This is a genomic window from Bacillus sp. FSL R9-9492, from assembly GCF_038007365.1.
Lineage (GTDB): Bacteria > Bacillota > Bacilli > Bacillales > Bacillaceae_G > Bacillus_A > Bacillus_A mycoides.
The window spans coordinates 32,501-80,000 of record NZ_JBBOXC010000001.1 but is presented as its reverse complement, the minus strand read 5'-3'; the positions used below and the strand labels follow the sequence as shown (position 1 = coordinate 80,000).

Annotated in this window: 49 protein-coding genes, 2 tRNA genes and 2 rRNA genes (2 of these 53 cut by a window edge); 1 reads left to right on the top strand and 52 read right to left on the bottom strand. The window is 36.6% G+C overall.

Translation table 11 applies throughout. The annotated features are described in order from the left end of the window. The 41 genes from dusB to metG form a co-directional block, all read right to left on the bottom strand. Positions 1–860, bottom strand: the 5' portion of a protein-coding gene (dusB, locus tag MKY70_RS00425; RefSeq protein ID WP_341022569.1) for a tRNA dihydrouridine synthase DusB. Its footprint begins 139 nt before the window's first position; the window shows 860 of its 999 coding nt (coding positions 1–860); its start codon is at positions 858–860; the stop codon falls past the left edge of the window. A gap of 23 nt (positions 861–883) precedes the next feature. Then, positions 884–1,087 carry a helix-turn-helix domain-containing protein gene (locus MKY70_RS00420; protein ID WP_002009706.1) on the bottom strand — a complete coding sequence of 68 codons (204 nt, stop codon included), beginning with the start codon at positions 1,085–1,087 and terminating at the stop codon, positions 884–886. After that, complete coding sequence (gene folK, locus MKY70_RS00415) at positions 1,039–1,554, bottom strand: 2-amino-4-hydroxy-6-hydroxymethyldihydropteridine diphosphokinase (protein ID WP_002144510.1); 516 nt, start codon at positions 1,552–1,554, stop codon at positions 1,039–1,041. Before folK ends, MKY70_RS00420 begins: the two co-directional genes overlap by 49 nt. Next, positions 1,551–1,913, bottom strand: coding sequence for a dihydroneopterin aldolase (gene folB, locus MKY70_RS00410; protein ID WP_002113276.1), 363 nt, complete (start codon positions 1,911–1,913; stop codon positions 1,551–1,553). The genes folK and folB overlap by 4 nt, the downstream gene beginning before the upstream one ends. Beyond that, a complete protein-coding gene (gene folP / locus MKY70_RS00405) occupies positions 1,914–2,774 on the bottom strand; it encodes a dihydropteroate synthase (RefSeq protein WP_088030737.1) in 861 nt (286 codons plus the stop codon). It lies immediately after the preceding gene. Then, entirely contained in the window at positions 2,749–3,621 is an 873-nt protein-coding gene (gene pabC / locus MKY70_RS00400; protein WP_088030738.1) for an aminodeoxychorismate lyase, read from the bottom strand. The genes folP and pabC overlap by 26 nt, the downstream gene beginning before the upstream one ends. Further along, positions 3,615–4,202, bottom strand: coding sequence for an aminodeoxychorismate/anthranilate synthase component II (gene pabA / locus MKY70_RS00395; RefSeq protein ID WP_002113273.1), 588 nt, complete (start codon positions 4,200–4,202; stop codon positions 3,615–3,617). Before pabA ends, pabC begins: the two co-directional genes overlap by 7 nt. A gap of 5 nt (positions 4,203–4,207) precedes the next feature. Beyond that, positions 4,208–5,605: an aminodeoxychorismate synthase, component I gene (gene pabB / locus MKY70_RS00390; protein WP_341022564.1), complete on the bottom strand. Its 1,398-nt coding sequence runs from the start codon at positions 5,603–5,605 to the stop codon at positions 4,208–4,210. Positions 5,606–5,828: 223 nt separating this feature from the next. Then, a complete protein-coding gene (gene cysK / locus MKY70_RS00385; RefSeq protein ID WP_341022561.1) occupies positions 5,829–6,752 on the bottom strand; it encodes a cysteine synthase A in 924 nt (307 codons plus the stop codon). 117 nt (positions 6,753–6,869) lie between these two features. After that, a complete protein-coding gene (gene hslO, locus MKY70_RS00380; RefSeq protein WP_341022558.1) occupies positions 6,870–7,745 on the bottom strand; it encodes a redox-regulated molecular chaperone HslO in 876 nt (291 codons plus the stop codon). Positions 7,746–7,751: 6 nt separating this feature from the next. Then, entirely contained in the window at positions 7,752–8,540 is a 789-nt protein-coding gene (locus MKY70_RS00375; RefSeq protein ID WP_088030739.1) for a type III pantothenate kinase, read from the bottom strand. A 221-nt stretch (positions 8,541–8,761) separates the two neighbouring features. Beyond that, positions 8,762–10,663, bottom strand: coding sequence for an ATP-dependent zinc metalloprotease FtsH (gene ftsH, locus MKY70_RS00370; RefSeq protein ID WP_341022552.1), 1,902 nt, complete (start codon positions 10,661–10,663; stop codon positions 8,762–8,764). 85 nt (positions 10,664–10,748) lie between these two features. Next, entirely contained in the window at positions 10,749–11,291 is a 543-nt protein-coding gene (hpt, locus tag MKY70_RS00365) for a hypoxanthine phosphoribosyltransferase (RefSeq protein ID WP_002124550.1), read from the bottom strand. Beyond that, entirely contained in the window at positions 11,288–12,718 is a 1,431-nt protein-coding gene (tilS, locus tag MKY70_RS00360) for a tRNA lysidine(34) synthetase TilS (RefSeq protein WP_002107305.1), read from the bottom strand. The genes hpt and tilS overlap by 4 nt, the downstream gene beginning before the upstream one ends. A gap of 203 nt (positions 12,719–12,921) precedes the next feature. Then, the gene (spoIIE, locus tag MKY70_RS00355; protein WP_002091571.1) at positions 12,922–15,393 is read right to left on the bottom strand and encodes a stage II sporulation protein E; all 2,472 of its coding nucleotides are present in this window, start codon (positions 15,391–15,393) and stop codon (positions 12,922–12,924) included. A gap of 261 nt (positions 15,394–15,654) precedes the next feature. Then, positions 15,655–15,726, bottom strand: a tRNA-Glu gene (locus tag MKY70_RS00350). 13 nt (positions 15,727–15,739) lie between these two features. Then, positions 15,740–15,813: transfer RNA gene (locus MKY70_RS00345), tRNA-Met, on the bottom strand. 159 nt (positions 15,814–15,972) lie between these two features. After that, positions 15,973–16,458 carry a S1 domain-containing RNA-binding protein gene (locus MKY70_RS00340; protein WP_002009683.1) on the bottom strand — a complete coding sequence of 162 codons (486 nt, stop codon included), beginning with the start codon at positions 16,456–16,458 and terminating at the stop codon, positions 15,973–15,975. Positions 16,459–16,545: 87 nt separating this feature from the next. Beyond that, positions 16,546–16,905, bottom strand: a complete 360-nt coding sequence (divIC, locus tag MKY70_RS00335; RefSeq protein WP_002091572.1) for a cell division protein DivIC — start codon at positions 16,903–16,905, stop codon at positions 16,546–16,548. Next, the gene (yabQ, locus tag MKY70_RS00330) at positions 16,902–17,555 is read right to left on the bottom strand and encodes a spore cortex biosynthesis protein YabQ (protein WP_002091573.1); all 654 of its coding nucleotides are present in this window, start codon (positions 17,553–17,555) and stop codon (positions 16,902–16,904) included. Before yabQ ends, divIC begins: the two co-directional genes overlap by 4 nt. Further along, complete coding sequence (gene yabP, locus MKY70_RS00325; RefSeq protein WP_001059101.1) at positions 17,552–17,860, bottom strand: sporulation protein YabP; 309 nt, start codon at positions 17,858–17,860, stop codon at positions 17,552–17,554. The genes yabQ and yabP overlap by 4 nt, the downstream gene beginning before the upstream one ends. Before the next feature lie 58 nt (positions 17,861–17,918). Then, positions 17,919–18,194 carry an RNA-binding S4 domain-containing protein gene (locus MKY70_RS00320; protein WP_002009677.1) on the bottom strand — a complete coding sequence of 92 codons (276 nt, stop codon included), beginning with the start codon at positions 18,192–18,194 and terminating at the stop codon, positions 17,919–17,921. Between the two features lie 14 nt (positions 18,195–18,208). Beyond that, entirely contained in the window at positions 18,209–19,669 is a 1,461-nt protein-coding gene (gene mazG, locus MKY70_RS00315) for a nucleoside triphosphate pyrophosphohydrolase (protein WP_002009675.1), read from the bottom strand. Positions 19,670–19,681: 12 nt separating this feature from the next. Next, positions 19,682–21,283, bottom strand: coding sequence for a putative polysaccharide biosynthesis protein (locus tag MKY70_RS00310; RefSeq protein WP_088030742.1), 1,602 nt, complete (start codon positions 21,281–21,283; stop codon positions 19,682–19,684). Between the two features lie 231 nt (positions 21,284–21,514). Then, the gene (gene spoVT, locus MKY70_RS00305; protein ID WP_002009670.1) at positions 21,515–22,051 is read right to left on the bottom strand and encodes a stage V sporulation protein T; all 537 of its coding nucleotides are present in this window, start codon (positions 22,049–22,051) and stop codon (positions 21,515–21,517) included. A 135-nt stretch (positions 22,052–22,186) separates the two neighbouring features. Beyond that, positions 22,187–25,717 carry a transcription-repair coupling factor gene (gene mfd / locus MKY70_RS00300; RefSeq protein WP_016102352.1) on the bottom strand — a complete coding sequence of 1,177 codons (3,531 nt, stop codon included), beginning with the start codon at positions 25,715–25,717 and terminating at the stop codon, positions 22,187–22,189. A gap of 105 nt (positions 25,718–25,822) precedes the next feature. Beyond that, positions 25,823–26,047 (bottom strand): anti-sigma-F factor Fin family protein, encoded by a 225-nt coding sequence (locus MKY70_RS00295; RefSeq protein ID WP_002091576.1) that lies wholly within the window; start codon positions 26,045–26,047, stop codon positions 25,823–25,825. Between the two features lie 70 nt (positions 26,048–26,117). Further along, positions 26,118–26,678 (bottom strand): aminoacyl-tRNA hydrolase, encoded by a 561-nt coding sequence (gene pth, locus MKY70_RS00290; protein WP_002144538.1) that lies wholly within the window; start codon positions 26,676–26,678, stop codon positions 26,118–26,120. Positions 26,679–26,750: 72 nt separating this feature from the next. Continuing rightward, entirely contained in the window at positions 26,751–27,704 is a 954-nt protein-coding gene (locus tag MKY70_RS00285; protein ID WP_002091580.1) for a ribose-phosphate diphosphokinase, read from the bottom strand. Positions 27,705–27,722: 18 nt separating this feature from the next. Continuing rightward, positions 27,723–29,102 carry a bifunctional UDP-N-acetylglucosamine diphosphorylase/glucosamine-1-phosphate N-acetyltransferase GlmU gene (glmU, locus tag MKY70_RS00280; protein ID WP_002166365.1) on the bottom strand — a complete coding sequence of 460 codons (1,380 nt, stop codon included), beginning with the start codon at positions 29,100–29,102 and terminating at the stop codon, positions 27,723–27,725. Between the two features lie 325 nt (positions 29,103–29,427). Further along, on the bottom strand, positions 29,428–29,721 hold the full coding sequence (spoVG, locus tag MKY70_RS00275; protein ID WP_000454042.1) for a septation regulator SpoVG: 294 nt from the start codon (positions 29,719–29,721) through the stop codon (positions 29,428–29,430). A gap of 152 nt (positions 29,722–29,873) precedes the next feature. Continuing rightward, positions 29,874–30,248, bottom strand: a complete 375-nt coding sequence (locus tag MKY70_RS00270) for a RidA family protein (RefSeq protein WP_000869819.1) — start codon at positions 30,246–30,248, stop codon at positions 29,874–29,876. Positions 30,249–30,371: 123 nt separating this feature from the next. Then, the gene (gene purR, locus MKY70_RS00265) at positions 30,372–31,220 is read right to left on the bottom strand and encodes a pur operon repressor (RefSeq protein WP_002091587.1); all 849 of its coding nucleotides are present in this window, start codon (positions 31,218–31,220) and stop codon (positions 30,372–30,374) included. Between the two features lie 54 nt (positions 31,221–31,274). Then, positions 31,275–32,144, bottom strand: coding sequence for a 4-(cytidine 5'-diphospho)-2-C-methyl-D-erythritol kinase (ispE, locus tag MKY70_RS00260; RefSeq protein WP_012260164.1), 870 nt, complete (start codon positions 32,142–32,144; stop codon positions 31,275–31,277). Positions 32,145–32,340: 196 nt separating this feature from the next. Then, complete coding sequence (gene sspF / locus MKY70_RS00255; RefSeq protein WP_002094215.1) at positions 32,341–32,520, bottom strand: acid-soluble spore protein SspF; 180 nt, start codon at positions 32,518–32,520, stop codon at positions 32,341–32,343. A 91-nt stretch (positions 32,521–32,611) separates the two neighbouring features. Then, on the bottom strand, positions 32,612–32,875 hold the full coding sequence (gene veg / locus MKY70_RS00250; protein WP_002009653.1) for a biofilm formation stimulator Veg: 264 nt from the start codon (positions 32,873–32,875) through the stop codon (positions 32,612–32,614). A 238-nt stretch (positions 32,876–33,113) separates the two neighbouring features. Further along, the gene (yabG, locus tag MKY70_RS00245; protein ID WP_002009651.1) at positions 33,114–33,977 is read right to left on the bottom strand and encodes a sporulation peptidase YabG; all 864 of its coding nucleotides are present in this window, start codon (positions 33,975–33,977) and stop codon (positions 33,114–33,116) included. A gap of 117 nt (positions 33,978–34,094) precedes the next feature. Continuing rightward, positions 34,095–34,973, bottom strand: coding sequence for a 16S rRNA (adenine(1518)-N(6)/adenine(1519)-N(6))-dimethyltransferase RsmA (gene rsmA / locus MKY70_RS00240; RefSeq protein ID WP_002091590.1), 879 nt, complete (start codon positions 34,971–34,973; stop codon positions 34,095–34,097). After that, a complete protein-coding gene (gene rnmV, locus MKY70_RS00235; RefSeq protein ID WP_002029323.1) occupies positions 34,970–35,527 on the bottom strand; it encodes a ribonuclease M5 in 558 nt (185 codons plus the stop codon). Before rnmV ends, rsmA begins: the two co-directional genes overlap by 4 nt. Before the next feature lie 260 nt (positions 35,528–35,787). Next, positions 35,788–36,555 carry a TatD family hydrolase gene (locus MKY70_RS00230; protein ID WP_002009645.1) on the bottom strand — a complete coding sequence of 256 codons (768 nt, stop codon included), beginning with the start codon at positions 36,553–36,555 and terminating at the stop codon, positions 35,788–35,790. 165 nt (positions 36,556–36,720) lie between these two features. Beyond that, positions 36,721–38,703 (bottom strand): methionine--tRNA ligase, encoded by a 1,983-nt coding sequence (metG, locus tag MKY70_RS00225; protein ID WP_002029324.1) that lies wholly within the window; start codon positions 38,701–38,703, stop codon positions 36,721–36,723. Between the two features lie 521 nt (positions 38,704–39,224). Here metG and MKY70_RS00220 point away from each other — a divergent pair. Beyond that, entirely contained in the window at positions 39,225–39,509 is a 285-nt protein-coding gene (locus tag MKY70_RS00220) for an AbrB/MazE/SpoVT family DNA-binding domain-containing protein (RefSeq protein WP_000843037.1), read from the top strand. A 20-nt stretch (positions 39,510–39,529) separates the two neighbouring features. On the opposite strand, the gene rsmI is transcribed toward MKY70_RS00220, so the two are convergent. From rsmI to MKY70_RS00165, 11 genes are all read right to left on the bottom strand, one after another. Beyond that, entirely contained in the window at positions 39,530–40,405 is an 876-nt protein-coding gene (gene rsmI / locus MKY70_RS00215) for a 16S rRNA (cytidine(1402)-2'-O)-methyltransferase (protein ID WP_002130208.1), read from the bottom strand. Next, the gene (locus tag MKY70_RS00210) at positions 40,374–40,664 is read right to left on the bottom strand and encodes a GIY-YIG nuclease family protein (RefSeq protein WP_002130207.1); all 291 of its coding nucleotides are present in this window, start codon (positions 40,662–40,664) and stop codon (positions 40,374–40,376) included. The genes rsmI and MKY70_RS00210 overlap by 32 nt, the downstream gene beginning before the upstream one ends. After that, the gene (locus tag MKY70_RS00205) at positions 40,651–41,391 is read right to left on the bottom strand and encodes a tRNA1(Val) (adenine(37)-N6)-methyltransferase (protein WP_002029328.1); all 741 of its coding nucleotides are present in this window, start codon (positions 41,389–41,391) and stop codon (positions 40,651–40,653) included. Before MKY70_RS00205 ends, MKY70_RS00210 begins: the two co-directional genes overlap by 14 nt. Positions 41,392–41,511: 120 nt before the next feature. Continuing rightward, complete coding sequence (gene yabA, locus MKY70_RS00200) at positions 41,512–41,862, bottom strand: DNA replication initiation control protein YabA (RefSeq protein ID WP_002009639.1); 351 nt, start codon at positions 41,860–41,862, stop codon at positions 41,512–41,514. Between the two features lie 14 nt (positions 41,863–41,876). Further along, positions 41,877–42,704 (bottom strand): PSP1 domain-containing protein, encoded by an 828-nt coding sequence (locus MKY70_RS00195; RefSeq protein ID WP_002009637.1) that lies wholly within the window; start codon positions 42,702–42,704, stop codon positions 41,877–41,879. Positions 42,705–42,709: 5 nt separating this feature from the next. Next, entirely contained in the window at positions 42,710–43,693 is a 984-nt protein-coding gene (holB, locus tag MKY70_RS00190; RefSeq protein WP_002009636.1) for a DNA polymerase III subunit delta', read from the bottom strand. A 35-nt stretch (positions 43,694–43,728) separates the two neighbouring features. Then, positions 43,729–44,355, bottom strand: coding sequence for a dTMP kinase (gene tmk / locus MKY70_RS00185; RefSeq protein ID WP_341022533.1), 627 nt, complete (start codon positions 44,353–44,355; stop codon positions 43,729–43,731). A gap of 1 nt (position 44,356) precedes the next feature. Next, positions 44,357–45,778 carry an aminotransferase class I/II-fold pyridoxal phosphate-dependent enzyme gene (locus MKY70_RS00180; protein ID WP_341022530.1) on the bottom strand — a complete coding sequence of 474 codons (1,422 nt, stop codon included), beginning with the start codon at positions 45,776–45,778 and terminating at the stop codon, positions 44,357–44,359. A gap of 79 nt (positions 45,779–45,857) precedes the next feature. Next, positions 45,858–46,037 (bottom strand): sigma factor G inhibitor Gin, encoded by a 180-nt coding sequence (locus MKY70_RS00175; protein WP_002130199.1) that lies wholly within the window; start codon positions 46,035–46,037, stop codon positions 45,858–45,860. Between the two features lie 199 nt (positions 46,038–46,236). Further along, a 5S ribosomal RNA gene (rrf, locus tag MKY70_RS00170) occupies positions 46,237–46,352 on the bottom strand. A gap of 49 nt (positions 46,353–46,401) precedes the next feature. After that, a 23S ribosomal RNA gene (locus MKY70_RS00165) occupies positions 46,402–47,500 on the bottom strand (it continues 1,823 nt past the right edge of the window).

The following is a 47,500-nucleotide window of genomic DNA, read 5'->3' as shown; positions in this document are numbered from 1 at the left end:
CAAGCTGCATGCTTTCTCATCTCTCTTACGGCAACATTTTCGTTCTTTAAATCGATAAGGCGATCTAGATGCAACATACATACATCAATTTTCTCACGCACTGTTGGTTCCGGCATTAATTCACCTGTCTCTAAATACTTTACCGTACGATAAATCATCCATGGATCCCCAAGGGCAGCACGGCCAATCATAACACCATCTACACCAATCTCATCAAGCATACGCTTTGCATCTTGTGGTGTTTCGACATCACCATTTCCGATAACTGGAATATTCACAGCTTGCTTTACTTGTTTAATAATATCCCAATCTGCTTTACCTTCATACATTTGCACTCGTGTACGCCCATGAACCGCTACCGCTTGTCCACCAGCACGCTCAACAGCTCTGGCGTTTTCTATTGCGAAAATATGATCTTCATCCCAACCAATACGCATTTTAACTGTAACTGGCTTTTCAACAGCGTCTACAACTGCCGCTACCATCTCATATATTTTATTTGGATCTAAAAGCCACTTTGCTCCCGCATCACACTTAATGATTTTCGGTACTGGGCAACCCATATTAATATCAATAATGTCTGCTGTCGTATATTTATCTACGTATTTCGCAGCATCCACAAGAGTTTCTTTCTCTCCACCAAAAATTTGTAAACTTAATGGCTTTTCTCTCTCATCGATATATAACATATCTAATGTTCTTTTGTTATTAAGTAATATTGCCTTATCACTTACCATTTCAGCACAAACTAAACCTGCACCAAATTCTTTTACTGTCAAACGGAATGCAGAGTTACACACTCCCGCCATCGGTGCTAGTACAACTGGATTTTTCATCTCAATATTTGCAATCTTTAACAACCGACTTACTCCTTCCTTTACGGTCACTTCGGCATCAATTCGTCTATTGAAACGTTTAATGTTTTAGCAACTTCTACTACAAAATCTTGGGAAGGTGATCTATTGCCCCTCTCAACTTCACCTAAAACCGATACAGATACCCCTAATTCTTTCGCAAAACCTTCTTGCGTATAGCCTTTTAGCTTTCGAAAAGCACGAATGCGTCTTCCCCATTTTTCTGCTTCCATACCGTTACTCCCTCTCGCCTTTTCATTTCTTCTACTTGTGAACGTGAAATGTTTTGTTTTATATCTTGATTAATCTCTAACAACGGAACGATAACAAAAGCTCTTTCGAACATCCGCGGATGCGGAACAATAAGATTCTCTGCTTCAATATTTTCTTGATTATATAGTAAAATGTCAAGGTCGATGGTCCTCGGACCCCATCTAATTTCCCTTTTTCTTCCTAGGTCATTCTCTACCTTTTGTGTTACTTTCAATAATTCTTGCGGTGATAAATTGGTAGAAATTTTTATAACTAAATTTAAAAAGCAATTTTGGTCAGTATAGCCTACCGGATCAGTTTCATATACAGACGAAACATCATCAACTTGGATATGCTGGTTTTTATTTAAAAACTGAATTGCTTCAGTTAAATAAATATAACGCTCCCCAATATTGGAACCTAATGCAATGTACGCTATATTATTCATGGACGTTCTCTCGTAATTTCTACCGCTACAGCACGATAATGCCCCGGTATCGGTGGATCCGGTTTAATTACCTTAATTGTACACTGCGAAATACTCTCATATTGTTTCAATATATCTGTAGCGATATTTTCAGCGATACTCTCTACAAGCTTATACGTTCTATCTTCAACAACTTTTCTACATAGTTCGAAAAGCTCCCCGTAATTGACAGAATGCTCTAAGTCGTCACTTTCTCCTGCACGTTTTAAATCCAACTCCACCGTTAAATCCACTTTAAATCTCTGACCCAATTTATTTTCTTCTGGGAATACACCATGATAACCGTAAAACTCCATATCATGGATATAAATTTTATCCAATTACTTTACCCCCTTACCAATCATCGCGTCCATCATCTTAGCCATACGCGCCATTTCTTTCACATCATGAACACGTATAAACTCACAGCCCTTTTCAATACCAAGACAAACGGTAGCGCCCGTTCCTTCAAGACGTTCCTCCACTGGTAAATCTAATACATGGCCAATAAAGGACTTTCTTGAAGTACCTAAGAGAACTGGGTATCCCAGTACATTCAACTGTTCTAAATTACGCATCGCTTCTAAATTTTGTTCAGGCGTTTTCGCAAAACCGATACCTGGATCTAAAATAATATTCTCATCTCGCACACCAGCATCTTTAGCAATTTTAATACTTTCATACAAATCAGCAATCATATCAGCCATTAAGTTGCGGTAGTTCATATTATCTCGGTTATGCATTAAGATAATGGGCACATCATAATAGGCTGCAACTTCAGCAATCTCTGGTTCCGCCTTCGCTCCCCAAATATCATTAATAATATGAGCACCAGCTTCAATCGCTCGTTTCGCAACTTCGGCTTTATACGTATCAATAGAAATAGGTAGCTTTACTTCTTTTGACACTGCCTGAATCATTGGAACAACTCGTTTTATTTCTTCTTCTACTGAAACTTTAGCGAAACCCGGGCGGGTAGATTCGCCGCCAATATCAATAATATGAGCACCTTCATTTTTCATTTCTTTCGCATGTCGCACCGCAGCATCTACTTCGTTGTAACTCCCACCATCAGAAAATGAATCTGGCGTTACATTTAAAATCCCCATAATTAATGTCTTTTCATTTAAATTCAATGTATATTCGCCGCAGCGCAAATCATAATCCCACTTCAAACTACACATCTCCTCTTCGCAATTCATTTCTGCTCCACAATTTTTCTCTCTGCACTCCATAAACATCCATAAGTCTTTTTGTAACCACTCCCACTTTACCCGGGAAATCTTTCTCCTCTATACGATAAAGGGGGACAATCTCTTGAATAGAGTTCGTTACGAACACTTCATCTGCTAAAAGCAATGCATCTTTTGTAAAGAAACCTTCCTTTACTTCTATACCTAACTCTTCAGCAGCCTTTATAATAAACGCACGAGTGATTCCGTTTAAAATCCCTGTTTCTAATGAAGGAGTATATAAAATATCTCCTTTAACAAAAAAGAGATTCGAAACAATACCCTCTGCAACATAACCTGTTTCGGTAAGAAAAATACCTTCCTTATTCACAACATTTCCAATTTCGCGTTTCCCTAAAATATTATTTAAATAATGATGGGACTTCAAGCGAAATGCACCCTCTGGTGTATTTCTCACTTGCTTTAAAATAACTCCTTCTTTTTCCACTACATTCCCTGGAGCTGCTAAAGGTTTTATAAAAACAATAACAGACGGTTCTTCATATGCTTCCGTTTGTAATCCTATTTCATCTATACCCGCCGATACATTTAAGCGTACATATGCATGCTTTAACCCATTCTTAACGAGTAGATTCTTTAAAATAAGCATCACTTCATCTTTTGTCATTGTCCATTTGATTTGCAATATATCGAGCGCATCCATTAAGCGTTCATAATGATCATCCAATAAAAAGGGATGACCATTATAAATACGAAATGTCTCAAAAACCCCAAGCCCATATAGGTAACCGTGGTCATACGGAGAAATTTTCGCTTCACTTGCTTCTACATACGCGCCATTTAAGTAAATTAACACGATGTCACACTTGGGCTATATTTGCGAATGAAATTCTGTAGCAACTCTTTCCCGTGAGAAGTCATAATAGATTCCGGATGAAATTGTACCCCTTCAATCGGCAACGTTTTATGACGAAGCGCCATAATTTCACCTTCTTCAGTCCAAGATGTTATCTCTAAACAATTCGGTAACGTCTCTTTTTTAACGATAAGAGAGTGATAACGTGTCGCGGTAAATGGATTTGGAATATCAGAAAAAATCGTCTGCCCATCATGATGCATTAAAGATGTTTTTCCATGCATCAAACGCTCTGCCCTAACAACGTCCCCTCCAAATACTTGCGCAATTGATTGATGTCCAAGACAGACCCCAAAAATCGGGAGTTTACCTGCAAAATATTTAATAACATCCATACTGATTCCTGCCTCATTAGGACTACATGGACCTGGCGAAATCATTAAAAAATCAGGTTTCATATTCTCAATATCTGAAATAGTCACTTCATCATTACGCTTAACAACAAGCTCTTGTCCAAGTTCTCCAAGAAACTGCACTAAATTAAATGTAAAAGAATCATAATTATCAATCATTAATATCATTTCTCTCACCTAACCGTTTCTTCGCTACTTTCTTTTGCACGCCATAAAGCGATTGCTTTTTTTAACGACTCTTTATATTCATTTTTTGGATTTGAATCAATTACAATACCCGCTCCAGCTTGCACATGCGCTTGCCCTTCTTTAGCAAGTAGTGTTCGGATTACAATATTCAACTCCGTATCTCCAGAATAACCGATCCAACCAATTGAACCCGTATAAATCCCTCGGCGAACAGGTTCTAATTCTTCAATAATTTCCATCGTACGTATTTTCGGGGCACCGGTAATTGTCCCACCAGGAAATACAGCCTTCACCAAATCGAAAGCATCTTTATCTGCTTCCACCTCACCACGCACATTAGAAACAATATGCATAACGTGTGAGTATTTTTCAATTACCATAAATTCATCTACTTCAACAGTGCCATATTTACAAACCCGGCCCAAGTCATTTCGTTCTAAATCCACAAGCATTACATGCTCTGCTCTTTCCTTTTCGTTTTCAATTAATTCTTTCGCTAATTCCTCATCCTCTTGCTCACTTGCTCCTCGAGAGCGCGTACCGGCAATCGGCCTTGTACTCACTTCCTGTCCTTGCTTTTTAATTAGCAATTCAGGCGAAGCACTAACAATTTGAAAATCTCCAAACTCCAAGTAACCCATATATGGAGATGGATTAATTTCACGAAGACTTGTATATATTTCTAGTGGATGTGTTTGTAATGTTCTTTCTTGTCTTGTCGACAAGTTTACTTGAAACACATCACCCGCTCCAATATATTCTTGAATACGTTCAACGGCCTTCATAAAGCCCTCTTCCGTAAAAGCGACTGCTTCATTTTTCTTTTCAGGAGATTCAAACGGTATAGTCACTTCGGGGACTTCTTTCATCCAAAGACCCTTCCATTCATTTAATCGTTCTTCTGCCTCTTCACGCTTATCTACATAATGCGTAATAATCCATAATACTCTCTCCTGTTGATCATACACAAACACGTCATCAAATAACAAAAAGAATATGTCAGGTATATTAATATCATCCTTCGCAAGAGAAGAAAGTTTTTCAATATAACGGATACAATCATAACTAAAGTATCCAATTGCCCCACCTTGAAAAGGTGGGTACTCCGGATTATAATCCGTTTTCCATTTCTCCATGTACACTTGCATTAAATCTAATGGATTCCCTCGTTCTATTGTTTCCTTACCACTTTCACTTATATGTAACGTCTCATTCTTACCCTGAATTACCGCTACTGGATCCAGCCCAACAATGTTATAACGACCACCACGTCCACTTTCTAACAAAATATGTTGCGGCTTATCCTGAGAAAGAAATTTATATTGCTTAAAGAAATCTAACTGATATGGAATAGAAAGCGCTAAAGATTTTCTTCGTTGCATATCAACACCCCGTCTTCTGTTATCCCACCCTCTTAAGCTAATCAACTCAAACTACATAAAATTATTTATATAGAGAATGATTATACTTGAGGGCTAGTGAAAATAAATTAATTATACTACTTCTTATTTTACATGAAGTTTTCTAGTCATTCACTCTTTTCCTTTTTCCAATCAAAAAAGAAAAAGCATCCTTTTTTAAGGATGCTTTTCAAATCACATTCAATTATGACTCAAATTGATAAAGTGGTGTACTTAAATAACGTTCACCGTTACTTGGGATAATAACAAGTACCTTTTTCCCTTTACCTAATTTCTTCGCAACTTCTGTCGCTGCATAAACGACTGCTCCCGAAGAGATACCAACTAAAATACCTTCTTCTCTAGCCACTCTTCTTGCATATTCGAACGCTTGCTCCGTTTTCACTTGAATAATTTCATCATATACCTCTACATCCAGTGTCTCCGGAACAAACCCCGCCCCAATTCCTTGGATCTTATGTGGTCCTGGCTTCCCACCAGATAATACTGGTGAATCCGCAGGTTCTACCGCATAAATTTTAATATCTTTATAAGCTTCTTTCAGCACTTCACCGGCACCTGTAATTGTTCCACCTGTACCAATACCTGCGATAAACGCATCTAGTTGATCCCCCATCTGTTCAACAATTTCTGGACCTGTTGTTATACGATGGATTTCTGGATTCGCTTGGTTTTGAAACTGTTGTGGTATAAAGTACCCATGTTCTCCCGCTAATTCAGTTGCCTTTCGAATTGCTCCGCCCATTCCTTCAGGTCCTGGAGTCAATACTAATTCAGCACCGTAAGCGCGTAATAAATTACGACGCTCAATACTCATTGTTTCTGGCATTACTAAAATTGCCTTATATCCTTTAGCAGCTGCTACCATCGCTAAGCCAATACCTGTGTTACCGCTTGTCGGCTCAATGATTGTATCGCCCTCTTTTAATAATCCTTTATTTTCAGCATCTTCAATCATAGCTAACGCGATACGATCTTTAACACTGCTCCCCGGATTCATAAATTCTAATTTTAAGTATACATCTGCGCTGTCTGATTCTACGATGCGGTTCAACTTAACGATCGGCGTTTTCCCGATTAATTCTGAAACTGATTGTGCCACTCGCATTCCTGTCACTCCTAACACCGAGTATTTTTATTGGTTTTATCTATATTTAGATTTTGTCAGAAAATTCCCTGTTTGTCAATCTATTTGGGCGGCTGATTCTCCAGCTAAACTTCTTTATTACAGGTTCTCAATTAGACTTGTAATATCTTCTTTAGCGAATTTATATCGTTCATTACAGAAGTGACAGTGAACTTCTGTCTCTTCTTCTTCTGCACGAATTTGTTCTAACTCCGCTTTCCCTAAACTAATTAGCACACTTTCAATACGCTCACGTGAACATGTACAATTAAATTGAACATCCATTGTTTCTAGCACTTTCACTTTATCTTCTCCGAGCACTTCATACAGTAATTCTTCTGGAGAAAGACCTTGTTCGATTAATTGTGATACCGGCGGGATTTGTTGCAGACGCTCTTCAATAAATGAAATTGTTTCTTCCTGCGCACCTGGCATAATTTGAAGAATGAATCCACCCGCCGCTAATACGCTATCATCTCCATTTACAAGAACACCAACACCTACAGAAGAAGGTGTCTGCTCAGAAACCGCGAAATAATATGTGAAATCTTCTCCTAGTTCTCCTGAAACAATTGGAGATTGACCGATAAACGGTTCACGCATACCGATATCTTTAATTACCGTTACAAATCCTTCTGTACCTACCGCTTGATATACACGTAATTTTCCTTGTTCTGTTCCCTCAAAATCAACATGTGGATTCGTTACATAACCACGTACATCCCCATTTGCATGAGCATCGACTAAGATAGGACCAATCGGGCCATTACCCTCTACTTTAATCGTTAGCTTCTGCTCGCCTTTTAACATAGCGCCCATCATTGTACCCGCAGTTAAAGAACGACCAAGTGCTGCTGAAGCTGTTCTCCATGTATCATGACGTTTTTGCGCCTCACTTACTGTATTTGTTGTACGTACACTATAAGCACGAACCTCTCCATTAAACGCTAACGCTTTTACTAAATAATCTTTCATACTTATTTATTCACCCTTCTCATGTTGTAAATTTGCATTACGTTCATATAACATATACAAACCTTTTAACGTTAAAAACGGATCTACAATATCAATTACATTTGATTCTTCTGAAATTAATTTTGCTAATCCACCTGTTGCAATAACTCTCGGCTCTTGCTTAGCTTCTTCTTTCATACGCTTAACAATACCTTCCACTTGTCCAACGTATCCATAAAGAATACCTGATTGCATTGCACTTACTGTATTCTTCCCAATAACACTACTCGGTTTTGTAATTTCAATACGAGGAAGCTTTGCTGCTCTGCTATATAAAGCCTCTGCCGAAATCATAATTCCTGGCGTAATGACGCCACCCATATAATGCTTCTCTTCGTTAATATAACAATATGTAGTAGCCGTACCAAAATCAACAATAATAAGCGGACTTCCATATAAGTGGATTCCTGCTACTGCATTTACAATTCGGTCCGCGCCTACTTCACGTGGATTTTCATATTTAATATTCAAGCCAGTTTTTATCCCAGGCCCTACTACAAGCGGTTTAATTTTAAAATACTTTTCACACATACGCTCTAAAGCGAACATAATTGGTGGTACGACTGAAGACACAATAATACCTTTCACATCTTCAAAAGAAAGACCTTCATGCTCAAGTAACTGCTTTACAAGCATCCCATACTCATCTTCTGTTTTATGACGATCTGTTTCCATGCGCCAATGCTGACAAAGTTTCCCCTCTTCAAACACACCTAGTACCGCATTTGTGTTCCCTACATCCAATACAAAAATCATATTCTCACCACTTATCTTATTTAATCTATATTTGTGCAGTATGTATAAAACTTATAAAAACATCATATCACACATACTTATATAATCAGTTTTTCTATACTCATCATTGTACAAAAAGATTACTCTCTATTTCAATTTTTAATAATAGTTTCATTTAAATTTTTTTGCCACTTAAATTCATTTCACAAAAAAAAGGAGCGACAATTGTCACTCCTTTTTTCTTACTTATCTTCTGTACCTTCATCGTCTTTCTTCGTATTGATGTTTACTTTCACATCATCTGAAGATATTGGACGCTCAGGTAATCTGCCATAATCATATAAATGATTAATTTGCTCTGCATCTAATGTTTCTACTTCAAGTAACGTTTTCGCGATAATATCAAGCTTATCTCGTTTTTCAGTAAGAATTTGTTTCGCACGAGCATAACAGTCTTTAATAATTATTTGCATTTCCACATCAATTTCATGCGCGATTGCATCACTGTAGTTTTGTTCTGAATGGAAGTCTCTTCCTAAGAATACCTGACCACCTTGTGAGCTACCAAATTGCATCGGTCCAAGCTTATCACTCATCCCGAATTCTGTAACCATACGTCTTGCAATACCAGTCGCACGTTGGAAGTCGTTGTGAGCACCTGTACTTGCTTCACCAAATACAATCTCCTCAGCTACTCGGCCACCAAGTAAACCAGTGATTTTATCAAGTAACTCTGGTTTTGTCATGAAGTAACGATCTTCCTTCGGAAGCATTACCGCATATCCACCAGCTTGACCACGAGGGACAATTGTTACTTTATGAACGATATCTGCTTCATCAAGGACAACACCAATTACAGTATGGCCAGCCTCATGGAATGCAACGATATTACGTTCTTTTTCAGAGATAACGCGACTTTTCTTAGCTGGACCTGCAATAACACGATCCGTCGCTTCATCGATGTCACTCATATCAATTTTCTTCTTATCTTGACGCGCAGCTACTAAAGCAGCTTCGTTTAATAAGTTTTCAAGATCGGCACCAGAGAATCCTGGTGTACGAGTTGCAATTGCTCTTAAGTTGACATTCTCATCAAGCGGTTTATTACGAGCGTGTACCTTAAGTACAGCTTCACGACCATTTACATCTGGACGATCTACTGTAATTTGACGGTCAAAACGACCTGGACGTAATAACGCTGGATCAAGAATATCAGGACGGTTTGTCGCAGCGATGATAATAATACCTTCATTTGCACCGAATCCATCCATTTCAACAAGCAATTGGTTCAACGTTTGTTCACGCTCATCATGACCACCGCCAAGACCCGCGCCACGTTGACGTCCTACTGCATCAATTTCATCAATGAAAATGATACAAGGAGCATTTTTCTTTGCATTTTCAAATAAATCACGTACACGGGATGCACCGACACCGACGAACATCTCTACGAAGTCAGAACCACTAATAGAGAAGAACGGAACGCCTGCTTCACCTGCAACAGCACGTGCTAGTAAAGTTTTACCTGTACCTGGAGGTCCCACTAATAGAACACCCTTCGGAATACGGGCACCAACTTCAGCGAACTTACGAGGGTCTTTCAAGAATTCAACTACCTCAACAAGTTCTTGTTTCTCTTCATCCGCTCCAGCAACATCTCTGAAACGAATTTTTTTCTTTTCATCATTGTATAGCTTCGCCTTACTTTTCCCGAAGTTCATAACACGGCTACCGCCGCCCTGAGCTTGGTTTAATAAGAAGAAGAATAAAATGAAGATAATGACAAACGGAATGATAGAAGTAAAGAATGTTACCCAAGCACTTGTTTCTTCTGCTGGTTGATACTTAACTTCAGCCCCTTGCGCTTTATCATTAATTTTCTTTTGTAATTCCTCAGTATTTGGTGCATAAGTAACAAATTGTTCTCCTTGGCTAGAAGTCTTGAATTGTCCCTTTACCTCAAACACACCATTTTTCGGTTGAAGCTGCACATTACGCACTTCACCTTTTTCAAGTTGAGTAATGAATTTATCGTAGCTAACTGATGTCGTTTTTTGCGTCGAACCATTAAAATAGCTCACGATTCCAATTACTACTAAGAATATCAGTAAATAAAAGATGGTATTACGGAAGATACGATTCATTCCTAACCTCCTCTCACGGCATAAACACTATAGTAAATCGTAACATAAAAAAAATTTCCTATACAATTGTAACGCCTATATTTAATTAATTTGAGTAAACACTTGGTTTTAATACTCCTACATAAGGAAGATTACGGTACTGCTCTTTATAATCTAATCCATATCCTACAACAAATTCATGAGGAACAGTAAATCCAACATAATCTGCTTTCAGATCAACCTTACGGCCTGTTGGCTTATCTAATAAAGTAACGATTTTTACAGATTTCGCTTTACGATATTTAAACAGATCCACTAAATAGCTTAGTGTAAGACCGCTATCAATAATATCTTCAACGATTAAAATATCGCGACCTTCTACCGAAGTATCAAGATCTTTTAAGATTTTTACTTCGCCTGTCGAAACTGTAGAGTGACCGTAGCTAGATACAGCCATAAAATCCATTTCAAGATATGTATCTGTTCTCTTTAATAAATCTGCCATAAATGGCATTGCACCCTTTAGTACACCAATCGCAAGAGGTACTGTATTTTTGTAATCCTCTGCAATAACTGCACCTAGTTCGTGCACCTTTTCTTGTATTTGTTCTTCAGAAATTAATACTTTTTCGATATCTTGATTCATCATTTCATTATCCTCCCGGAAGACTCCTTGCTTTTGTAGTGAATAATCATGTATTTACCCTTCTTTGCTAGCTCTTTCGAAGTAGCAAACGCAGATCGTTTCAACAAGGGTACCCAAATAATATTTCCACTTGCGTCACAAACGATCGGCCATTCTTCTCTTTTTTCTTTTGGTACTTTTGCTTCGATAAAAACAGCTTTTATCTTTTTTGTACCATCCATACCTTGCATTGACATGCGATCTCCATTTTCCCTAGACCGAATACGAAGTGGATACGATATATCATTATACTTAGCAACAAATACTGTTTCATTCATGTTACTCGGTATATCTTCGCTCACCTCTGTTACAAGTTTATCCCCATTCGGCAATATAATTGTCCCAGGTACTGATAAATCTTGCGAAAAAGGAGAAACAATTTCTTGTTTAAATCCAAAACCACATTCTTCGTATGTGCGAACAATTTTCAAACCACCTGGAAAATCTAGTGAACCTGAAGGTTGTGCCCGCTTAAAAAATTCAATCACCTTGTCAATATGTATAGAAGAAAGCGAAGATGGAATCTTATATTCATAAAGATAGTTTAATATTAGTTGAATCCCTCTTCTTTGTAAAGGCATAGACATGGATTCAAAGGCAGGAATTGATAAGCTAATTTGTTTATCGCTTTTTTTTGTAATTACTTTATTCATTTTCTCAAAAGCTAATTCCTGCAAATAAGCCTCATCCTCTTGCATCTGCACGCTAAATTTTTGAAATTTCTCATGCATTTGTGGATTTTCTTCTTTCAAATAAGGAAGGACATATTTACGTAATCGATTCCTTGTATATACTTCTTTTTTATTACTCGGATCTATACGCGGAATAACTTTTAATTTATTACAGTAATCAACAATTTCTTCCTTAGTTACCCCAAGTAACGGCCTAATTAAATATCCATTATGAAAAGATCGCTTCACTGCAATTCCTGCGTATCCTTTCGGAGTACTCCCTCGTACAAGGCGCATTAAAATCGTCTCTACTTGATCATCTCCATGGTGACCAAGAGCTACATATCTCGCATCATATTTCTTCATTATTCTTTCCAAAAATGCATATCTGCATTCTCTAGCTGCAACTTGTGCATTCATTCCATATTGCTGTTGATATTGCGACACATTAATCCTTAGCGTTTCACAAATAACTCCTAGCTCTTTGCAAAGACCCTGTACAAACTGTAAATCCTCATAAGATTCATTACCTCTAAACATATGGTCCACATGTGCTACTACAATTTCTAGCTGTTTTTCTGCCCTTTTTTCTAACAAATAATATAAAAGAGCCAAAGAGTCAGGACCACCAGAAACCCCTACAACAATTGTTGAATGTTTCTTTAATACATCATGTTGCTTTACAAAGTCATCTACTTTTTCAACAAATGCATCTTTCAACTTCGCAATCACCTTTCATTAAACAAGAACAACAACATTAGTTACCTTGTATATAATGGTACAACTTTTACAAACATTGTGCAAAAAAAAGATGTACAAAATCCATATTTTTATCTTACATCCCTCCTGTATATTTAACAAAGTAATCACATTACCTTTTTAATCAAAAAAACCTAGGCATCTACCTAGGTTTTTTGATTATTTTATTGCGCCTGCATTCCTACTATTGGAATCGTAGCCCACTTCGGCATATTTTTCTTTACTTTCGCCACCACAATAGTCATATCATCATTTATATAACCATCACCAGAGCGAATTACTTCTTCCATAATGATATCAGCGATTTCCTGTGGGTCCTCTGTTTGTAGTTCTTTAATTTTACGTTTTATCCATAATTCGTGATTCTCCACATGTTGTGCTCCCTCAAAGATGCCGTCACTCATCATGATAAGAAGATCGCCCGTTTTTAATTGCTCACCAACCACATCAACTTCAACATCTTCAATGATTCCCATCGGCAAATTACTTGCCTCAATTTTCAAAATATTATTTCCGCGTTTAACAAAACTCGGCGTCGATCCAATCTTTAAAAACTTCGCACTCGCATCCCGCAAATCTACCATAGCCAAGTCAAGCGTTGTATACATCTCCTCTGTCGTCCTTAAAGAAAGAATCGAATTGATGGACTTAATCGCTATTTCTTCATCAATACCTGATTGAAGTATCTTTTGTAATAATTTTACCGTTTCCCTACTCTCCATATGAGCCCTTTGTCCATTTCCCATACCATCACTAATCGCAAGTGCATATTTACCAACGCTCAAATCCATCATCGCGTAGGAATCACCTGAAATAAACCCACCACCTTTTGCAGCTGTGGCCAATCCTGTATCAAGAGAATATGTCTTCGCTGAACCAAATGATATTAAACTGTGCCCATTTGGATATGAGGATTTCTCTTCATGCTTAACGACGATATTCTCTTTTAAAATATCTGAAAGCATTGGAGCAACCAACTTCTCACATTCCCCATGTTCATTAGATGCAGCCGGAATCAGCATTTCAATATCAATACTTCCTCTATCTAAACAATAAATATCAACATGCTCCACTTCGACACCAAAATCACGAAACGCTTGTAAAATTTGCTCCTCCTGCGCTTGATGGTTCTCTCTTTCTCGTTGTATCTCCTTAGCGAAATCCTCCATCACTTTTGATACACCTAGTAATTGCTCCGCTACAATTCTACGATTTTCCTTCATTTGTTTTCTTAATTTCTGCCCCTCATAGAAGTGATCTAATTCACCCGCTACTAAATCCGTTACTTTCTTCCCTCTCACACAATGCTTGTCCCATTCACGAACTAACTTCCGATTATGCTGCAGCGTTCCTTCTTCTGTTTCACTCATTATTTGTTTCATATAATCGTATGTTTTATCAAAATTAACTACCCAACATTGATCCTTCTTAAAGCATGTTTGACATGTTTTTGCAGTAATTGTACTTAAAAATAAATCAGCTTCTGTTTCTTTATCTTCCTCCTCCACATACCCGTATACAGAAAAGCTATTAGACAAAGCAGCAAATACATTCGCAAATTGATTGATTTTGTTTGCTGTAACATCGCGCACTCTTCTTAAATATTGTTGTTGATCCTGTGAATGTTCCTGTGTACCCGGCATAAATTTAGCAATACGATCCATAACAAGCTTCGGTGTTAATAAGAAGAAAACAATCGCTACACCAGATTCAATTAAAGTTGTTACAATACTTGTTTGCTTGTCTACATATAATGTAATTAAGCTTGTACCAATTAATAAACCTAAACTAACTCCTATACGCTTCCCTTCTTTTAACAATCCCCCAAGCAATCCTGAAAAGGCAAGGAGACTAAGTTGAGACAAGCTCGCCACATTTGCTAAACTTAATATTAACCCAGTGACAACTCCTACCGTGGACCCTGTAGCTGCCCCTGCAATAAAGGCAAATACTAATACTAAATATCTAGTGAAAATATGTTGAATAGAAGCATCATAAACAAACCAATCCGTTGTGCCCGTTAAAACAGATGCTAGTAATATAATTAAACAAACAATTTCTTCTGTTTCTAACGCTTGTTGCTTCCCTTTCCTTTCCACTAAAAGCGGAACACTTTGTAAAAATATCATCGTTAATACGAAGCTAAGCCCCGCTTCGATCGTACTGACGAGCAGATCATACATGGTGACGGTTTGCTGTGCAAAATATACAACAACTAAATGTGCGGTTAATGCGGAGATAAATACTTGGAATGGTACAAGTCCAACAGTTTTACGTGTAAACCGACTAAAGAAGATATTATAAATAAAGAAGGTAAAGATAGATGCAAAAGTAAAAAATAAATTATCTATTGAAACTGAAAGTGCTCCCCCCATTAGGGCTAAGAACGCGAGCGGCATTTTATCTCGCTTCATAACATAAACAGCAGCAAAAAACGGCAATGCAAACGGTAAAATGTTTGTTAATATATATGCTCGTCCCAAAAGAAAACCAATAACAGCAATAATGAATCCCCATCTAAAGAAAACTTTTTCAAACTTCATTCGCAACTTACTCGTCCACTTTATTGTTCCAAGCTGACTTTCATTCATCGCCAATGCACTTGTATTCATAGTATTCCTTCCTGCTTTAGGCATATTTTTAACACCACCTGCATAGTTTAATTACTGTTATTATAAAAGATGATTATTGGTTTTTTTGTCAAAACAACAGTTTTGACTTTTATAATCGTTCGACTTTTTATTCGAAATAAATCTACATATATACATAGTATTTAATTTATTTAAAGAGAGTTGAAAGAATGTTCAGAAAATATAGGGTGATTTTGTAGAAGTATTGTACGTCTTAATTTATATTTAACAAAAAAAGACCATGCAAATTTGCATGATCTTTTTAGATGACCCGTACGGGATTCGAACCCGTGTTACCGCCGTGAAAGGGCGGTGTCTTAACCACTTGACCAACGGGCCGTTAAATTAAATATAGCGGCGGAGGGGATCGAACCCCCGACCTCACGGGTATGAACCGTACGCTCTAGCCAGCTGAGCTACACCGCCATGTCGTCGTATTTAACGGACAATTAGTATATTACATCAGATATATTTTAAAGTCAATACGTCTCAAAAACTTTTTTAAAAATATATTCTCTCACATAAAAAAGTACCCGAGTAATTACTCTGGGTACCTCTCTATATGTTAAGAATTAAACGGACTTATTATCCGCGACGTGCGCCACGGCCACCACGTTTAGATTCTGTGTTACGCTTTAAAGAAGTTAAACGATCTTCACTATCTTTTAAAAAGCGTGCCATCTTTTGCTCAAATGTTTCTTTTGGAGCTCGTTCGTTACCGCCACCGCGGTTATCTCTGTTGGAAGAACGATTATTACGTTGTGGACGTCCAGAACGTTGTTGATCACCACCACGTTGGTATTCACCGCGTGGACGATCTCCTTCTGTTTTTTCACGTTCTTTCGCTTTCTTAATAGATAGGCCAATTTTGCCATCTTTTTCAACATTGATAACTTTTACTTCTACTTGGTCGCCTACTTTTAAGTGATCGTTAATATCTTTCACATAATTATCAGCAACTTCACTAATATGAACAAGACCTGTTAAGCCTTCTGGCAGCTCCACAAAAGCCCCAAAATTTGTAATACCTGTTACTTTACCCTGTAACTTGCTGCCTACCTCGATTGACATAAAAAAAATGCTCCTCCTTAGTGGTTAAAAAGTCAAATTTTACTTTATTATATATAATCCTAAAATACAGTGTCAATAAGACATACTCTACTTAGAAACAGGAAAAATTATCTCCCCTTTTCCGGAGAAGAAATAATCCCTTCTAGCAATCTTTAAAACGTACTCTTCATCATTCAACTTTTGAACTTCATCTTTTAGATTCTTTTCTTTTTTCGTTAATGAATCCAGTTCTTTTTTCATGTCCTTAACTTTTGCTTCTTTTGCTTTAATGGAACTGTTTTGTTGATAAAACGTCACACTAATACTAGCAATAATTGTAAAAGCAAAGACAAGAAAAACCGCTAAACGGCGATAAAGTCGCTTCCTGTTCTCATCCGTTTGTATTATATGTTCTTTAACAGGATTTGGACTCTGTTTGTCGATTGTTCTTTGTCTCAGTTCCCTCATTTCCGAGGTCCCCCTAACTTCTTTTTTATACGCACCCATAATTGGAAGATATGTCCCTTCAATTTTGCTACATATTGCAGGAACCCTACATGCTTCATTATAAAAAGTTTAACACGATTAGGGAGAAGTTTCCATATGAGCGAAGCAATAAACCGAACAGGCGAGAAAAAAACTTTCCATATGAAAAGTAATATCCAAATCACCATTTTCCATAACACATGTCCAATTGAAAGCAGTATACGAAATAAGAATAATATAAATGCAATAAATAGCTGTGCTATAATAATAACAGGTTTTATCATGAGTAGCTGTATAATTCGAACAAAAAATTGTGTTGTTTGTACAAAAATATAGATGAGAAAATTTAACATCTTCATGTATAGTGCTTTCAATAAGCTTTGATATGCTGCAAAACCACATAGTAACGCCAAAAATACATATATACGTAGTTCAGCTTCATTTACACGCAGTAATACATAAAAAACGAATAATGCTTGGACAATCCAAAATAGTATATCATGTATAAATACAAGCCAACGTTTACGCTCTTGGCGTTTTAAAAACCGTTGGTATGTATCTAAAGAAGCTCCAATCCAAGCACCCATTCCAATCATCGAAAGCATTGTATACAACTGAATTGTTAGGCTCATTTAAACAGCTTACTAAAGAAGCCTTTAGTTTTCTCCCCTTGGTTCTCATCAATATACAGCATTTCATGAACTTTCCCTTTAATTGATACAACACCCTTTTCTACATCTAAATTCTTCATTTGCAAATTTTGACCACGAATTGTTAAAAAACCCATTACAGTCTCGAGTAAAAACTCTTCGCTATCAAAACTCTCTACTTGCTTTACACCAGTAATATCGATTACACGCCTGCCACGCATGATAATATCATGCTCTACAGAAACATTTTGTTGATTAGAAGACATAGGTGAGTAACCATTATTCACGAAAATCCCCCCATAGCTTTATACTAGCTAATAGTAATGTATGAAGGGCTAACCTATTTTAGAACAAGCCTTCTTCCGCTTTCACTTTTTCCTCACGAACGAGACTATACATGTTTGCTGCATCTTCTTTTTTAGTTGTTTCTTTCAATTCATTTACTTTCACAGTTACTATTTTTTGCCCGAAACGAATTGTTAATTCATCCTCTACCTTCACATCTGAACTCGCTTTTGCCACTTGGCCATTAATCGAAATTCTTCCTTGGTCAGACACTTCTTTTGCTAATGTTCTTCTTTTAATTAAACGTGATACTTTCAAAAATTTATCTAGACGCATATCAAATCCCCCTATTAACGCTCTGTTTGTTTTGCCTCTTCCCATAAAATATCTAACTGTTCTAATGATAAATCTTGCATTTCCTTATTCATTTCAGCTACTTTTGCTTCCATGTATAAAAAGCGATCCATAAATTTCTCATTAGTTGAACGTAACGCTTCTTCTGGATCTAATTTATAATGACGAGCTATATTCACAAATGCAAATAGTAAATCACCAAATTCACCTAGCATCTTTTTCTCATCCATGTTTACAACTTCTTGTTGGAATTCTTGCCATTCTTCTAAGGCCTTCTCTATCATCGGCTGCACATCAACCCAATCAAATCCAACCTTTCCAGCTTTCTTCTGAATTTCATAAGCACGCATTAGTTGTGGCAAGCTTTTTGGAATACCCGCTAAAACAGATTCTTTCACGAATCCCTTTTCTTGTTTTTTAATTTCTTCCCAATTTGCAATCACTTCATCAGCATTATTTACATCAGTATCCCCAAACACATGCGGATGACGACGAACCATTTTCTCAGCTAAAGTCCGAATAATATCATCTATAGAGAACCAACCTTCATCCTCTCCAATTTGGGCATGAAGCATAACTTGTAATAATATATCACCTAGTTCTTCTACTAAATGATCATCATCCTCTTCATCAATTGCTTCTAGCACTTCATACGCTTCTTCAATTAAGTATTTCTTTAAAGATTGATGAGTTTGCTTTTTATCCCATGGGCAACCATTCGGTCCACGAAGATCAGCAATAATTGCTCTAAGCACATCAAACTGCTGATATAAGGACGCACGTTCCTTAACCGGCGGTACATACACACTCGTTAAATTATTTAATTCTGTTTCGTGATCTAACATGTATAACGATACCTTTTTCACTTGCTCGAATGAAGTCCCTGCAGCTGTTACGATATACACTTCGTAATCATCTGGCAAAATCTCCATTAATGTTAGCTTCACATCTGAAGCAACGAATGCATCATACACTTGGCAAAAGATTAAATGTTGACGTAATTCTAATTGTCCTCTTTCAAATGATGTAGCATCAATTAATTGGAACCCTTCAATCGGATCAATTTTTAGACTTGCAAACATCGGATCAAGGAAACTTTGTCCACCTTCAATTCGCACTTCAATATTTGCTGCTTCTCCTTTTTCCAAAAGTAGCTGAACTGTTCTTTCTGCTACAAGCGGATGACCTGGAACAGCATAAATAATTTCTGCGCCTTTAGCTTGTTCTAGCAATGTATTCGCAATTGTTTCATATACGATTTCAAATGTATCATGTGCCTCATATACATTATCAAAGGCCGTATACTTTATAGCTTCTTTCTCCAATTCTTCTATAACTGGGTGTTCCTTCGTTCTAACAAACATATGGTCTGCTTCTTTTATCTTTCGATATACACCCATCGTTAACTGATCTAACTCACCAGCACCTAATCCTAAAATAGTAATGATTCCACTCACAACCAGTCACCTCTATCCACTCTTCTTCAATGAACCTTCTTTTTTCTCTTGTTTCATAACGGTTCCTAATTCTTCTTTTGTAAATACACGAAATTTTAAAATTAAAAACATATATGCTAATCCACCGATAGCTACACCTAACAGCGCTTCAAGCGTCGCAATTCCTCTATGTCCTGTATCAATTACTAATCCGGACATTCGCAACATACGCATAAAGATTATTAATACAAACCCCATACCGATACCACTAATAGCTACACCTAACATATTCCGCCTATCAATAAGCGGCTCCGATACAGCTCGCATAAGTAACACACTATTTAGCAAGGCAATTACAATAAGCGCAACTAAAGTTGCAATTGCAGCTCCCTTTACACCAAAATACGGCATTAATATATAGTTTAAAACTAACTTCAAACAACCCCCAAATACAACGAATATTGCTGGTTTTAATGTTTGTCCCACTCCTTGCAAAATGGAAGCAGTTGTAATTGACAATGAACTAAATAAAATAGATAAAGATAAAATCGATAACACATCTGATCCATCACTATTTTCAAACAACATAATATTTGTAGGTTGAATAATACAAGTTAATCCAATAGCAGCTGCAGATCCAATAACAAATGTTATTTTCATTGCTAACTTTACCTTTTCTTGAATAAATGAAAGATCTCCTCTTTCTTTCGCCGCTGTAATAATAGGAATAAGTGACAATGAGAAAGAAGTTGTCACAACAGTACCTAATTGCATAAGCGGGATACTTCTATCATAAACACCTTTTAGTACCTTTGCATTTTCAACTTGCTCTCCCGCACGAATAAGCAAAGTATACAAGGAAATAGAATCCGCCATTTGTATAAAAATAAGGACTAAATTACTAACACAAATCGCTAATCCCTGCCAAAAAAGGATTCGAACAATCCTTTTTTTATTTCCAATTCTCTTCCAGCTTCTAAAGAAAATAGCATGGAAATCATGACGCATATAAAGTAAAAGTACGATAATCCCAATAAGCCCGCCTGCAATTGAACCTAGCATAGCACCCGCACCAACTGTATATAAATCAAATCCATGAGCAATAAGGAATAGTGATAAAAATACAATAATAGAAACACGAATCGTTTGTTCAATTACTTGCGAAACAGCCGTCGGCATCATATTATTGAAACCTTGAAAATATCCTCTTGCTACAGATAAAAATGGCATTAGTAGGAATGAAAACGAAATAACACGTAATAATTTATCTAAATGTATATCGCCCATAGCCGATGCAATTGTTTTGGCCCCAAAGAATAATGTGAAAAATCCTATAAATCCAATTCCTAATAAAAACCAAAAAGATACACAAATAATTTCTTCTGCTTCTTTTTGTTTTCCTCGTTCTAATCTTTCTGCGACCATTTTTGAAATAATAATGGGAAACCCATAAGTAGCTAAAATCAAACAAAATCCATAAAACGGATAAATTTGTTGGTAAATATAAAAACCAACATCACCCGCTATATTTTGATATGGAATACGGTAAAAAGCGCTTAATACCTTCGTAACAAAACTTGCGATTGTTAATATAATAGCCCCACGCCAAAAGGCTTGGTACTTCTTCGCTTCCATACAAGAAAACTCCTTTTTCTATTCTCACCCCTCGTATTATATCACAAAGAAAAACTGGCTCTCCTTCATATTCCTTACATTCACTGACTTCTTTCAACAGCAAAAATATTCAATGAAAAAAGGTAGCAAAGCGCTACCTTCGTTCAATATACTTATATCTCCAAATAGTTAATTTCTCAAATAGAAATATCATAATTAGGAAAGATTGCTACTTATAGAAATTACACTTCGCTACTGCTCCATTTGTTTCGCTAAAAAGCTTGCAGCTGTATTTACTGATTTATGCTCTACTTCACTTATAATAGCCTCTTTAGAGAAGATAACGACAGCTCCGATTGGATCTCCATTTGCAATAATCGAGCCAATTGTATAAGAGCTCACTTTTTCTGTTACTCCATCAATAATTGAAATTTCGCTTTCATCTGTCATAATTACAGACTTACGCTCTTCCATTGTCTTCTCAATTAAATCGCCAACACTTTTATTTAAGTATTCTTTTTTAGATGCGCCTGCTACTGCGATAATAGAATCACGATCGCATACAAGCACATTATGTCCTAAGCTATCGTATAAAGCTTCCGTATATTCCTTTGCAAAATTACCTAGTTCACTAATTGGAGAATATTTTTTCAAAATCACTTCTCCATCGCGATCAACAAATATTTCTAGTGGATCTCCCTCACGAATACGTAAAGTTCTACGAATTTCCTTCGGAATTACTACCCTGCCTAAATCATCAATTCGACGTACGATTCCAGTTGCTTTCATTCTAATGCTGCCTCACTTTCTACTGATGATCAAAGTGGTGAATTTACCTGTTCATGTAAAAATCACCAACTATTAAACATAGTATTTTACACATTAGTTCTTCTATGCACGTCGAATTGTATTTTTTATCTTATATTAGGCATTTATTACTTCTTTTTTTACATCTGGCAAGCCTTTTAATAAATTTTCAGCAATTGTTAACCATTTCGACGTCTCTAATCCATTCGTTTTCATCACAATTTTCAATTGTGACCCCTCCATACCAAGACCGATCATACGGCCAAAACTACTTCCTAGCATGAATAATTTTCCACCATCTATATTTTGGCTCGCTTGTTCAGAAAACAGGAATGTTACTTCAAATTTATTTTGCTTAATTAACTCAATTTGTTCTTTCATTGCCAACACTTTAATGTTTGCAATTTGTAATAAATAACCAACTTCTTGTGGATAATCACCAAATCTGTCGATCATCTCTTCCTGCAATTCTTCAATATCTTCAATTGCAGAAATACCTCTAAATTGTTTATACATCATAATTTTTTGTTTACTATCTGAAATGTACGCATCCGGTAAATATGCATCTACTTCTAAATCAATTTCAACATTAACGGTATTTTCAACTCCGTCTGTTCCTCTACGTTGCTCAATTGCATCTTTTAACATTTGAGAATATAGATCAAATCCGACAGAATCAATAAATCCATGTTGTTCTGCCCCTAACAAATTACCCGCACCACGAATTGATAAGTCTCTCATCGCAATTTTGAAACCAGATCCAAGCTCTGTAAACTCTTTAATTGCTTGCAGACGCCTCTCTGCAACTTCCGATAACACTTTATCACGTTTGTATGCAAAGTATGCATACGCGACGCGATTAGAACGCCCAACACGACCACGAAGCTGATACAACTGCGATAATCCCATACGATCTGCATCAAATACAATTAATGTATTTACATTCGGAATATCTACACCCGTCTCAATAATTGTTGTACTTACAAGAACATCATGCTGCCCTTCTAAAAACGATAGCATAACAGACTCTAATTCACCTTCATTCATTTTCCCATGTGCGTATGTTACACGAGCATCTGGAACTAACATCGAAATTTCATCTGCTTTTCTTTCAATATCCTCCACACGGTTATATAGGAAGTAAATTTGACCGCCTCTTGCTAACTCTCGCTCTATCGCTTCTCGCATTAACGCTGGATTATACTCTACTACATATGTTTGTACTGGGAAACGATTCTCTGGTGGTGTCTCAATAACAGATAAATCGCGCACACCAAGCATAGACATATGAAGTGTACGTGGAATCGGAGTTGCCGTTAATGTTAACACGTCAACATTTGCTTTCAATTGTTTAATTTTTTCTTTATGTGTAACGCCGAATCTTTGTTCTTCATCAATAATAAGAAGTCCTAAATCTTTATAAGTAACATCTTTAGATAAAATACGATGCGTTCCGATTACAATATCCACCGTTCCATCTTTTAAACCTTTAATCGTTTCATTTTGTTGTTTTCGTGTACGGAATCTACTTAGTAACCCTATATTAATCGGATAATCTTGAAAACGCTCTCGAATTGTTTCATAGTGTTGTTGTGCAAGGATTGTTGTTGGTACTAAAATCGCAACTTGTTTTTCATCCATAATTGCTTTAAATGCCGCACGAATAGCTACTTCAGTCTTTCCATATCCTACGTCACCACAAAGAAGCCTATCCATCGGACGTCCGCGTTCCATATCTTTCTTAATCTCTTCAATAGAACGTAATTGATCCTCTGTCTCTTGATATGGGAATAAAGATTCAAACTCTTGTTGCTCTGCCGTATCTGGTGTATATGCATAACCTTTCGAAGCTTCACGCTCGGCATATAATTTAATTAGGTCATCTGCAATGTCTTGTACAGATTTTTCAACTTTCGTTTTGACCTTCTTCCAATCATTTCCGCCTAATTTATAAACTTTTGGTTCCTTGCCTTCAGACCCTACGTATTTTTGCACTTGATCAATTTGTTCAATTGGAACGTATAACTTATCATTACCTTGATATTTAATATTTAAATAATCTTTATGAACACCATTAATCTCTAATGTCTCAATACCTAAAAATTTACCTATACCATGATTTACATGAACTACATGGTCTCCAACTTTTAATTCCGAATAACTTTTAATACGTTCAGCGTTAGATAACTTTTGCTTACGTTGTGATTTTTTAACCTTCTTATGAAAAAGCTCCTTTTCAGTAATGACAACAAACTTTTGCATCGGCATTTCAAAGCCTGCATGTAAATCACCTACAGCAATTTGTAACCTTCCAGGCAATAAGATATCTGTCGCCTCTACAATGTCTGCATCAATATCATAATCACTTAAAATATGTTGTAGTTTTTTTACACGTTCATCATCTGTTCCAAGCACAACGGTCGTAAAATTACCTTCATTCCATCTATCAATTTCAGTTTTTAACAAATGCATCTGTCCGTGGAAATCTTGCATCGTTTTACATGTCACATTCACAATATTTTGAGGATGTGTGTGTGCTATATGGCGTAAGAATAACGTTAAATATACAAAACTTCTTTTTTTATTATGAAGAAACTCCTCAAACGAGTGGGAGAAAGATAAATCCTGAATAATTGTTCCTTCGCCAAGAAGTGAGATATACCATTCCGCTTCTTCTGTTTCAAGATGTGATGCTGTTTCTTGAATACGGGAAATCTCATCTAAAATCACAACACCATTTTCTGGTAAATAATCTATCAGACTAGCAGGTTCTTTATAGAAAATAGATAAATATTTAAACATTTGTTCTATACTCTGCCCGTTTTTCAACATTTCAATTTCATGACTAACCGTCTCAAGCACAGTAGTCTTTAATTTATCATCGGAAAGCTTTTGCATCGTCTTAGTCAAACCTTCTTCAAGATGCTTAATTCCCGATTTCAATTCTTCCTGTGAAAATAAAAACTCTGTTGCTGGACCGAACTTAACACTTTCCTTTTTATCTTGAGAACGCTGTTCATCCACATCAAACAATCGAATAGAATCGACTTCTGTATCGAAGAATTCAATACGAAACGGTAATTCTTCCGTTAATGGGTAAATATCTAATATTCCCCCGCGTAAACTGAACTCTCCTGGAGCTTCTACCATTGATTTACGCTCGTAGCCAATATGATGTAAAGTATGCAAGAGTGCATCTAAATCAATCTCTTGCCCTAGATTGATTTCAATTTGCCTTTGCTTCCATAATTCTTTTATTGGTAAAAACCTACGCAGCCCTGCAACTGGCGCTACAATAATCCCATTCTCTCCTGCAGCTAAGCGATTTAACACTTCAATACGCTGTGCCTTCAATTCTGGACTTGCAACACCAACCTCCGATGCTATCAATTCATTTACCGGATATAGCCAAACATCTTTTTCACCAAGTAACGCCACTAAATCTTCATGTACTTTTTGTGCTTGGTATAAATTGTGCGTCACGATAAGTTGTGATTGCTTTGTCTTTTTATATAAAGCTGCCATTAATAATGAACGAGAGGATGTTGCCATACCCGATACAAGTTGTTCTTTCAACCCATCTTCTAGCCCATTAATAACCGATTGTATTTCTTCATTTTTATAAAATTGCTCTAATAAACCTATCATTTTCAAAACTCCTCTCAACATAAAGAGCAAGTTACTATATTTTATGCAAATATTTTGGAAAAAGAAAACAGAAAAATGCTTTGGACATGCCAAAGCGACAACATTTTATTGCAGAAATTTTTCATATTCATAATACTCAGGATAAGATGCGAGCGTTTCTTGACACGATTCACAAATCGTTTTTATATATATATTTCCATTCTCATGAAAATGAATCATATCCACTACTTCTTGCTCTGTTAGTTGAAACAAAACGTCGCTATATACTTTTTCTGCGATAATGGAGCCCACATTACTTCCACAATGTCTACAGTAATAATAACCTTCCATACTAGCCTCCTAAATATCCAATTGCTACTAGTATGGGATAAAACAAAATAAAATATTCCAGATTGTGCGCTTAACTATTAAAAGTATTCATGATTTGGAGAAAAGGTTTATTTAACCATTCCTCACATGCATCTGCTGCATTTTCAATGGATTGATTAACGCCAGATATTTCTTCAGATGTAAAACGTCCTAATACGTAATCCACTACTTTCATCCCATTTTTCGGACGATCGATTCCCATGCGGATACGTTGAAATTCTTGTGTTCCTAAATGTGAAATTGTTGATTTCACACCATTATGTCCACCCGCACTACCTTTCATGCGAAGGCGTAATTTACCTACAGGAATATCTAAATCATCGTACATAACAATGAAGTCCTCGACATCAATTTTATAATAATCCATGAGTGGACGGATACTTTCCCCAGATAAATTCATATATGTAAGTGGCTTTAGTAAGATTACTTTTTCCCCATTAACAAAACCTGCGCCAAATACCCCTTTAAACTTTTGTTCATTCAAAGAAATACTCCAACGTTTTGCAAGTTCATCGATTGCCATAAATCCAATATTATGCCTTGTTAATTCATATTCTCTACCTGGGTTCCCAAGTCCTACTATTAATTTCATTCTTGTACCACTACTTTCTTTTTTCGATACGAAAAGACGTAACCAAGCTTGGTTACGTCTCATTCTATCCAATTAATTGAATAATACACTTACAGATTCTTCTTCGTATACACGAATGATTGCTTCTCCGATTAATGGAGCAACTGAAAGTTCATGTACTTTATCAATTTTCTTCTCTTCTGGTAATACGATAGAGTTCGTTACAACTAACTCTTTAATATTCGAATTTTGAATACGCTCAATTGCTGGACCAGATAATACTGGGTGTGTACAGCAAGCATATACTTCAGAAGCACCGTTCTCAACAAGAGCGTTTGCCGCTAATGTAATTGTACCAGCTGTATCAATGATGTCATCAATTAAAATTGCTGTTTTGCCTTCGATGTTACCGATAATGTTCATTACCTCAGATACATTCGGACGAGGACGACGCTTATCAATAATAGCAATTGGCGCTTTTAGGCGATCTGCCATTTTTCTAGCACGAGTTACACCACCGTGATCAGGAGATACGATTACGATATCTTTAAGGCCTTTTGCTTCAAAGTAGTCTGAAAGAATCGGTACACCCATTAAGTGGTCGATCGGGATATCAAAGAATCCTTGAATTTGCGGAGCATGTAAATCTAGAGTGATTACACGAGTTGCACCTGCTGTTTCAAGCAAGTTTGCTACAAGTTTCGATGTAATTGGTTCACGAGAACGCGCTTTACGGTCTTGACGCGCATAACCATAGTAAGGAATAACAATATTAATTGTTTTTGCAGATGCACGTTTTAATGCATCAATCATAATAAGTAATTCCATGATATGTTCGTTTACTGGGAAGCTTGTAGATTGAATAATGAATACATCGCAACCACGGATACTTTCTTCAATGTTAATTTGAACTTCTCCATCACTAAAACGATCAACAGAACATTTTCCTAGTCCTACTCCAATATGCTTTGCGATTTGCTCAGCAAGTTCCTTATTAGAGTTTAAAGAGAATACTTTCAAATTAGAATTTAGATATTGAGTCGACATCTAGATTAACCCTCCACATTATGATTTTTTCTTATTCAGCAATTGATCAACATAGTCTTCTTTGTTAACTTGACGTGCACGTGCTACTGATAATGCTTTTGATGGAACATTCTCTGTTATTGTAGAGCCTGCTGCCACATAAGCACCATCTTCAACTGTTACAGGCGCAACAAGGTTTGAATTACATCCAATAAATACCCCGTTACCAATTACAGTTTTAAATTTATTCTTGCCGTCGTAGTTCACCGTAATTGAACCACAACCAAGATTCACGTCTTCTCCAACTTGTGCATCCCCGATATAACTTAAGTGTGAAGCTTTACTTCTATTACCAAAAACAGTTTTTTTGATTTCTACGAAGTTTCCAACGCGCACTTCATCTCCAATAACTGAATCTGGGCGAATATGTGCAAATGGACCAACTGATACTTCTGTACCAAGTTTGCTGTCATGTACAGTAGATTGACGAATTACCGTACGATCTCCAATTTCACTATCGCGAATTACTGTATGCGGTCCAATTTCACAATCAGAACCAATTACAGTGTTCCCCTCAATAACCGTTCCTGGGTGAAGAACTGTATCACTACCAATAACTGCATCCGCAGAAATGTATGTGTTACTTGGATCAATAATTGTAACACCATTTACCATGTTCTTTCTGTTGATACGATTTTTCATAATAATTTCCGCTTGCGATAGAGCGACTCTGTCGTTAACACCTAACGTTTCATCGAAGTGCTCTGTTTGATAAGCTGATACAATATGACCTTCATTTTTTAAAATTTCAATAACGTCCGGAAGGTAATATTCGCCCTGTACATTATCATTTGAAACTTTAGAAAGTGAAGCAAATAAAGCTTTATTATCAAAACAATACGTACCTGTATTGATTTCTTTAATAGCTAATTCTTTTTCATTTGCATCCTTATGCTCAACAATCTTTTCAACATGACCATTCTCATTACGAACGATACGGCCATATCCAGCAGGCTCTTCTATGTACGCTGTTAGTACCGTCGCCATTGCTCCCGCTTCTTCGTGTTGCTGAAGCAATGCTTCCATCGTTTCAGCAGTTATTAGAGGTGTATCACCACAAATAACTAAAGTTGTTCCCTCTTCATTTGCAAGTACACTTGCAGCTTGATCAACAGCATGAGCTGTACCAAGTTGTTCTGCTTGTAATGCAAACTCACTTACGTTTCCTAGCTGTTCTTGTACCTTTTCAGCACCATGTCCAACGACTGTTACAAGTTTCTGCAATCCTAATTGAGATACTTCATTGACTACATGTTGTACCATTGGTTTTCCACATACAGGATGCAGCACTTTGTATAGCTTGGACTTCATACGTGTGCCTTTACCTGCAGCTAGAATCACTGCAAATCTGTTTGACATATAGACCCTCCATCGCAACCTATTTATCCATTAACGATATTATCCTAAATCATCATATATTTCAAGAAACACATTATAACTATTAAATTTTACCATAATTCTTATAAGATGTTTTACTCTTTAGTATCTTTTTTAAGGAATAAGCTATACTATTTTAAATGATTTTGAAAAAATTAGAAGTTTTTCATCTTTATTTTTTCAAAATATGAATTTTTATAATTAGAAACGTGTATTATTCAAAAAAAAAACAAACTCCTGTAAATGCTTACAGGAGTTTGCTACAAAATTATAAGACTTTCTTTCAAAAGCCCTTTTCATTCGAATTTTACGAAGCGCCTGCTTCTTCAAACTCAACCTCTTCTAACTCGCCTAAACGATGATACTCTGTTAAAACCGCATCTTGAATTTTAGAGCGTGTATTAGAATTAATTGGATGTGCAATGTCACGGAATTCTCCATCTGGAGTACGTTTACTTGGCATTGCTACAAATAATCCATTATTACCATCAATTACACGAATATCATGAACAACAAATTCATGGTCTAGAGTAATAGAGGCAATTGCTCTCATGCGGCCTTCTGTGTTTACGCGGCGTAATCTTACGTCAGTCACTTCCATCTTGTGTTCACCACCCTTTTCTAAATAAGCGATATATTTGTATAAATTCCACAAAATTTCTATTTTTCCTTTAATTTTTTAAAAATTTTTAAGATAAAAATTTTTATTGTAGTTGAATATAAGGATTAGTAGAGGTTATCGCTTACAAAGAGTTACTTAACTAGGGCAATTACTTCGATTTCAACAGAAACATCTTTCGGTAATTTTGCTACTTGTACACAAGAACGCGCTGGTTTATGAGTAGAGAAATAAGAACCGTATACTTCATTAACAGCATTAAAATCATCCATATCCTTCAAGAATACTGTTGTTTTTACCACTGTATCAAATGAAGCACCTGCTTCTGCTAATACCGCTTGTAAATTTTCAAATACTTGCTCTGTTTGTACTGTTACATCTCCTGTTACAAGTTCTCCACTTGCCGTTAACGGAATTTGTCCTGAACTATAGAACATATTATTTACAATAATCCCTTGTGAATATGGTCCGATTGCCTGTGGTGCTTTGCTTGTTTGAACAACTTTCATACTTTTCACCCTTTTATTATTTATTTTTACTCTTTAAAAATAGTGTACCAAAGGCAGTTTGTCCATCTATTTTGTAATTTATAAATAGGAATAAAAAAAGGTAAAGCTATCTGCTTTACCTTTTTACTCAGCCTCTACAAGCCCTTTATCAAATGGTGCAAGTGCATAATTCCCCTTTTCCACTTGAATCGCTTTTTCTTTCACATCAACTTCTGACAGACGAATTAATGATACAAAGTTATTAATAAGTCTTTCTTCAATATCCGTAGACTCTACTAATACGCCAATCCCAACAACATTAGCTTTAAACTCTTCTAGCATGCTCATCATACCTTGAATGGTTCCGCCCGCTTTCATAAAGTCATCAATAATTAAAACATTGGACCCTTCTGGAAGGCTACGCTTTGCTAAAGTCATCGTTTGGATTCGCTTAGAGGAACCTGATACATAGTTAATACTAACAGTGGGTCCTTCTGTTACCTTATTATCTTTTCTCGCAATTACTACCGGTACATCTAAGTAGTTCGCTACTGCATAAGCAAGCGGAATTCCTTTTGTCGCTACCGTCATAACCGCATCAATTGGTTGCCTAGCAAAAACAGAAGCAAATAAACGACCTGCGCCATTAATCTGGCGAGGATTACTTAAAAGATCCGTCATATATAAGTAACCGCCAGGCAAAATACGGTCTGGGTTTTCAAATAAGCTACAAAGCTCGTTAATAATCAGATTTGCCTCTTCTTCACTTATATAAGGAATATATTTCACTCCTCCTGCTGCTCCTGGTACCGTTTGCAATGTGCCGACACCTTGTTGTTCAAACGTTTGCTTAATAATAACTAAATCTTCACTAATGGAAGATTTAGCCGATTGATACCTTTCAGCAAAAAAAGTGAGAGAAACTAGCTGACGAGGATTTTGTAACAAGTAATACGTCAGATCGACCAATCTTGTACTTCGTCTAATTTTCATACTCTCACCTCAAATCACGAATATTCTAAACAAATCATAACGTATTATACGTCTTTATTCAAGCGTTTCTCGCTCTCCTAATAAACGCACTGCATATACTTGCTCGCAAAATCCTTTTAACCCGTTATATATGCGGTGCATTCGCGAATCATGGTGTACAAGACCAAATACAGTTGGGCCACTTCCACTCATTAATACGGCATCTGCCCCAAAGCGTTTCATCTGTGATTTAATACGTGCAACCTCGGGATGCATCGCAAACGTCACATCTTCTAAAACGTTACCAACAGTATCACAAATTCCTTTATAATCGCCATGGTTAATGACTTCAACCATTTTATCTACATTTGGATGAGTAACACGATTTAATTTTAAATTTCCGTACACGTCAGCAGTAGATACACCAATGTGGGGCTTTGCTAAAACAACCCAACAAGAAGGCGGAGTCTTTATATGTTCAATTTCTTCTCCTCTTCCAGTGGCAATAGCAGTTCCACCATATACACAGAACGATACATCTGACCCAATCTCTGCGCCAAGCTTTGCTAATTCATCGATTGTTAGCCCTAAATTCCATAACTTATTAAGGCCACGTAATGTCGCTGCTGCATCACTACTTCCACCTGCTAATCCAGCGGCTACTGGAATCGTTTTTTCAATAGTAATAGACACACCTTTTTTTACATTAAACTTCACTTTTAATAATTTCGCTGCTTGATAAGCTAAATTGCGTTGGTCGTCCGGGACATACCGATTATGGGACAAAATTTCAATACGGTCTTCTGCTAATTCCGTTAGCTCTAAACGATCTGCCAAGTCGATTGTTGTCATAATCATTTTCACTTCATGATATCCATCTTGTCTTTTTCCCAGTACATCTAACGACAGATTAATCTTTGCTGGTGCTTTCACTAGTAGCTTCAATCTATTCACCCACTCTATGTACTCAATCTTTTATCGTTTATTTTACCATAAATTTATAGTAAGACGATGACACTTCCCTAATTATATCGAAAAGCATTCAGAATGAAACTACTTATGTCAAATGATGGCACCTTTTAGCGTGCAAAAAGCCGAGGAATCTCTCCTCGGCTACCGTAGCATAGAAAGTATCTTACAACTACTGGTTTCGTTTCATTAATTGCTGTTCTGCAATTTCTATAGCACGTTTCACCATATTACCAGCATCTTTCGCACGAATTCCGCCCCATCCTTCTTTCTGAACAACATCATAAAAGCCAAGCTCTTTTGCAAGCTCTTCTTTAAATTGATTTGACATGACTCCTCTTCGTCTACTCAATGCAGAGTCCCTCCTTATTTTGCTACGGTATAATTAGTATGCAAAATAATATAGCTTTTCATTTATGGAAATATATGTAACAAAAAATACATTAATTATAAAATACTTCATTTTGAGATTCATCGTAAAATGTTAGCTCTACTGTCTCTGTTAAAACATCTGCATAACTATAAGATACACGTTGCAATGCATCTTCTTGCTGGTCTAATTGTACAACAAACACAGAACGATACGTTTCTGCAAGTACACCTGATTGCTCCACAGTTTTTCTTCTCCCACTATTTGCCTTTAACATAAGTCGCTGTCCAAGATGGTGATCTAATTCGCTTTTAATTTCATCTAAACGTTTTGACATATACTTTGCTACACCTCGCTGTAATTTAGATTGAACACTTAAAACACGATATATCTATCCCAATTATTAACCGCAATTCACAGACAATATCATTATAAAAGCATCATGCGTTCAAATAGATAGAAGAAATACTATATTCTAAAAGTATCATTGTATAGTCTGCACGTTCTTGCCGCTTTTTATCCAGACTCATTTAAATCATTTCCACATAAAAAAGCAAGATACGTATGTACCTTGCTCATTCGTCATAATGTTGAAAGGGCAATCCTGTTCGTAAAATCCCTCTTGTTTCAATTCCGCCTAGTCCCTTTTCGCCAGTAATTGTATTACGCACAACGTCCCATACATTTACTCTTTCCATAAATGAAGTGAAACTAATTTTGCCAACTACATATACAGGATCTAGAGCATGAATATTAATTCTAGACGGTGAACTAGCAAAATTAGCACCTGCCCGAATCAACGCCTCAAAGTGTGATTGACAAGCCCCAGCAAAAATAACGAGTTGATCTAACGATGGATACTTTTTCCGCACTTCTCGAACGGCCTGTACAAAATGTCTAGAATGTCTATATGCTGCTAAATCTCCCATAACTCCTTTTGACTTTGTATATGCATCATGTCCTGTAATAACTAAAATGTCTGGGCGAAAATGATCTATTAAGTCTACTACCTTTTCATGCATCTCCGTTTCCTTACAATGAATACCTTGAACAGGAACGCCTATTTTATTATATAAATCTAAGCACTTGCGCAAATATAAAGGATCTCCATCTATATGCAATACACGTCCTGGCATTTGAAAATAATTCACTTCACTTGTATATCCACCAGTTGAATTATGTTCATGTCTTTGTTTCATCAACACGTAATCTTGCTGAAACAACCGGTAAGTACGCTCCATCGTTTCTTTTTCACGCTTCACTCTATTTTTATGTTCTCGTTGATCTATACTAACTAAATCTGCAAGTGGTGCATCCGCCACAAGTCTAATTTCCTCTCCAAATAATATTGCCATATCGCCTTTTATTTCTATAATACGAAAAAGAATATCCCTATTATGAGAATATCGTTCAACTAATTCTCCAACATGTAAATCCATTCTCCTACCTCCAAACTCCAAACTCGTTAGGCCATCTTACCTGTTTTTAAAGTATGAATTTAGGAAAGGAAAGGTGACAAAAGGGACAGCTCAAGTTGAACTGTCCCTTTCATATTCTTATGACAATTTATGAAGAATTAATGCATTACTTAATGTTGCAAACTCTTCGATAGATAGCGTTTCGCCTCTTCGCTTCGGATCAATTCCTACTTCTGTCAAAATTCGATCCAACAGCTCTTTATCTTTCGGGAAACCATTTAAATTATTTGATAAATTATTCATTAAAGTTTTACGACGCTGTGCGAAACTCGCTCGTACTACTTCAAAGAAGAAAGTTTCATCTGTCACTTCTACAACTGGTTTAGGACGCTTTAGAAGACGGATAATCGCAGAATCAACATTTGGTTGTGGCACAAACACTGTACGCGGTACAGTCATAACTGTTTCTACCTCTGTATAATACTGAATGGCAATTGATAAAGAACCATACTCTTTCGTTCCTGGTTTAGCAGCTAAACGATCCCCAACTTCTTTTTGCATCATAACAACAAATCCACGAACCGGTAATTTTTCTTCAAGCAATTTAAATAAAATTGGCGTTGTAATATAGTATGGTAAGTTAGCTACTACCATTACATCTTGTCCTTCTTCAAATTGCTCACTAAACACTTCATGTACATCTGCTTTTAGTACATCTTTATTTATAACTGTAACGTTGCTATATGGAGCTAACGTCTCGTCTAAAATTGGTAATAATCTCTGATCAATTTCAAAAGCCACTACTTTTTTAGCACGCTTCGCCAATTGCTCTGTTAACGCACCAATACCTGGTCCAATTTCAATTGCGCCACTTTCTGAACCGATTTCTGCGTGATCAACGATACGATTTAATACATTCGTATCAATTAAAAAATTTTGTCCTAAACTTTTTTTGAATGAAAATCCATACTTTTCAACAATGTCTTTCGTACGATTTGGTGTTGCGATATCCTTCATTTTTTTTCCTCCTGTATTACTTGCTTATAAGCTTCTGCAAATGATTCCTTTGAAACCTGAAACATTTGTAAACGTTTATGTAACTGTTTTGCGTTTGTATAACCAATCTTTAATAGCTTACCCACTCTTTCTCTGCGACTCTTTGCCATTTCTCCGCCCACTAAGCCCGCATCGACTAGATCACTCCAACTAATTTCACTTGTGTAAGCTTCCATTTCTTCATGTATATTCTCTAAAGCACGGCGAATCGACTCATTAGAAGCATGTTCGATTCCAACACCTTTTTTCCTTTTAGCAAGTGCTTCTTCCTTCGTTAAAAAAGCATGCTTACATCCAGGAACCTTGTCAGAAATAATTTTTCGAATACGCTCTCCAGGATAATCCGGATCTGTGAAAATAATAACGCCTCGTTTTTGCTGCGCTAATTTAACTTGCTCAATAACGTGATCACCGATTGCTGAACCGTTCGTTTCGATTGTATCCGCATCAACAGCACGTTTAATCGCAACTGTATCATCTTTACCTTCTACAACGATAATCTCTTTAATTTTCATGCTTGCCTCCACACTCTTTTCATCTCTACTTAGTAAAACAAAAAAATGACGACTTTTCCATTATTATTTTCCCAATCGTACATTTTAAAAAGTAGAAGAGAAAAATCTTTGTTCACTATCCTTATTGTAACACTTCTATCTCCATCTTAATTTATCCGCAATATTTCTACACTTATGTTATGAGTAAATAGCGGGTTCTTATCACTTCTACTATCTCTCTTCTCAAAAAACAAAAAAAGAATGGGACTCCCCATTCTTTTTTATTCAACACCAAATAAGGATTTGGCATTCTTTGTTGTTACTTGTGCTACTTCGTCATAAGAAATTCCTTTTAAATTCGCAATTTCTTCTGCTACCAGTTTTACATAACTAGGTTCATTTCGTTTCCCTCGAAATGGGTGTGGTGTTAAATACGGGCAATCTGTCTCTATCAATAATTTTTCTAACGGAATCTCCATAGCAACTTCTTTCGGTTTCTTGGCATTTTTAAATGTTACTGGCCCACCTAATGAAATTAAAAAGTTCATATCGACACATCGCTGTGCTACTTCTACACTACCGCTAAAGCAATGCATAATGCCCCCTACTTCAGCTGCATTCTCTTCCTCTAGGATATCAACAATATCTTGAGTTGCATCGCGGTTATGTATAATAATCGGTAATTTCACCTTTTTCGCTAATGCAATTTGTTTACGGAATACTTCCTTCTGTATTTCTTTTGGAGACTTATCCCAGTGATAATCTAATCCCATTTCCCCAATTGCAACTACTTTAGGATGAGCCGCTAATTCTTCTAACCAAGCTAAATGTTCTTCTTTCATATCGATTGCATCAACAGGATGCCATCCAACTGCAGCGTAAATAAAATCATAAGCCTCTGCTAATTCAATTGCTTTCTTTATCGTTACTTCATCAAATCCAACAACAACTGTATATGTAACTCCCGCTTCTTTCATTCTCGCGATAACTTCTTGTAAATCTTCTTCAAATTGCTCTGCATTTAAATGTGAATGTGTATCAAACAACATAATAAATAACTCCTTTTATATTGAAATCAATTCTCTCATAGAAAAACTACACTCTTTCTAACTTAACGATAACAATACTTCAATTTTAATGCAAAAAACGGAATGTAAAAAGAAAAAAGACGCTTCACCAATGTTACACGTGAAACATCTCTTTTCTTGTCTCAATTACTTGATTTTTGTACCATTTGGTAAATTCTGGTCAATTGATGCTAATGACAATACGCCATTCTCTTCACCTGCTAAAATCATACCTTGTGATAATTCACCACGTAATTTTACAGGTTTTAAATTCGTTACACAAATAACCTTTTTACCTTTTAGTTCTTCTGGGGAATAGAATTTAGCAATCCCAGAAACCACTTGGCGCTTCTCTGTACCTAAATCAAGCTGAATTTTTAACAACTTATCTGCTTTTTTCACAGGTTCAGCGGATATTACTTCAGCTACTCGTAATTCTACTTTAAAGAAATCATCAATTGTAATTTCTTCTGCCTTTGGTTCTTCTGCTTTTTTCTCTTCTACTTTAGGAGCAGAACCTTGCATTTGTTCTTTAATATACCCCACTTCTACTTCCATTTCCAAACGAGGGAAGATTGGGTTTCCTTTTTCTACTTTTGTTCCAGCTGGAATACATCCAATTGTAGATAGGCTTTCCCAAGATTTATGCGCCTCTTCAGTAAGTCCAAGTTGAGCAAACATCTTACTTGGTGCTACTGTTAGGAATGGCATAAGCATAATACCTGTTTGACGAAGTACCTCAGCTAAGTGGGCCATTACAGACGCAAGTTTTTCGCGATCATTCTCATCCTTCGCTAATACCCACGGTTGCGTTTCATCAATATATTTGTTCGTACGGCTAACTAATTGCCAAATGGAACTTAGCGCTACAGAAAATTCCATATTCTCCATTGCCTCTTCTACTTTTTTCAATGTATCTTTGGCAAATGTCACTAACGTTTCATCGAACTCAGTTACATTTGCTTTAAATGCAGGGATTTCCCCGTTAAAGTATTTATCAATCATAGCTACTGTACGATTTAATAAGTTACCTAAATCATTCGCTAAATCAAAGTTGATTCGTTCAACAAATCCTTCTGGTGTGAATACTCCATCAGATCCAAATGGAACTTCGCGAAGTAAGTAGTAACGCAATGCATCTAATCCGTAACGATCAATTAGTGTAACTGGATCTACTACGTTTCCTTTTGACTTACTCATTTTTCCATCCTTCATTAAAATCCAGCCATGAGCAAAGACTTTCTTCGGAAGTGGTAAATCTAAAGCCATTAAAATAATTGGCCAATAAATTGTGTGGAAACGAACGATTTCTTTCCCAACTAAATGGACATCTGCTGGCCAGAATTTTTTATACTTCTCTTCATTTTCTGTTCCATATCCTAATGCAGTAATGTAATTAGACAACGCATCTACCCATACGTAAATAACGTGTTTTGGGTTACCTGGAACACGAACTCCCCAGTCAAATGAAGTACGAGAAACAGCTAAATCTTCTAATCCTGGTTTAATGAAGTTATTAATCATTTCATTTTTACGGGACTCCGGCTGAATGAAATGTGGGTTATCTTCATAGAACTTTAATAGTCGGTCTACATATTTACCCATTCTAAAGAAATAAGACTCTTCGCGAACAAGTTCTACAGCGTGACCACTATCTGGGCTTTTTCCACCAACTACTTTGTCACCTTCCATAATTGGATCTACTAATTGATGCGCTGTATAGAATGTTTCATCTTGTACAGAATACCAACCTTCATATTCATCAAGATAAATATCGCCTTGATCTACTAGCTGCTTGAAGATTTTCTCAACAACATCTTTATGACGATCTTCAGTTGTACGAATAAAATCATCATAAGAGATATCCATCTTCTCCCAAAGTTCTTTAATCCCTGATACAATGTTATCCACATATGCCTGTGGTGTAACATTTAGTTCTTCTGCTTTCTTTTGGATCTTCTGTCCATGCTCATCAGTTCCTGTTAAATAATGAACATTGTATCCTTGCATACGCTTATATCGTGCCATCGCATCTCCTGCTACTGTCGTATAAGCATGTCCAATGTGTAACTTTCCACTTGGATAATAAATTGGGGTAGTAATATAAAAGGACTTATTTTCCTCTTTCATCGTTTTGGACCTCCCGAATAACCTCATATGTATTTATAAACAGTATATCAAAAACTCATATATAAAGTGAAACTTTAATCCGTGGAGAGGGTTCATCCCCCATGGATTATTAGCCCACACCAATCGGGCTTTTACGAGCAGCCCGACTCCCACTTAACTTCTTTGCTCCGGCTAAATTTTGAAGTGGGAGTCTTACTGCTCGCAAATAGCGGGATAAAAACGAGTTAATGCTCGATATCTTTATCATCTATTACTCATATTCAAAAAAAATATACAATATATTTCCCGAAAAGTATAAACATTACAAAAAATAATACAAAACAATTGTAGAAATGACTTACATTCTATCATATATAAGAAGTATAAAAATCTATAAATCTTTTTTAAAAATATAGAATTTAATAATTGACGGAAATGTAAATGATTGGTATCATATGTCCATAGGGTATTTTGTCGAAAAATGACGAATCAAAAAAATAGACTCGAAACTTATAAACTATTTATTTAGGAGGAAAAGAATTATGAAATCTACTGGTATCGTTCGTAAAGTTGATGAATTAGGTCGTGTAGTAATTCCAATCGAATTACGCCGTACTTTAGGTATTGCAGAAAAGGATGCTCTTGAAATCTACGTTGATGATGAAAAAATCATCTTAAAGAAATATAAACCAAACATGACTTGCCAAGTAACTGGTGAAGTATCTGATGGTAACCTATCTTTAGCTGAAGGTAAAATTATCTTAAGTAAAGAAGGCGCTGAACAAGTCTTAAACGAACTTCAAGATTATATCGAAACAGCAAAATAAGCTTCTCAACTATGAGAAGCTTATTTTTTATCCACATGATAGATTTGATATACGTCGCGTTTCGACAAATCTCGGTCTTTAGCGACTATTTTTATCGCTTCTTTTGAATTCATACCTTTTTCATTTATATAATGTTCAATATGATTATATACTGAAATAGCTTCCCACCATTGTTCTTCTGGAGTAGGTTCTTCTGTTGAACCTGCTACTAAAATACAAAACTCACCACGAACTTCATTTTGCTTCGTCCACTCAATCGCTTCTTCAATTGTTCCACGAATAAACTCTTCAAATTTTTTCGTTAGCTCACGACATAATACGATTTCCCTATTTCCTAATACTTCTTGCATAGAGATTAAAGTATCATCTAAACGATGTGGCGCCTCATAAAACATCATTGTAGTTGGAATATAGCGTAGTTTTTCTAATTCAAGCTTACGTCCCTTTTTATTTCTTTGCAGGAAACCATAGAAATAAAAATGTTTTGTCTCAAGTCCTGATGCAATCAATGCTGTAAGGGCTGCATTTGCCCCAGGAAGCGGGATAACATGATATTGTTCTGCTACAGCCTCTACAACGATATCATAACCAGGATCTGAAATACATGGCATACCAGCATCGCTCACAATGGCTACAGTCTTACCTTCTTCTAACTTATCTAAAATTTTCCGTCCACTTACTCCTTTATTATGCTCATGATAACTCATAACTGGTGTTTCAATTTCAAAGTAATTACAAAGTTTCTTCGTTTGCCTTGTATCTTCCGCTGCAATAATGTCTGCCTCTTTTAAAATTCGGATTGCACGAAATGTCATATCCTCTAAATTTCCGATTGGAGTCGGTACTAAATATAAAACTCCCTTTTCATTTTGCTGAAAGCTTTTTTGCTGCCACATAGCGTTCTCCTTTTTGCATGTATTCTTCTTTTTTTTTCCTCGTTAACTGCTTAAAGTGATACTCAGCTTGCATAGCCGTTCGTTTATCCTCGTGATCCTCTACATATTTTAAAACAACTGGAAGTCTAGCGCGTGTATATCTAGCACCTTTTCCACTATTATGGGTCTGAATCCGTTTTTCTATATGATTTGTGTATCCAGCATAATAACTTCCATCAGAACACTCCACCACATAAAAACAATGCTTATTCTTCTCCATATAAAATTGAACGAAGCTCCTTTGTATATTCATTGTTTTCTTCATATACAAAAAGAGGTGGTAAGATTTTTAAATCTGCATTCCCATCCTTAATTCCTTCAATTAACAATGTATTCGCTTCTTTACCAGCCTTAGGATAAACAAATCGCACACGTTTCGGTTCAATTTTGTATTTACGCATTAATGTGACGATGTCGAGCAAACGACCTGGACGATGTACAAATGCTACTTTCCCACCCTGTTTCACTAGCTGACTACTTGCGTATACAACATCTTCTAGTGTGCACATAATTTCATGACGAGCTATCGCTAAATGTTCATTCATATTCTTCTCAGAAGTTTGTGGTGTTTGAAAATAAGGAGGATTACATGTTACAACATCATATTGATGACGTCCAAGTTTCTCCGGCATATCTTTCAAATCTCCATGGATTAAATGAATTCTTTCTGCTAAATTATTGTATTGAACACTTCTTATTCCCATATCATATAAGCGCTCTTGAATTTCTACACCTGTAATTTTCCCTTTTGTCCTTGTACTTAATAAAAGAGGGATAACTGCATTACCTGTACACAAATCAAGTAAATTACCTTTTTGAATTGGCACCCAAGCAAAATCTGCAAGTAAAACAGCATCCAAAGAAAAATTAAATACTGATGGACTTTGTACAATCTTCATATCTTGCGCTAATAAGTAATCTAAACGCTCATCTTCATATAAATTCATATATTGCTCCCTTTCTTACACTTAACCTACCCTATTTCATCTTCTATTAATGTAAAAATAAATTTCATTCTACTCTCATGTATAAAAAATTACCTTTCCAATTATATTGGAAAGGTAATCTCACTTTTTATTTAAAAATGACAGACAGAATAAACAATCTCCCTCTTTACGTACACTTCCATAATGTAGATTGCAAATATGAAAACCTTCTTGATATAGTCTCGCTAGATTATCGTAGCCTTCACCAATATCTGTCTTCGCCTTCATTTCTTTGCGTTTTTGAGTTTTTTGTTTTTCCTTGTTCTGCACTTCTTCAAAACGATGTCGCAAATTTTCATTTTCCATTTTTATATGTTGGTTTTCTTCCAATAATTCTGCAAGATGTTGTTTTAATTCTCCCAACTGTTTGTATAAATGTCCAATTTGCTCTTCCATACTAGAAACCGATGCAAAAATATCCTTTTTCTCCACAAGCACCCACCTCATTAATCTGTGGTTTGACTCGAAACGACCCCTTTATTCATTAATTCATCTAACGTATATTCTACTATCCGTTCCTTGTCTACTAGTTCCACTTGAATTAATCTTTCTAAAATATTTAATCCGATAACACGGCCAGTACCGTGCGGTGTTTGTATACGTTGATCTAAATCAGGAAGTTGTTCCTTTGCTGCCTCATATTCATCATTCTCATATTTTAAGCAACACATTAAGCGACCACATAAACCAGAGATTTTTGCAGGATTTAATGATAAATTTTGATCCTTTGCCATTTTAATGGATACAGGTTCAAAATCTCCTAAAAAAGTAGAACAACAAAGCATACGACCACATGGACCAATACCACCAAGCATTTTTGCTTCGTCACGAACGCCGATCTGTCTCAGCTCAATTCTTGTCCTAAAAATTGCCGCTAAGTCTTTCACTAGTTCCCGGAAATCAATCCGACCATCCGCAGTAAAGTAAAAAATAATCTTATTACGATCGAACGTATACTCTACATCTACAAGCTTCATATCAAGATTATGTTCTCCTACCTTTTGTTGACAAACTTGATATGCTTCTTTCGCAGCATGCCTATTCTCTTCAACAATGGTACGATCATTTTCATTTGCAATACGAATAACTTTTTTTAGCGGTAATACAACGTCATTTTCATCAACTTGCTTTTTGGTAATAACTACTTTTCCGTACTCAATACCTCTTACCGTTTCTACAATTACAAACTCATTTTCTGAGATATCGAACTGATTTGGATCAAAGTAATATACCTTTCCGGCCTTCTTAAAGCGAACACCTACTACATCATACAAAACGGTCATCCCTCCTGCAACCGCAACACTAACTGTTCGAACACAAGCTGCGCATTTACATTAGCGTTGATTCTATTTTTTGCCTCTAATATATTAAAGAGAGCTGATACAATGCGCTTCTGAGCATAAGAAAAGGATTCAAACATCTCTTTCTGCTCATGAAAAACAAGACGATCTTCTTCTCCAAGTTGAACATATAATAAATCCTTATAAATAAGGAGTAACATATCTAAGCCTTGCTGTAATTGTTCTTTCTCTCCAAAGTGCTTCCCCCATTTTTCTTGTACAAAAAAAATAGAGGCCTTATCTTTTTCGAGCGCTTCACATAATTTTATCACTAAAGCTCTCGCTTGTGCAAACCATTCATCATTACACATTAATAAAGCTTCTTCAAAACTATTTGTAAGCTGCGCAGCAAGTGTAGATAAAGAGACTGTAATACCTTCTTCCTCTAACCTCTTAATTAAAGATTCTGTAGGCAACGGCCTAAACGTAACAACTTGACAACGAGATAAGATTGTATTTAAAATCTGATGACTTTGTTCAGTAAGTAAAATAGCTGTTGTATCACTACTTGGTTCTTCTAAAAACTTTAAGAGCGTATTCGCTGCATTTGCTGTCATACGATCTGCATGCTCAATAATATATACTTTTTTATTTGCTTCTAATCCTGTTTTTGAAAACTCTTCTTGTAAATCATGAATTTGCTGTTTTTTAATAGATAATCCATCTGGTTTTACAATATGTAAGTTTGGGTAGTTACCTGAATCAATTCGGCGACAATTCGTACATACATGACAAGGCTCTACACCATTTCTTTGTGAACAGAGAAAACTTTTTGCCATTTGAATTGCTGTGGCGAACTTCCCAGTTCCTTTCCCTCCCTCTAACAAGTAAGCGTGGGATATACGCTCTTTTGCAATGCTATTCATCAACATTTTGACACCGATGGGCTGTATAGCAGAAAGCTGCTCCCACGTATTTATCATACTGCATACCTCACTTATTTCATTCTTTCCTTCTATTATAACAATTTACCTTCTATAATCTGAACAACTTCTTCTATAAGTTTTTTCATTGGTTGATCAGCATTTACTAATACAATGCGATTAGAGAAACGCTCTACAACTTGTAAATACCCTTCACGCACACGTTTATGGAAAGAGATATCTTCCATATCTAGTCGATTTACTTCACGTCCTGCATCTTTTCCAATTCGTGCTAAACCTACCTCTGGCTCAATATCTAAATAGATTGTTAAACTAGGCATACAATCTTCCGTTGCGAAACGATTAATTTCAAATACTTTATCCATACCTAAGCCTCTTGCATATCCTTGATATGCTAAAGAACTATCTATAAAACGATCACATAGTACAAGATAGTTTTCCTCAAGTGCTGGCATAACTTTTTCCACTAAATGTTGTCTACGTGCAGCAGCATATAAGAGCGCCTCTGTACGTGCTTCCATCATCGTATACTCTTTTTTATGTAAAATTGTTCTAATATCTTCAGAAATTGCAATACCACCTGGTTCTCTGGTCGCCATTACCTTTTGTTCCTTTTGCTCAAAATATGGTAATAAACTTTTAATTAATGTTGTTTTACCCGAACCTTCTGGCCCTTCAATTGTTACAAATAATCCCTTCATCCTAAAACCTACTTTCTATATCATACACGTTCATATATTTCGTACTACCTTGAAAACGAGCCCCTGTTTTCTCTAAATGAGTAATTTGCTTTGTATGTTCTTGAGTAATTCTCTCTCCATACATGATCAATGGAATTCCAGGTGGATACGGAATCACCATTTCTGCAGCTATCATACCAACGGCTTCTTCTATAGATACTAACTTCGTTTCATATCTCTCTAATTGTTTATACGTATACGGTAAAGGGGAAATCTCCCCTTTATAAGTATAACGAATTGATGCTGTCTTGTCTTTTACCTTATATTGCTGCATAGCTAATCGAATGATCTCTATAGCTTTCATATACCCCTCATTTACTTGTAACGGTAATATAAATAGGACGTTATATGGATCTGCCATTTCCGTATATATACCGACTTTTTCAAATACAGACTGTAATTCATACCCCGATAACTGACAGCGAGTTTGCACCGTAACTTTTAATTCATCTTGCGATGGATATTGTAAAATAGCTATTTGTGGGATAGATCGCAATCCTTCTTTAAATCGGCGTAAAAACTCAACGATTTCATCATGACCTTCTTCCTTTATAACTGCTATTGCAAAACGTGCTATATCAAGAGAAGCCATAATTGGATACGATGGGCTACTAGATTGTAGCATACTTAAATAGGAGGAAACTTTTTCTTCGCTCACCAAACGGCTATTTATATGTAAATAAGATCCCATTGTCATCGCAGGTAATGTTTTATGTGCGGAATGAACCACAATATCTGCACCATAAACTAATGCTGACTTCGGGAAGGGGTCCCCTATACAAAAATGCGCCCCATGGGCTTCATCTACTAGAACAGGAATTTTATGTGCATGTGCGTAAGCGATACTTGCCTCTAAATCAATTCCCATACCATAGTAATTAGGATGTGTTAAAATAAGTGCTTTTGCATTTGGATACTTTGTAATTGCCTCCTTAATAATTTCATCATGAACACCTACTGGTACGTTATGTACTTCATCAATCCATGGATTTAAAAAGACCGGATTAGCCCCTGCTAATTTCAAACCATTAATGATCGATTTATGACAATTTCTTTGTACGAGGACAATATCATGTTCGCCGCAGCAAGACAAAATCATTGCTAAATTTCCAACTGTTGAACCATTAATTAAAAAATAACTTTTGTGCACGCCATATACTTCAGCTAATAATTGCTGTGCTTCATCTATACATTCAAACGGGCTATGTAAATCATCTAATCCTGTTAACTCTGTTACATCAATTGATAATATGTCCTTAAACCCCCCTGAAGCTTTCTGAGGGAAGTTTAAACCATTCTTATGACCTGGAACATGAAAAGATAGTAGTCGCCTTTCTTTAAATTTCATTAGCGCCTCATATAAAGGCATACGATTTTGATTCATATATATCTCTTCCTTATTATTCATTCTGTATCTATTATACAGATATTAGGGCAAAAAAAATAATAGGCATAATGCCTATTTAAAAATATGATACTTCTAATTTTCGCAGTTGTTTTAAATAATGTATATACTTCGGGTCAGTTGTCTCAGTATTCACCAGATTTCTTTCGCACTCGTAACATATTAAATTATTATATACATATATTCCTTCCCCTCTTTTTGTCTCACAAACGATGCAAATTTCACTTGGTAATTTCATAATCTTTCCTCCCTTTTTAAATAAACATATTATATACCTCTATTCCTTAACAAATTTCCGGAAAATATACATCAATTTTTTATATAATATGATTTATTCTTGGGCAACGTGTTTGTATTACTTATGTATTCCCTTTACTTCTTTCATGTAATGTTTAAAAACAAAAAAACACAAGTCAAAAGACTTGTGTTTTTATCTTGCTTGGCGACGTCCTACTCTCACAGGGACAAGGTCCCAACTACCATCGGCGCTAGAGAGCTTAACTTCCGTGTTCGGTATGGGAACGGGTGTGACCTCTCTGCCATCATCACCAAACTATGAAGGTATATTCCTTCAAAACTAGATAACATTTGCTTCATATTATATGGTTAAGTCCTCGATCTATTAGTATTCGTCAGCTCCACATGTCACCATGCTTCCACCTCGAACCTATCAACCTGATCATCTTTCAGGGATCTTACTAGCTTACGCTATGGGAAATCTCATCTTGAGGGGGGCTTCATGCTTAGATGCTTTCAGCACTTATCCCTTCCGCACATAGCTACCCAGCTATGCCCTTGGCAGAACAACTGGTACACCAGCGGTGCGTCCATCCCGGTCCTCTCGTACTAAGGACAGCTCCTCTCAAATTTCCTGCGCCCACGACGGATAGGGACCGAACTGTCTCACGACGTTCTGAACCCAGCTCGCGTACCGCTTTAATGGGCGAACAGCCCAACCCTTGGGACCGACTACAGCCCCAGGATGCGATGAGCCGACATCGAGGTGCCAAACCTCCCCGTCGATGTGGACTCTTGGGGGAGATAAGCCTGTTATCCCCGGGGTAGCTTTTATCCGTTGAGCGATGGCCCTTCCATGCGGAACCACCGGATCACTAAGCCCGACTTTCGTCCCTGCTCGACTTGTAGGTCTCGCAGTCAAGCTCCCTTATGCCTTTGCACTCTACGAATGATTTCCAACCATTCTGAGGGAACCTTTGGGCGCCTCCGTTACACTTTAGGAGGCGACCGCCCCAGTCAAACTGCCCACCTGACACTGTCTCCCGGGTCGATAAGACCCGTAGGTTAGAATTTCAATACAGTCAGGGCGGTATCCCACCAGCGCCTCCACCGAAGCTAGCGCTCCGGTTTCAATGGCTCCCGCCTATCCTGTACAAACTGTACCAAAATTCAATATCAGGCTACAGTAAAGCTCCACGGGGTCTTTCCGTCCTGTCGCGGGTAACCTGCATCTTCACAGGTACTATAATTTCACCGAGTCTCTGGTTGAGACAGTGCCCAAATCGTTACACCTTTCGTGCGGGTCGGAACTTACCCGACAAGGAATTTCGCTACCTTAGGACCGTTATAGTTACGGCCGCCGTTTACTGGGGCTTCAGTTCAGAGCTTCGCTTACGCTAACCCCTCTCCTTAACCTTCCAGCACCGGGCAGGTGTCAGCCCCTATACTTCGCCTTACGGCTTC

Bases quoted from the DNA above. Each gene is read 5' to 3' on its own strand.
- veg (WP_002009653.1), bottom strand. From the start codon at position 32,875: ATGTCAAAACGTTTAGATGAAATTAAAAGCGAATTAGATCACCATCTT.
- MKY70_RS00295 (WP_002091576.1), bottom strand. From the start codon at position 26,047: ATGGAAGGTTATTATTACTGTAGACATTGTGGAAGTAATGTGGGCTCC.
- rsmA (WP_002091590.1), bottom strand. From the start codon at position 34,973: ATGAAGGATATCGCAACACCAAATCGTACGAAAGACATTGTTGAAAAG.
- MKY70_RS00180 (WP_341022530.1), bottom strand. From the start codon at position 45,778: ATGAATCAAAATCGTATGCCTTTATATGAGGCGCTAATGAAATTTAAA.
- MKY70_RS00285 (WP_002091580.1), bottom strand. From the start codon at position 27,704: ATGTCGACTCAATATCTAAATTCTAATTTGAAAGTATTCTCTTTAAAC.
- mfd (WP_016102352.1), bottom strand. From the start codon at position 25,717: ATGATAGGTTTATTAGAGCAATTTTATAAAAATGAAGAAATACAATCG.
- MKY70_RS00340 (WP_002009683.1), bottom strand. From the start codon at position 16,458: ATGTCAATCGAGGTAGGCAGCAAGTTACAGGGTAAAGTAACAGGTATT.
- ftsH (WP_341022552.1), bottom strand. From the start codon at position 10,663: ATGAATCGTATCTTCCGTAATACCATCTTTTATTTACTGATATTCTTA.
- MKY70_RS00375 (WP_088030739.1), bottom strand. From the start codon at position 8,540: ATGATTTTTGTATTGGATGTAGGGAACACAAATGCGGTACTAGGTGTG.
- MKY70_RS00310 (WP_088030742.1), bottom strand. From the start codon at position 21,283: ATGGAAGCGAAGAAGTACCAAGCCTTTTGGCGTGGGGCTATTATATTA.
- MKY70_RS00210 (WP_002130207.1), bottom strand. From the start codon at position 40,664: ATGGAGAAGAATAAGCATTGTTTTTATGTGGTGGAGTGTTCTGATGGA.
- metG (WP_002029324.1), bottom strand. From the start codon at position 38,703: ATGAAAGAGGAAAATAAGTCCTTTTATATTACTACCCCAATTTATTAT.
- spoVG (WP_000454042.1), bottom strand. From the start codon at position 29,721: ATGGAAGTGACTGACGTAAGATTACGCCGCGTAAACACAGAAGGCCGC.
- folK (WP_002144510.1), bottom strand. From the start codon at position 1,554: ATGAATAATATAGCGTACATTGCATTAGGTTCCAATATTGGGGAGCGT.
- hpt (WP_002124550.1), bottom strand. From the start codon at position 11,291: ATGATGAATCAAGATATCGAAAAAGTATTAATTTCTGAAGAACAAATA.
- glmU (WP_002166365.1), bottom strand. From the start codon at position 29,102: ATGTCAAACAGATTTGCAGTGATTCTAGCTGCAGGTAAAGGCACACGT.
- tmk (WP_341022533.1), bottom strand. From the start codon at position 44,355: ATGAAGGGATTATTTGTAACAATTGAAGGGCCAGAAGGTTCGGGTAAA.
- yabQ (WP_002091573.1), bottom strand. From the start codon at position 17,555: ATGAGCCTAACAATTCAGTTGTATACAATGCTTTCGATGATTGGAATG.
- folP (WP_088030737.1), bottom strand. From the start codon at position 2,774: ATGAATTGCGAAGAGGAGATGTGTAGTTTGAAGTGGGATTATGATTTG.
- rsmI (WP_002130208.1), bottom strand. From the start codon at position 40,405: ATGTGGCAGCAAAAAAGCTTTCAGCAAAATGAAAAGGGAGTTTTATAT.
- holB (WP_002009636.1), bottom strand. From the start codon at position 43,693: ATGATAAATACGTGGGAGCAGCTTTCTGCTATACAGCCCATCGGTGTC.
- pabA (WP_002113273.1), bottom strand. From the start codon at position 4,202: ATGATATTAATGATTGATAATTATGATTCTTTTACATTTAATTTAGTG.
- MKY70_RS00220 (WP_000843037.1), top strand. From the start codon at position 39,225: ATGAAATCTACTGGTATCGTTCGTAAAGTTGATGAATTAGGTCGTGTA.
- MKY70_RS00270 (WP_000869819.1), bottom strand. From the start codon at position 30,248: ATGAAAGTTGTTCAAACAAGCAAAGCACCACAGGCAATCGGACCATAT.
- hslO (WP_341022558.1), bottom strand. From the start codon at position 7,745: ATGAAAGATTATTTAGTAAAAGCGTTAGCGTTTAATGGAGAGGTTCGT.
- MKY70_RS00320 (WP_002009677.1), bottom strand. From the start codon at position 18,194: ATGCGTCTAGATAAATTTTTGAAAGTATCACGTTTAATTAAAAGAAGA.
- spoVT (WP_002009670.1), bottom strand. From the start codon at position 22,051: ATGAAAGCAACTGGAATCGTACGTCGAATTGATGATTTAGGCAGGGTA.
- pth (WP_002144538.1), bottom strand. From the start codon at position 26,678: ATGAAATTAATAGTAGGACTTGGGAACCCAGGTAGAGAATATGAATTA.
- MKY70_RS00205 (WP_002029328.1), bottom strand. From the start codon at position 41,391: ATGAATTTATATGAAGATGAGCGTTTAGATTACTTATTAGCGCAAGAT.
- pabB (WP_341022564.1), bottom strand. From the start codon at position 5,605: ATGCAACGAAGAAAATCTTTAGCGCTTTCTATTCCATATCAGTTAGAT.
- rnmV (WP_002029323.1), bottom strand. From the start codon at position 35,527: ATGAAAATTAAAGAGATTATCGTTGTAGAAGGTAAAGATGATACAGTT.
- purR (WP_002091587.1), bottom strand. From the start codon at position 31,220: ATGAAAATTAGACGAAGTACAAGATTGGTCGATCTGACGTATTACTTG.
- yabG (WP_002009651.1), bottom strand. From the start codon at position 33,977: ATGGATTTACATGTTGGAGAATTAGTTGAACGATATTCTCATAATAGG.
- cysK (WP_341022561.1), bottom strand. From the start codon at position 6,752: ATGCGAGTGGCACAATCAGTTTCAGAATTAATCGGGAAAACGCCGATC.
- MKY70_RS00420 (WP_002009706.1), bottom strand. From the start codon at position 1,087: ATGGAAGCAGAAAAATGGGGAAGACGCATTCGTGCTTTTCGAAAGCTA.
- spoIIE (WP_002091571.1), bottom strand. From the start codon at position 15,393: ATGCCTAAAGCAGGAAGGAATACTATGAATACAAGTGCATTGGCGATG.
- divIC (WP_002091572.1), bottom strand. From the start codon at position 16,905: ATGAGGGAACTGAGACAAAGAACAATCGACAAACAGAGTCCAAATCCT.
- MKY70_RS00230 (WP_002009645.1), bottom strand. From the start codon at position 36,555: ATGTTGTTTGATACACATTCACATTTAAATGCAGAGCAATTTGAAGAA.
- MKY70_RS00175 (WP_002130199.1), bottom strand. From the start codon at position 46,037: ATGAAATTACCAAGTGAAATTTGCATCGTTTGTGAGACAAAAAGAGGG.